Genomic DNA, 57,671 nt, shown 5'->3' with positions numbered 1-57,671 from the left:
TTTGTGTACTTGGTGTGGCTTGGTTAGGTTCAACGTTTGTGAACGCACACGTTGCTGAAATCAAAGACGTAGCAGGCGCTCTACTGGCTGATTACCCATGGATGCTGGCTCTTGTTCTGTTCTTCGCTTCTATGCTGCTTTACTCTCAAGGCGCAACAACGGTTGCACTGATGCCTGCAGCACTAGCAATTGGCGTAGCACCACTAACAGCCGTTGCTTCTTTTGCTGCGGTAAGTGCTCTGTTCGTACTGCCAACTTACCCTACACTACTAGCGGCAGTTGAGATGGATGACACAGGCTCAACACGTATCGGTAACTACGTATTCAACCACCCATTCTTCATTCCAGGTGTGGTAACAATCAGTACTGCGGTAGCACTAGGCTTCGCATTCGGCGGTCTGTTTATCTAACATACGCTGGCGATTGAACATTTAAAAGGAAGCTTCGGCTTCCTTTTTTGTTTTCTGCTCAATGTATTATTTGATACGCATCAAATAACCATTATAAAATTTAAAAACGTCTTAAAAATAAAGTTTGAATAAAATTCCAAGATTATTATAGCCGTTCATAAACAACACCTACCAAATCAATCATCCCCCACTTACCCTTAATCCACAACGAATATTAATCCAAGCTAACTAACCAAAAAACCTTGCCATTTTTTTACCATTTTCTAACCCATTCATTGGCCATTATTTTTGTGAACAGAACCAAACTTAAATTCCAACGTAAGGAATAAAATAACCGCAGCTAAAATAAATCTAACTTCATTTGGATTGGTAAATATAAAAACATTAATTTAAAACATCCAACTTTATATCGTTGGATATTTTATAAGTGTCAATGTATTTACAATCTATAAATCATTAGTCGCTAATTCACATCACTTCTATTTAAGATGATGTAAGGAGATAGCCATGACAACTCAAACGATACCAAGCGAGAAAAAAAAGGGCGGCTTCTTTGCCAACTTTAAATTCCCTTCTGCCTACACCATTCTATTTATTCTCATTGCGTTCGTCGCTCTGCTTACCTGGATTGTTCCAGCAGGCCAATACGACCGCGCAATGAATGAAGAGCTAGGTCGAGAAGTACCCGTAACCGGCACCTATCAAGCGGTAGAAGGTAACCCTCAAGGCGTGATTGATGTACTGCTAGCGCCTATTGATGGCTTCTACGACCATAATAGTTATGAAGCGGCCGCAATCGACGTTTCACTATTCATTTTAATCATTGGTGGCTTCTTAGGACTAGTAACCAAAACTGGCGCCATTGATGCGGGTATCGAGCGCGTCACCGCCCGCTTAGAAGGGCGAGAAGAGTTGATGATACCAATCCTGATGGCACTGTTTGCCGCTGGCGGTACTGTCTACGGCATGGCGGAAGAATCACTCCCCTTCTATACATTGCTAGTGCCTGTAATGATGGCTGCTCGCTTTGACCCTCTAGTTGCCGCTGCAACCGTACTGCTTGGCGCAGGCATTGGGGTGCTGGGTTCAACAATTAACCCATTCGCAACCGTGATCGCTGCTAACGCCTCTGGTATTCCATTTACAGACGGTATCGCGCTGCGTATTGCGATGTTGATTATTGGTTGGGGTATTTGTGTTGCCTACGTGATGCGTTACGCAAGAATGGTTCAAGCCGATCCAACAACATCAATTGTCTACGATAAATACGAAGAGAACAAAGCGCACTTCTTAGGTAATGCGAGCGGAGAGAAACTTGAATTCACCGCGACTCGCAAACTGATTCTGACCATTTTTGGTGGCTCGTTCGCTGTGATGATTTACGGTGTATCCGTTGCTGGATGGTGGATGGCAGAGATCTCAGCAATGTTCCTAGCAGCAACCATCATCGTCGGTATTGTGGCTCGTATGAGCGAAGAAGAGTTTACCACCAGCTTCATTGATGGTGCCCGCGACCTACTTGGCGTTGCGCTTATCATAGGTATTGCACGGGGTATCGTGGTGGTGATGGACCGCGGTATGATCACTGATACAATTCTCTTCTCTGCAGAGCAAATGGTAACGGGGCTTTCTTCAGTTATCTTCATTAACGTGATGTTCTTCTTAGAGATTCTACTGTCGTTCTTAGTTCCATCGACGTCTGGTCTAGCAGTATTGACCATGCCAATCATGGCACCACTGGCTGACTTTGCCGGTGTAGGTCGCGACTTGGTTATCACTGCGTACCAATCTGCATCCGGCTTGGTCAACCTAATCACCCCGACCTCTGCGGTGGTGATGGGCGGCTTGGCGATTGCTCGCGTCCCTTATGTACGCTGGGTTAAATGGGTGATGCCATTAGTCGGTATCTTGATGGTGTTCTGTATTGTTGTACTGAGTATTGGTGCGCTGATCTAACTAACAGCACTTCACTCCTTTCTCATCCAAAGCCGCTTCTCACAGCGGCTTTTTTATTGTTTCCTCTCCCAATGTAACCCTCTGCTACTAAAACAGCTCCTCAAAGCCATACACGCGATATTCAAGCTATCTTCTGTTCGTAGCAAAACTCAGCCAAACCCAAAGCACTCGCAATAGAAGAATCAATCCGACTTTTAAACATCAAATTAGCTTGAGGAAATAACACTCTATTTTCAACTGTGATGTTTAAACAAATAGTTAGTCACTTATTAGCGTTAATTATATTTAAAGTAATTTACATACTAATAGACAAACGATAGTTAATGCCATTTTTTATCAAAAAACACACTTAAACAGACGATTTTAAAATGTGATCACAACAACTTTATTCGCATTTACTTTGTTAATAAATAATTAATTCTACATCCAAAATTAAATATCTAAATAAAAACACTGCATACTTCCAAGCTAAGTACACTCTTATCAATAAAAATATTCTGCATATAATCCCTCGTAAATTAGATTCTAGTAAGTTTCGTCAAAAAAGCGTGCATAAAGTTCCCAAACAGCTAACTATTTAGAATGTATTACTCATAACTAAAAGTGCATAAAGTTTGTTAAAACCCTTAATTTTAAAGGGCTGCGGGATAAAAAACGATTTGTGATAGATCTCTAAGAATACCTGACTAGCAGGCGTAATATTAATTCCAGACAAGAGATGTGAATAAATAATTCATTCTTCTCAACTGAAAATAAATAATTACTCTTAGCGATAAAAGTAATTCAAATATATAAGAGAGAGACGATCATGAGTAAGTTCTATGTTGGTTCTGAAATAGGTCAATTACGCCGCGTTCTAGTTCACCGCCCAAGACGCGCACTGACTCACCTAACACCCTCTAACTGTCACGATTTGCTATTTGATGACGTACTGGCTGTTGAGCGCGCAGGTAAAGAGCATGATGCATTTACTAAAACGCTACGTGATCAAGGTGTTGAAGTTCTTCTTCTTACTGACCTACTAGCAGACACACTAGCAGTGCCAGAAGCGAAAGATTGGCTTTTGAATCATCAAGTTTCTGATTACCGCTTAGGTAAAACTTTTGCTAACGACGTGCGTTGCTACTTAGGCGACTTACCGAACTTAGAGCTAGCAAAAATCCTAACGGGCGGTCTGTCTTACGCTGAAATGCCAATGAAATCATCTTCAATGATGCAAGGCATGCACGCACCGACCGACTTCATTATCGAACCGCTACCAAATCACCTATTTACTCGTGACACATCTTGCTGGGTATACGGTGGCGTATCTATCAACCCGATGGCGAAACCTGCTCGCCAACGTGAAACCAACCACGTTCGCGCTATTTACCGCTGGCACCCAACATTCGCAGGCCAAGACTTCATTAAATACTTTGGTGATGAAGAAAATATCAGCTACGACAACTCAACGATTGAAGGTGGTGACGTTCTTGTTATCGGTCGTGGCACAGTTCTTATCGGTATGTCTGAGCGTACAACAGCACAAGGTGTTGAGCACTTAGCGTCTAGCCTATTCAAACACGGTCAAGCGAAACAAGTTATCGCAATGCAACTACCAAAACACCGCTCTTGCATGCACTTAGACACCGTTATGACTCACATGAACGAAGATACCTTCTCTGTTTACCCTGAAGTTGTAAGTAAAGACGTGCAGTGCTGGAACCTAACTGGCGATGAGTCTGGCGCAGTGAAAGTGAAAGAAGAGGGCTACTTCGTAACGGCTATCGAAAAAGCACTTGGCGTAGACAAGCTAAACCTAATCACGACCGGTGGTGACAACTTCCATGCAGAACGCGAACAGTGGAACGATGCGAACAACGTTCTTACCGTTAAACCAGGCGTTGTTATTGGCTACGAAGGCAATACATACACCAACGAAAAATACGACAAAGCAGGCATCACGGTTCTTCCTATCCCTGGAGATGAACTTGGCCGCGGTCGCGGTGGCGCACGCTGCATGAGCTGCCCAATTGAGCGTGATGGTATCTAATCACTAAGACGAAACGGCCAAGTTGAACGACCTTAAATAATCTCAGCTTGGCCAAATGAGAGAACACAATTATGACTAAGCAAACTGTTGTTGTCGCACTCGGTGGAAACGCCCTACTTCGTCGTGGTGAGCCGTTAGAAGCCGATGTTCAGCGCCGTAATATTGAAACAGCTGTTAAAACCATCTCTGAAATCGCGAAAGTGTACAACGTGGTTTTAGTTCACGGTAATGGCCCACAAGTTGGTTTACTTGCTCTGCAAGGTTTGGAATACAAAAAAGTAAATCCGTATCCATTGGATGTGTTGGGCAGTGAGACTCAAGGCATGATCGGCTACATGTTGATGCAGGAGTTCAAAAACTATCTGCCTAACCGCAACATCTCATGCATGTTGACGCAAATGACAGTTGATCCAAACGATCCTGCGTTCGCAGATCCAACCAAGCCGATTGGCCCGATCTACGAAGAAGCTGAAGCGCGTGAATTGGCAGAGAAATTCCACTGGATCGTTAAACCAGACGGCCAACACTTCCGTCGCGTGGTGCCAAGCCCACGCCCTACTGGCATTGTTGAGCACGAAGCGATCACCCAACTTATCGATGCCGGCCACCTAGTGATTTGTACTGGCGGCGGTGGCATCCCAGTCAAAAAAGAAAACGGCAAATTAGTCGGTGTTGAAGCGGTTATCGACAAAGACATGTCAGCGGCTTTCTTAGCGAAACAACTGGATGCGGATGCGCTGCTTATTTTGACCGATGCTGACGCTGTTTACCTTGACTGGGGCCAACCGACTCAACACGCACTGCGTAGTACTACACCAAGTGAACTGGCGCAATTCGAATTTGATGCAGGCTCAATGGGGCCAAAAATTGAAGCGTCGTGCGAATTCATCCAACAAGGCGGCAAGGTCGTCGGTATCGGTGCGCTCGAAGATGGTTTGCAAATCCTGCAAGGCCTGGCGGGCACCAATATCACCAAAGATTAATCCACTCGCGAGCTTTTCAAGCCTTGCGAGAAAACTGAATCACCGTTTGAACTGAAATTAATACACAAAAATTGAATCGCGCTTTCTTGAATTTTCTTTCCCTGTAACAGGAAAGCGCCTAAATCTAAGAAGGAATACATCATGGCTTTTAACCTACGCAATCGTAACTTCCTAAAACTACTAGATTTCACTCCACGCGAAATTCAACACTTGTTAGATCTTTCTATGGAGCTAAAAAAAGCGAAGTACAACGGTTACGAACAGCCGACACTGACTGGCAAAAACATTGCACTTATCTTTGAGAAAACCTCAACTCGTACTCGCTGTGCATTTGAAGTTGCTGCATTCGACCAAGGTGCTCGAGTTTCTTACTTAGGCCCATCTGGCTCTCAAATTGGCCACAAAGAATCTATGAAAGATACCGCTCGCGTTCTTGGCCGTATGTACGATGGCATTGAATACCGCGGCTTCGGTCAAGAGATCGTTGAAGAACTAGGCGCTTACGCTGGTGTACCTGTATGGAATGGTCTGACTGACGAATTCCACCCAACTCAAATCTTGGCTGACTTCCTAACCATGACGGAATACGGCCGTGGTAAACAGCTACATGAAATCAGCTTTGCTTACCTAGGCGATGCTCGCAACAACATGGGCAACTCTCTGATGGTTGGCGCTGCGAAAATGGGTATGGACATCCGCCTTGTAGCTCCAAAGCAATTCTGGCCACAAGAAGAGCTACTAGCTCAATGTCGTGAAATCGCAGAACACACTGGCGGCAAAATCACGCTAACAGAAGATGTTCAAGAAGGAGTGCAAGGTTGTGACTTCCTATACACCGACGTTTGGGTATCCATGGGCGAAGCGAAAGAAGCATGGGCTGAGCGTATCAACCTAATGATGCCTTACCAAGTGAACATGGAAATGATCAAAGCAACAGGCAACCCACATGTGAAATTCATGCACTGCCTACCGGCTTTCCACGGCGAAGATACAACAGTCGGTAAGCAACTTGCTGCTGAATATCCGCAACTTAAAGATGGCGTAGAAGTGACAGATGAAGTAGTCGAGTCTGAATACTCAATCGTATTCGATGAAGCAGAAAACCGCATGCACACCATCAAAGCAGTCATGGTTGCGACACTAGGCAGCTAAGAAGTTAATAAATTAAGAAGTTAAGCACTCACTTGTTCGCAAGACATTGACAAGTTAAGTGCAATAACAGGGAAATGCGGGTGGCGTTCTTGGGATTTTGACCTTGGATAAAACCCGCATTTTTTTTCATGTACTAAAAAAGATTATTACCTGAAAAACACTGAGATTCGCAGTTCCGACAAAGGCTTAAATGGAAGCTACAAACGGACGTGATTTCGCATAAAAATCCATTAAATGAATACTTTACAGAAAGTATTGCATGGCCTTTTTATCTGAGTATAATCCTCCGCAATTTGTCTAAAGAGAGCAAAAAATGAACCGCAGTTCTGTCGCACATAATTGTCAAACTACACGCCAAAGAGTGGCGTTAGTGTCATTTTTATTTTGCTCTATTGATCGTTTCGAAGCCTCCTATTTTTAGGGGGCTTTTTTTTGTCCGCAATTTGACTGTATGCATAGAAAAAGGAAGACCCGTTATGGCGCATTCGTTATTTAACAAGCACATCATCTCCATTCCAGAGCTCTCTCGTGATGAACTGGAGCTTATCGTCGATACTGCAGCAAGACTCAAAGCAGAGCCAAACCCAGAGCTGCTGAAAAATAAGGTGGTTGCGAGCTGCTTCTTTGAGCCTTCAACTCGAACTCGCCTTTCATTTGAAACCGCAGTTCAACGCCTAGGTGGCACTGTCATCGGTTTTGATAATGGCGGTAACACGTCATTGGCGAAAAAAGGCGAAACACTTGCCGATTCGGTGCAAGTTATCTCTTCTTACGTTGATGCCTTTGTGATGCGTCATCCACAAGAAGGCGCAGCACGTTTAGCCTCTGAGTTCTCTAACGGTGTGCCAATTGTGAATGGTGGCGATGGTGCCAATCAGCACCCAACACAGACCTTGTTGGATCTATTCTCGATTTACGAAACGCAAGGCACGCTCGACAACCTCAATGTGGCATTCGTTGGTGACCTAAAATATGGCCGCACCGTACACTCATTGACGCAAGCACTATCAAAATTCAATAACGTACGTTTCTTCTTTATTGCGCCAGAAGTGTTAGCGATGCCTGATTACATCTGTGAAGAACTGGAAGAGATGGGTATCCAATACAGCACCCACAGCAGCATTGAAGAAGTGGTGCCTGAGCTGGATGTTCTGTACATGACTCGCGTACAGAAAGAGCGCTTTGATGCATCAGAATACGCGCACATGAAATCGGCTTACATTCTAACAGCTGATACGCTGAAAGATGCACGCCAAAACATGAAAGTGCTTCACCCACTACCACGTGTCGACGAAATCACAACTGATGTAGATAAAACGCCACACGCTTACTACTTCGAGCAAGCTGAAAATGGTGTGTATGCTCGCGAAGCCCTATTAGCCCTAGTTCTAAACGACACTTTATAAGCAGGAGAAACAGTCATGGTTAAACAAACTCAGCTACAAGTAGAAGCCATTCGTAACGGCAGCGTCATTGACCACATCCCTGCTCACCTTGGGATCAAAATCCTCAAGCTGTTTAAATTGCACAAGACCGAGCAACGCATCACCATGGGATTAAATTTGCCATCATCAGCACTGGGTCATAAAGATCTGATCAAGATTGAGAACATCTTTCTAACCAAAGAACAAGCCAACCAATTGGCTCTGTATGCTCCGCAAGCGACGGTGAATCAAATTGAAGAGTACAAGGTGGTCAACAAGTTAACACTGGTACTGCCAGACCAAATCAATAGTGTGTTCGCTTGCCCAAATAGCAACTGTATTTCACACGGTGAGCCTGTTGAAAGTAGCTTTAAAGTACAGCTTAAACAGGAAAACGTGCAACTAAAATGTCACTACTGTGAAAAAGTATTCTCTCGCGAGATCATGAGTGAAATTCGCTAACCCTTAGCGCTATTACCTCCGCAATAAAAACCCTTTATAAGTTATGGATATTTATTCCCAAGCCGGAATAAATATCCATTAATCAAAGAATAAAACCCCAAAATAAAAGCAATAAACCAGAATATTATTTGGTGATCGCCTTCAAAAAGATAACTATCCTTTAGTGGTAGACTCAATGCATAGATGATCATACATCTCGCATACCCTCCCTTCTTTACTTCGGGATTCATCGGTAAGCCCTATTAATAATCGTACTCTACGGCTTTGGGAGTGCGTTCGGCGCTATGGACAAGCGATATCCACACGTTGACCTTAAGGAGTTGTTCATGAACGAAATCACTGAGCACGGTTGCTTGTATTCAGCTGAAGATAAAACACTGACTGCGGCGTGCAAACGCTTACTACAACAACAAAGCTTCTCGACCCAAAACCAACTGCGCGAGAAACTGGTAGAGATAGGTTATACCGGCATTAGCCAATCAACCGTATCTCGTATTTTGTCACAGCTTGGCGTAGTAAAAATCCAGAACGCCTGTGGTAAAAAGGTGTACTGCATCACGGTTGAAAGTGCACCTGTTCGTGTCGATGCGTCCATCTCATCGCAAATCGAATTAATCACTCATAACCAAGCGATGGTGATAGTAAAAACCCACCCTGGTTGTGCACAGTTGGTCGCAAGATTGGTTGATATCGACCCACATACCGAGATTATCGGCACTGTTGGTGGCAACGACACCGTGTTAATTATTCCAAAAGACACGACCAACATAGACGCTTGCGAACAAGTGGTAAAAGCACGCTTGGGTGTTGCCTAAATGTCTTATTGGCAAGGGCTGTTCACTGCAGTTGCTCTGCTGACTCTCTCTCGACTGCCGACGAAAGTGGCTCACCCGCCCTAGTGGATATTTGCTGGTCGATGAAACTAATCACAAACTATTACGGTCTGATTGAGTTAAGATACCTTCAACTCCACTTTGATGACTAAATAGTATGCGACGACTTGCCACATTACTTTTTGTTTGTGTTTCCCTATTCACCCAGCCTGCGTGGGCGCTTTTTGGGAACGACAACGCCGAGCCAAGCTTCGGAGGCAATAACAATGGCTTTGTCCCTGTAGACCAAGCTTTCCCTTTCAATTATTACCAGCAAGACGGTAAAGTTCTTCTTGATTGGCAAGTAAAAGAGGGCTATTACCTCTATCAACATAGCCTCTCGTTCACCGGAAAAAATCTCGCTATCGGCAATGTTGAGTTAGAAGATGGTAAGCCACACCAAGACGAATTCTTCGGTGAGGTGAGCATTTATACGCAGCCTCTATTCGTACAAGTTCCGCTACAGAGTTACCAAGATGGCTCACAGCTGATCGTTAAGTATCAAGGCTGTGCAGACGCTGGTTTCTGCTACCCACCAGAAACTCGAGTAATCGACATAGCACCGTTTGAAGCAACGGGTTCAAGCGACACTGCTGCCGACACTACCAGCAACCAAGCGAACACCGCACCACAAGTTGCTTCTCCAAAAGCAGATGTGGCAAATAACACGACACCACAATCAAGCGCACCCGTTTCAAAAGAAGCGAGCCTAGCCGATAAGCTCGGTGACAGTTGGTGGACTCCTCTCTTGTTCTTAGCACTCGGTGTTGGTTTAGCGTTTACGCCGTGTGTGTTGCCTATGTATCCAATTCTAACGGGTATCGTTTTAGGTGGCGGCAAGCTCAGCCAAGGTCGAGCGCTGATGCTGTCGTTCATTTACGTGCAAGGCATGGCCTTAACCTACACCTTATTGGGTTTAGTGGTTGCCTCTGCCGGCATGCAATTCCAAGCGGCTATGCAGCACCCTTACGTGCTGATCGCGTTGAGTGTTCTGTTCGTGGCGTTAGCGATGTCGATGTTTGGCGTTTATAACCTGCAACTACCAAGTAGCATTCAAACTTGGCTCAATAACCAAAGCAATAAGCAGCAAGGTGGCAATACTCTAGGCGTGTTTGCGATGGGTGCTATCTCTGGCTTAGTGTGTTCACCTTGTACTACAGCACCACTGTCTGGAGCATTGCTGTACGTTGCTCAAAGTGGTGACCTATTTACCGGTGCAATTGCCCTTTATGCCTTAGCGATCGGTATGGGTATTCCACTGGTCTTAGTCGCGGTATTTGGTAACAAGTTACTGCCGAAAGCGGGCGGTTGGATGGATAAGGTTAAGGTCGTATTTGGCTTCATCTTACTTGCGGCGCCAATCTTCCTATTAGAACGTATCATCCCTGAATTTTGGGCGACGGTACTTTGGTCTGGCCTTGGTTTCATCGCCTTTGGTTGGCTTTACCACAGCAAGAATACACTACCATTCGGTGGCTGGAAGCAAAGTGCAGTGGGCATCATCGCAATGCTCGGACTATTCGCTTCAGCGCAACCTGCCTTAAATTACTGGTTTGCAGAAAAGAACGTGGTGGTTGAACAGCAAATCCAATTTGCGCGCGTCAACACGGTAGAAGAGTTAGAAATCCAGTTGATTGAAGCGAAGAAACTCGGTAAGCCAGTGATGCTCGATTTCTACGCCGATTGGTGTGTCGCATGTAAAGAGTTTGAGAAATACACCTTCCATCAAGCCGATGTAGAGAACAAGCTTTCTGATTTTGTCCTTCTTCAAGCGGATGTAACGAAGAACATGCCCCAAGACATTGAATTGCTTAAACAGTTACAGGTGCTAGGTTTACCAACCATTGAGTTCTGGGACAGCAAGGGTAACCATGTTCCAAATGCTCGTGTCACCGGTTTTATGCCTGCAGATGTATTCTTAAAACACATGCAAGACCACCAGCTATAACGACGACATTCGTCTAAATATAAGCACGAACGAAAGCCGCACCGCCCCTCCGTAACAAGATGGCAGTGCGGCTTTTTTGTGATTACAGGAAACACTTTCCAAGAACAGGGATAAAAGTCGATATGGTTCAGACTTTTAATGCATAGATATTGTCCACATACTCAATCAGGATGATAATAAATATTAACTAAATTGTTAAAAGTATGAACGTCATGGACTCGACCTATACCATCATCATTGCTGATGACCACCCTCTCTTTCGCAACGCCCTGTTTCAGTCAGTTCATATGGCGATCAGCGGTGCGAACCTGCTTGAGGCCGATTCTCTCGATGCCTTACTGACTCTGCTGAAAAAAGAAGATGAACCTGACCTGCTGCTTCTCGACCTTAAAATGCCGGGAGCAAACGGGATGTCGGGCTTAATTCAACTGCGTGCTGAATATCCAGATTTACCGATTGTGGTGATCTCAGCCAGTGAAGATGCCAGCGTTGTAACTCAAGTGAAGAGCCACGGTGCCTTTGGCTTTATTCCTAAATCGAGCGATATGCGTGAATTGGTGAGCGCACTGAATCAAGTGCTGAATGGCGACCCGTTCTTCCCTGAAGGGCTTATCACCAACAATGCAGCCTGTAGCGACCTTGCGGAAAAGCTTTCCACACTGACACCTCAGCAATACAAGGTTTTAGGGATGCTTTCAGACGGCCTGCTGAACAAGCAAATCGCGTATGAATTGAATGTTTCGGAAGCGACCATCAAGGCACATATGACAGCCATCTTCCGTAAACTGGATGTGAAAAACCGAACTCAGGCTGTTATCTTGCTACAAGAAGTCCACAACTAAGCTTCACTGATATCCTCTTCTAAAGTCGTCTTAGGCAAACATAAACCCAGCTTGACGACTTTATGATCATCTATCTCAGCAACCACCCAATTAATGTCATGCCACTCGAAGCTATCGCCCAGAACTGGATGCGCGCCTAACTCTCGTTCAGCCAATTGTTTTAGGGTCATGTCGCGCTCTTCTTCCGAGCCAAGTTCAATACCATAGCAGTCACTAACGGCTGCAATTGATAATCCAACCTCAAGGAAGAAGTCACCAAAGAATCGAGCTGCGTCTTCCGCCAAAGGTGCCTCACTGAATAGCTCACTTAAGCTATCTAGGTCTTTATCTTGCCCCAATACACAGAGAATATCGTTCGCCTCTAACACGGTACTGCCCGATGGGTGGAGCAAGGCATCTTTTCTAAACAGTGCGGTAATTCGCGTCCCTTCTGGCATAGACAAGCGCTTAAGCGGTTCGCCAATACACCACTTTTCCTCTTTCAACTTATAGACAAACATCTCCCACTCACTGGTAGGGTAGATCTCAATGCCGGTTCGAGAAATAGGTGTCGGTGTTGGCGGTAAGGTCACTTTAGCGAGCCTCGCGACTTTCATTAAGCTGCCGCCCTGAACAATCAGCGAAACCATAACCACGAAGAAGGCGATATTGAAGTACAACTGAGCATTAGGCAGGCCAGCCATCATCGGGAATACCGCCAGAATGATCGGCACAGCACCACGTAAACCTACCCAAGAAACAAACCAACGTTCCTTAGTGGTAAAGCTTCTGAACGGCAGTAAACCCAACCAAACAGACAGTGGACGAGCAAACAAAATCATACCGAAGGCCAATGCCAACGCAGGAAGTGCAATGTCCATCAATGTCGATGGTGTAACCAATAAACCAAGCACCAAGAACATCACGATCTGGCTTAGCCACGTCATGCCATCAAGAACATTTAGAATAGAGTGTCGAGAGCGCGTCGGGCGATTACCAATGAACAGGCCCACTAGATAAATCGACAAGATACCGCTTCCGCCAAGCATGTTAGAAAACGCAAACAGAGCCACGCCACCACTAAGCACGAGAATTGAGTAAAGGCCATCAGCCAGTTGCACTCGATTGATTAGGCTCCACAGAACCCAACCACCACCGATGCCAACAAGGGTCCCGATACCAAACTGCATCGCAAAGCTTTGCAATAGGAAGTTCATTCCCATCTCGGCATCAGGATTACCCAGCAGTGCGATTAAAGTTACCGTCAGGAAGACAGCCATTGGGTCATTGGTACCAGATTCGATCTCTAGGGTTGAGCCAACACGTTCATTGAGGCTCTGCCCTTTCAACAAAGAAAATACCGCAGCTGCATCGGTCGAACCCACAATCGCACCAACTAAGATACCCTGCATCAATGACAGATCGAACAGCCAAGCCGCCATTAAGCCCGTTAGGGTTGCAGTACATGCGACACCTATCGTCGCCAGCGAGAGCGACGGCCAAAAAGCGACCTTAAAGCTCGCGACCTTAGTTCGCATACCGCCATCAAGCAGGATCACGGCAAGCGCAAGGTTACTCACCAAGTAAGTGAGGGAGTAGTCGTCGAAATTGATGCCACCGGGCCCATCTTCACCGGCTAACATGCCAACGAAAAGGAAGATCAAAAGAATAGGAACGCCCAATCGAGAGGACACTTGTGAGAAAAGTACACTGATGGCGATGAGTACGGCACCAGTCAAAAATAAGTGATTAATGGTTATTGCGTCCAATTCGTTCCCCCAAAGAATAAAACTCGAGCTTTAAGCCTGTTGATCTTTTGCCACTAGCTTGTTGATCTTATGCCGTTAAGCAAGTCACAGCCGGTGAAAGTACCGTAGTTACTATAACAAACTTATGTTTCGCTTCGTGTCATAGGCAGGACTAAATACCGTTTCTCGGTCATTTAGTTGTTAAATTTTATGACTCGCCGCCTAATTCATACGTTTTTGTTAGACCTTTGGCTAATTTAACAACATTGCAACATCACATTTTTCTATGGTTATGCCTTCTAACTCCCATATTTCAGTGGATTAGCGCTAATAGCGTCCCGACTAAAGTTGCACAGATCACTTTACTTATCCTTGCTACATTCTAAATCGTAACATTACGTTAACACGGTAATTTTCTACAGAAACAGTTTCTACGGAAACGGAATAAAGGAGAAGGCAATGGCGTTCGAATCTACGGAACATGCTCAAGCCTACTGGAAGGAAAACTTGGGAATTATGGGAACACTGCTCGCTGTCTGGTTTGCAGTGTCTTACGGCGCTGGCATCTTATTTGTGGATGCCCTCAACACCGTTCAGTTTGGCGGGTTCAAGCTAGGATTTTGGTTCGCTCAGCAAGGTTCGATATACACCTTCGTGGCGCTGATATTTATTTACGTTGTCCGCATGAATGCGCTCGACAAAAAATACAACGTACAGGAAGACTAGAGGCTAGAACATGGATATTCAAACTTGGACGTTTATTCTCGTCGGTATTACTTTCGCGGTATATATCGGCATCGCAATCTGGGCTCGTGCAGGGTCTACAAGTGAGTTCTACGTTGCTGGCGGTGGTGTACACCCAGTAGCAAACGGAATGGCGACTGCCGCTGACTGGATGTCGGCAGCATCATTCATCTCAATGGCAGGTATCATCTCATTCGTCGGCTACGACGGTGCGGTTTACCTCATGGGTTGGACAGGTGGTTATGTGCTACTTGCGCTATGTTTAGCACCTTACCTACGTAAATTCGGTCAGTTTACGGTTCCTGATTTCATCGGTGAGCGTTACTACTCGAAAACAGCACGTATGGTAGCGGTATTCTGTGCAATCTTCGTATCGTTTACGTACGTTGCAGGCCAGATGCGTGGTGTTGGCGTTGTATTCTCTCGCTTCCTAGAAGTTGATATTAACCTAGGCATCATCATTGGTATGGGTATTGTGTTCTTCTACGCAGTACTTGGTGGCATGAAAGGCATCACTTATACGCAGGTAGCTCAATTCTGTGTCCTCATTTTCGCCTTCCTTGTTCCAGCAATCTTTACCTCAATCATGATGACAGGTAACCCACTTCCACAAGTTGGTATGGGCTCTACTCTCTCAGGTACCGATGTATACCTACTTGATAAACTGGATGGACTCACAGAAGAACTCGGATTCACCGCCTATACCGAAGGTAACAAGAGTATGGTGGATGTATTCTTCATCTGTGCGGCTCTAATGGTCGGTACTGCGGGTCTTCCACACGTAATCATTCGTTTCTTCACGGTACCAAAAGTACGTGATGCTCGTATCTCAGCGGGTTGGGCTCTACTGTTCATCTCATTGCTATACACAACAGCACCAGGTGTTGCAGCATTCGCTCGTGTAAACATGATCGAAACAATCAACGGCCCTGACATGCAAGGTGTCGCAGCCGCTGACGCACCAAGCTGGTACAAAAACTGGGAAAGCACTGGCCTAGTAGGTTGGGAAGATAAGAACGGCGATGGCAAAATGTTCTACTCGGGCGATGAACGCAACGAGATGAAGATTAACCGTGACATCATCGTACTGGCTTCTCCAGAGCTAGCGAAACTACCAAACTGGGTTGTAGCACTACTTGCAGCCGGTGGCCTAGCCGCCGCACTATCAACAGCCGCTGGTCTACTATTGGTTATCTCAACGTCGATTTCACATGACTTGTTGAAGAAAGGCTTCAGACCAAACATGACCGACAAGCAGGAGCTGTTAGCCGCTCGTTTGGCAGCCATGGTCGCAATTGTAGGTGCAGGTTACTTAGGTATTAACCCACCAGGCTTTGTAGCACAGGTAGTAGCGTTTGCCTTCGGCTTAGCCGCAGCATCCTTCTTCCCAGCGATTATCCTAGGTATCTTCTACAAGAAGATGAACAAGGAAGGCGCAATTGCAGGTATGTTGTCAGGTATTGCCTTCACAGCAAGCTACATCATCTACTTCAAGTTCATTAACCCAGCAGCAAGCACACCTGAAAACTGGTGGTTTGGTATCAGCCCAGAAGGCATCGGTACGCTAGGTATGTGTCTAAACTTCGTAGTATCGATTGCTGTAAACAAAGTAACAGCTGAAGTACCACAAGATGTACAAGATATGGTTGAGAACATCCGTTACCCGAAAGGTGCAGGTGAAGCTCACGACCACTAAGCAGAGATGTTTAGCAAAAATGAATCAGTACTTACATTGTAGGGATTAGGTACTGATTCCAAGAAAGCCGATACATAAAGTATCGGCTTTTTCTTTTTCTGCTCATTTTATAAAAAGACAAACAAAGGGTTGTTTTTAACGCTTCATTTGATAATAATTATCATTAACATCCATTGAAGAGATGCAAATGATGATGAAAGAGCAGCAGGTTCTCTACTCGAGATTTTACAAAGCACAGGATCGCTTTGCTTCATTAGAACAAGTTCAAGGCCACGAGCCTTTTGTGATTCGAGACTACATCGAGTGTGCACTTACGCTTTCCGCTTACTATGAAAAGCATGCCGCCCAAGAAAACATCTTGTTATGTGAACTATACCTGCGCCAAGTTTTCTTCCATTTGATTGAAGCGATTGAGTCTCCTGACCGGAGTTTCACCTTTCGTCATATCTGCCTAGACTCTATTCACTCACCACTATTTTATTTGAAACGCCATTACTGCCAGCAACCACAAGGCCAAGCGCGTTTTTTGAATATCAGCCAAACACTACAACAAGTCCAAGCCCCACTTGGCTAACAAGGATAGAACATGACCCTACAATTTCGAATTGAAAAAGACAGCATGGGGGAAGTTAAAGTCCCTGCCGATGCGCTATACCAAGCACAAACCCAACGTGCCGTAGATAACTTCGCGTTTAGTTCACACAAGATGCCAACCAGTTTTATTCAAGCTCTGGCATTAATTAAACAGGCAGCGGCAGATAGCAATGCTCAGTTAGGTCTACTGGAAGGTGATATTGCCAACGCGATAGCAGAAGCCAGCCAAGAGATCATCGATGGTAAGCATCTGGATCAATTCCCGATCGATGTCTACCAAACCGGCTCTGGCACCAGTTCTAACATGAACGCCAACGAAGTGATTGCGACACTAGCGTCAAGAAGCTTGCAAGGCGACGTGAACCCGAATGATCACGTCAACATGGGCCAAAGCAGCAACGATGTGGTACCAACCGCGATTCAAGTCAGTGTCGCTCTGATAGCTGAAAATAAGTTGTTACCTGCACTCTCCCACCTTTCTGGCTCACTTACCGTTAAGCAGCAAGAACTTGCTGAGGTAGTAAAAACAGGCCGTACTCATCTCATGGATGCGATGCCAATTACCTTTGCTCAAGAGCTTGGTGGCTGGAAGTTCCAGATTGAACACGCTAAGCAAGCCATTGAAAGTACTCTACCTGCTATCAAGGCGCTTGCTCAAGGTGGAACAGCGGTAGGAACCGGGATCAATGCTGACCCACGCTTTGCCGATAAGTTTGCAAGTAACCTGTCCCAATCGACAAAGATCAGCTTTAACTCAAGTGAAAACTTCTTTTTTAATCTCAGCAGCCAAGACGCGATCGTTGCGTTTTCGGGACAGCTCAAAACTGCAGCAGTTGCGATCATGAAGATCTCAAACGATCTTCGCTGGATGAACTCTGGCCCGCTAGCTGGATTAGGGGAAATTGAATTACAAGCTCTCCAACCAGGGTCGTCTATCATGCCGGGCAAGGTAAACCCTGTAATTCCAGAAGCCGCAGCGATGGCGGCTGCGCAGGTGATTGGTAACGACACCACGATTACGGTGGCAGGACAGTCAGGTAACTTCCAATTGAATGTAATGCTGCCAGTCATTGCGCATAACGTATTAGAGAGTATTGAGCTTCTCGCTAATAGCTCAGTTGCATTGGCTGATAAAGCGATTGCCACCTTCACTGTGCGACAAGACAATCTTGATTTAGCACTTTCAAAGAATCCGATTCTGGTGACTGCGCTTAACCCTGTGATTGGTTACTTGAAGGCTGCTGATATCGCCAAGAAAGCCTATAAAGAAGGCTTACCAATTCTGGATGTAGCAGAAAGAGAAACGGATCTCAGCCGGGCAGAGCTCAGCAAGTTGCTTGATCCAACCACACTGACGCAGGGTGGAATCGCAGGTTAGTGAATCAGTGAACAAGAATTAACGCTCCTTACCGAAACAAAAAAGGCCTCATCCGAGGCCTTTTCACTATCCACTCACAAATCCGAACATGCTAATCCGAACCTGTTAATTCAAGCTAGCTCACTCGATTCAAAACCGCTCTTAACTTGAGTGGCTTCACTGGCTTAGCAATAAAGCTGAAGCTGTTGGCCTTTATCGCTGCCAACATGTCATCGGTTCTATCAGCACTGATAATTACACCCTCAAAAGAGTCCCCAAGGCGCAAACGACACTGTTGCAACACTTCCAGACCCGTTCGACCATTGTCGAGACGATAATCCGAGAAGATAACATCCGGCAGCCAACTATCGTCTAGACACTTCAAGCTTTCAACCAGATCAACCGCGGTCTTAACCTCACAGCCCCAACGTCCAATCAGATTCTCCATACCAACCAAAATCTCGCGCTCATTATCGACACACAAGATTTTCAGGTGTTCGATGTCGCTGGTCGCCATTGGCGCTGAAGCTTGCACAACCGGAGCCACCTGTTCCGCTCTCGCTAAAGTGATAGAGAAAACGCTGCCTTGGCCCGGCCATGAACGCATCGAAATTTGATGACCAAGTACATGAGCAATACCTTTCGAGATGGCTAACCCTAACCCCAACCCTTGATCAGAACGCACTTGGCTGCCACGAGTAAATTCTTCGAAGATCTCTTGTTGCTTGTCTTCATCGATACCGGTTCCGTTATCCCACACATCGATTCGTACCTGGCCGTTCACTCGCCTTGCACCCAGGACCACTTTTCCTTCAGGGTTATAACGGAAAGCATTGGTCAAAAAGTTCTGAATCACACGCCTCAATAACTTAGGATCTGAGTGAATGAACAATGACGATGGGATCATCTGAAACTCAATTTTTTGTTGTCTCGCTAACGCGCTAAATTCCGCGTTCAAGTTGGTTAGCACATCGTGCACGGCAATCGCGTGAATGTTGGTTTCTAATTTCCCTGACTCCAAGCGAGAGATATCCAACAAGTCGCCAATCAGATCTTCTGCGGCCCCTAACGCACTCTCGATATGAGATGACAACTGCTTCACCTCTTGCTCTTTTGCCACCTCAGAAAGTGACGAAGCAAACAAGCGCGCAGCATTGAGCGGCTGCATTAAATCGTGGCTTACCGCGGCTAGAAAACGACTCTTGGATTGTGATTCTTGATCCGAAATCTGAGTTGCTTTTACCAAGCGATGGTTCAGTTTTTCGAGCTCTTGAGTTCGCTCATGTACTCTCGACTCCAAGCTTTCATTAGCATCTTTTAGCGCTTGCTCTGCTTGCCTAAATACCGTGATATCGGTAAAGCTCATTACAAAGCCACCACTTGGCATCGGGTTACCTTGCACCTCAATCACTCGACCATCAGGACGAATACGAGAAGAGGTGTGTCTAGTGCCTTGTTCAAGGTGATAAACACGGCGGCGAACGTGATCTTCTGGGTCACCCGGACCACACAAACCTTGCTCGGCATTGTGACGAATCACATCTGAAATGGGTCGTCCAACCTGAATCAAACCCGCAGGAAATTCAAACAGTTCTAAGTAACGTTGGTTCCACGCCACCAGCCTCATTTGCTTATCGATCACTGCGATGCCTTGACCAATGTGTTCAATCGCACCTTGTAGTAAACCACGGCTAAAATCGTACAGCTCAGAGGCCTCATCAACGATGGTCGCGACCTCTTCAAGCTGCATGTTTCTGCCCTGTAAAGCAGAAGTAAGTACTAACTTAGCGGAAGAGGCACCGAATACACCCGCGAGTACGCGCTCTGCATGTCGAATCAAACTCGCAGGTGCTTGTTGATTGGGAAGCAGCGGTTGTCCGTGTTGTTGCCAATAGCTGTGTAAGGCGCTTTTCGCTCGCTTTCGACCGACAAAGCGTGATGCCAACATCTCTAGTTCCGCAACCGTCACACGATTCTGGTAAAGGCTGATGTTTTCATTCTCAGGCAGCGGTGTACCAACAAATGCTGCTGATTGTAAGCGCTCACTTAGGCTTGGTCTTGTCGACATCGAAACCACGGCATAGCACAAGGTATTAAGCACAATACTCAGCACAATTCCCCAGTTTGAACTACTGATATCCCAACTGCTGAGCAACTCTGGTGGCGTGATAATCCACAGCAAAAGGTTACTTTCGCTATCGCCTGCCAACATGCTGGTTTGACTCATCAGAGTAATCAGCCAAATCAACGAGCCCACCATTAAGCCGACATACACACCCTTGCGGTTACCCGGGCGCCAGTACAAACCACCAATCAATGCTGGCGCGAATTGAGCAATCGCAGCAAACGAAAGAAAACCAATCGCTGACAGTGAATGAATGGTATCGAGCGCCTGATAGAACAACCAAGCACCAAGTAGAAGCAATAAAATAAGCCCGCGACGAATCACCAATAGCAACCCAGAGAAGTGGCGGTGAGTCCTTTGGGTTAAGCGCATTCGGCGCAGCAATAGCGGCATCACTAAATCGTTCGACACCATGATCGCCAACGCGATGGTCGACACAATTACCATACCACTAGCAGCAGACGTACCACCAAGGAACGCAAGCAAGGCAATATGATTGGCGCCTTCAGCCATCGGCAGACTGATCACATACGTATCTGCAGGCATGCTCGGAAGCAGTCCTTGCCCAGCCCATGCAATTGGCAGAACGAACAGCCCCATCAAAATCAGATAAAGCGGAAATAACCAACGAGCAGTGTGCAGATCTTGAGGACGTTCATTCTCAACGACCATGGTATGGAACTGACGCGGTAAGCAGACAATCGCCAACATGGTCAAAACAGTATGGATAATTAAGGTCGGAATATTCGGCGACTCATAAGTGCTCGCCGCCACATCGAGCAGGTCAATCTTGTCGCTACTCATCGCCAGATACATAATAAACAAGCCAACAATTAGAAATGCCGCCAGCTTAACGATCGACTCAAACGCCACCGCCATCATCATGCCGCGGTGATGTTCCGTGTTATCGATGTGCCTTGTACCAAACAGCATAGTAAAAATGGCCAGCGCACCGACCACAAACCAAGAAACATGGTAATCCTGATAGCCAAAATCTTGAGCCAGACTCGGGGCAACGATATCCAACCCCATGGTGATACCACGCAGTTGTAAGGCGATATAAGGCAGAATACCGATCACTGCGATAACCGTCACCGCTACCGCTAAACCTTGAGATTTGCCATAACGAGCCGCAATGAAATCGGCAATTGAGGTGATATGTTCCCGCTTCGCGATCAGAATCAGTCGCGCTAAGATCCGCCACCCAAGGGTGAAGACCAAAATCGGTGCAAGATAGATGGGTAAGAAAGACCAAGGGTTATTGCTCGCCTGACCCACCGTTCCATAGAAGGTCCACGAGGTACAATACACCGCAATAGAGAGGCTATAGATCCACGGTCGCCAACGCGATAGCCAACGAACCTGCCTGTCTCCATACCAAGCGATCAGAAATAACACGCCCAAGTAGGCTAAAGAGACTGGAATTACTACCCATCCTTGCATTGAAAACCCTTTCTTCATCCATAAAAAAACCTCTCCATAAGGGAGAGGTTTCATTTAACTAAGGATGAGTCATTAACTCAATCGCATCGCTTAAATTCTGTGCTTTAGACTCTAATAATCACGATTGATTATCAGCTATGAACTTCTGACTCAGGTTGATTAACTTCAACCACAGAGCTTCTTTCATCAAGCTTGATAAACAGAGCAATGGCACCCATCGCAGCCATTCCCCAGAAGATATTCGCGCCCCACAGTTCGTAACCCCAACCACTTAAGGTCGTCATTAACGCGATAAAGGCGCCAAGTGGTATCGCATTATACAGAGCCTGCAGTGCCACCATTTTGTTCGACTCTTGAGACTGAATGTATTGAATCGCAGCGATATGTGCCATGGCGAATGTCACCCCGTGCAGCAACTGAACCAATATCAATACTGGAATCGCAGTCGTTGATGCAGTGATCCCCCAACGAGCCATGACCCCAATGGCGGCAATCACAAACAGAGTACGCAACGCTAACCCAGCAAACAGTCGCTTGCTCAGAGCAAATACTGCCACCTCAGCAACCACAGCCAAGCTCCACAGATAACCGATGATCGCCTCAGAGTGCCCCGCCTCTTTCCAGTAGATAGCACTAAAGCTGTAATACGCAGCGTGGCTTCCTTGAAGCAGTGCCATCAATGCAAGAAACTTCACTACCGATGATTCACGTAATAGTTGACCAAGTTTAGGTCTTTCAGCCACTTGCTCTGATTCTGTCACCGGCATTACATTCGGGTTTCTCATCGCAAACAACAGAGAAACCAACACACCTGCTAGCGCAGTATACAAAATCATATCTGTGCCAAATTCAGCCACCAGATAACCAACTACGGTAGAGCCCGCAATAAATGCCACTGATCCCCACAAGCGTGTACGTCCGTAGTCGAGCATCTTGAGACGACTGTAATGGTTCGCCATTGCATCAGAAAGCGGAATAATCGGTCCATAGCAGAGGTTGAACATTACCGTTGCTAGCAGCATCAATAAAAAGCTACCACCAGTAAAGAAATGGAAACCAACGAATAATAGCGCTACAAAACTGAGGCAACGCAATGCTGGCATTAAATGCTCAACTTTATAGATACGTGGTGTTATTACAAAATTGGCAACACAACGCGTAGCCAAACCCACACCAATCAATACGCCAATGTCCCCTGCAGAAACGCCTTGGTCTTCAAACCACAGCGCCCAAAATGGCAGATAAACACCATAGGCAAAAAAGAAACCGAGAAAATACTGGGATATCCAGCCATAAGGGGAAGGATTAAACATAGGCGACCTATAAAAATGTGTGGAACAAGGAAGCGCCAATTATGCCTAGGTCACAAAAGATGAAAAAGGGAATTATTGCGGGGATAGCATTCCCATATTCAATAAATATCTCTGTCGTATTTAACTCAAAAATCCAACGTGCAAAAGTCGTAACTCTCTCATTTAGACTAAAGTCGTCTGGAGCTTCGCTGGTAATTTGTCACACTAAAAAGAGACTCTCACTCCCTTGCGATTGCTTATGCCTGACAAATTTAATATGCAGCACCCGCCCTTCGATAGCTTGTCTGAAGCGGAACAGTTAACGCTACGCTCAGCTTTAGATGTGGTTTACTACCGAGCACACGAAGTGATATTGGAGGCAGACCGCCCTAGTCGCCATCTGCATATTCTGATTAAAGGAGCCGTAGAGGAGCGCGCGAGCAGCGATGGAGAAATCTACGCACATTATGCCAATGACGATATCTTCGATGTACGCAGTCAGTTTGAGCCTCACACCAAACACCAATATATCGCGCTTGAAGATACCCTAAGTTATCTACTGCCAACCGATATCTTTCTCGAGCTTTACCACGCCAATGGCCAGTTTGCCGCTTACTTTGATAGCAACCTTTCGACACGAAAAGCGCTAATTGAAGCTGCCCAACAGCAACAAAACCTTGCCGAATTCATACTGACCAAAGTGGACGAATCGATCTATCACCCTCCACTGATACTGGAACCCGACCAATCTATCAACCAAGTCACTCAAACCCTTAAAGAACAAGGGTTGGACTCGGCCTTAGTTCATTTAGAACACTATGATCCAAAAGCTTTTGGATCATCATGTACCTTTCCGTATGGAATCGTCACAAGAACCAATTTATTGCATGCTGTGATGCTCGATAATTTTCCACTGGATGCGCCCGTCGGCGAGATCGCAACGTTTCCGGTAATGCACGTAAACCAAGGCGATTTCTTATTTAACGCCATGATTACCATGACCAGAAACCGGGTAAAAAGATTGATGGTTTGTGATGGTAAAAATGCGGTCGGCATGGTGGATATGACACAAATCCTCAGTGCATTCTCCACACATTCTCACGTTCTCACTTTGCGTATTGCTCGTGCCACCAGCGTTGAAGAATTGGCAATGGCTTCCAACAAACAGCGTCAATTGGTCGAAAGCCTACTCAGTAATGGCATTCGTACACGCTTTATCATGGAGCTAATTTCTGCGGTCAACGAACAGATCATTGAGAAGGCTTTTGAGTTGATTATCCCACCTGCACTGCACAATCATTGTTGCCTCATCGTGCTGGGTTCTGAAGGGCGCGGGGAGCAAATCCTCAAAACCGATCAAGACAACGCTCTGATTATTCAAGATGGTTTGGAATGGCACCAATGCCAAAGTGCCATGAACGACCTCACCCATACCCTTCAACAATTGGGTTACCCGTTATGCCCGGGCAACGTGATGGTCAACAACCCGAAATGGGTGCATTCAGAGCAAGAGTGGAAACAAACCCTCACCCGTTGGGTAAGAAAAGCCACGCCAGAGACAGTGATGGATATCGCCATCATGGCGGACGCACACGCTGTGGCGGGTAACAGGGAACTACTCAAACCGGTCAAGCAGCACTTGAGTGATTTGATGCTCGGACAAGAATTGATTCTGACCGAGTTCTGCCGCCCTGCTCTGAACTTCTCGGTTCCCCTGACCCTGTTTGGTAATGTGAAACAATCCAAGTCAGGACTCGACATCAAACAAGGCGGTATTTTCCCAATTGTTCACGGTGTGAGAGCGCTGAGCCTTGAACATGGTGTGACAGTCAATAACACCTTTGAACGCATTGAGCACCTCGTGAACAAAAAGGTACTAGAGCAAAGCACCGCGGATAACCTCAATGAAGCGCTCAAGCAGTTCTTTAAGTGGCGCTTATCACAGCGCCTATCGCAACAGCACAGCAGCAATAAAATCGACGTCAAACTGATGGAGCGAGCAGACAGAGATCTGCTTCGTCATAGCCTGCACGTGGTGAAGAAATTCAAGCAATGGCTCGGCTACCACTATCAGATACGGGATTAGGCAATTGAACGATGAATAGGTTGGTTCGCTATTACTGGCATCACAAGCTCAAAGGCTCTCTCTATCAGCCTCTGTTTACTGCGCCTATTGATCATGAATATGTATCACTCGATTGTGAAACCACCAGCCTAGACCCCAATCAGGCAGAATTAGTCACTATTGCCGCGACCAAGATCATCGGTAACCGAATCATTACCAGCCAACCTTTTGAAGTCCGATTGCGCGCCCCTCAATCGCTCGATTGCAATTCAATAAAAATCCACCGCATTCGTCATCAAGACCTAAAGCACGGTATCGAAGAAAAACAGGCTTTAGTTGAGCTACTGAACTTCATTGGAAATCGTCCTTTAGTCGGCTATCACATCCGTTATGATAAAAAAATTCTCGACCGCGCCTGTTTAAAACAGCTTGGATTTCCACTGCCTAACCGATTAGTCGAAGTGAGCCAACTCTATCAAGATAAGCTCGAAAGACAGCTGCCCAATGCCTATTTTGATCTCAGTATGGACGCCATTTGTCGCCAGCTCGATTTACCTATTCCGGTCAATAAACATGATGCATTACAAGACGCTATCTCCGCTGCGCTGATCTTTGTGCGCCTAAAACATGGTGACCTGCCCCGTTTCAACTCTTCTTATTCTTAATTCAACCACTGGCGCTTCACATAGAGAGCAACATCTCAAAAATGAACTTAACTCGCTATTTTGTAAGTGAAAAGCAGCGTCTCATCCTAAAGTCTAATTGTGGAAATCGCCGTCCTAGCCGAGAGTGATAACACAAAGACGGTTCTGTAATAGACCTAGAAACTGAACACAAAGGAAGTTGCCAGTTCATTAGGAATGTAGGCACAAGGAGAGATGCAATGAGTGAAGCCCACGTTTATCCGGTAAAAGAAAATATTAAATCAACCACACACGCGGATAATGACACTTACCTAGCCATGTACCAGCAATCTGTTTCTGACCCTGAAGGCTTTTGGGGTGAACACGGAAAAATCGTTGATTGGATTAAACCTTTCACACAGGTAAAAAATACTTCTTTCGACCCAGGCCACATTGATATTCGCTGGTTTGAAGATGGCACGCTTAACGTTTCGGCTAACTGTATCGACCGCCACCTTGCTGAGCGCGGTGATGAAGTCGCTATCATCTGGGAAGGCGATGACCCGGCTGATGATAAAACTCTAACTTTTAATGAACTACATAAAGAAGTGTGCCTGTTTTCAAACGCTCTGAAAGAGCAAGGCGTACGCAAAGGTGATGTGGTTTGTTTATACATGCCGATGGTGCCAGAAGCAGCAGTAGCAATGCTGGCATGTACCCGTATCGGTGCGGTGCACACGGTAGTATTTGGTGGTTTCTCACCAGAAGCACTGTCTGGTCGTATTATCGATTCAAATTCTAAAGTCGTTATCACTGCCGATGAAGGCGTGCGTGGCGGCCGTGCGGTTCCACTGAAGAAAAACGTCGATGAAGCTCTGACTAACCCTGAAGTTAAGAACATCGAGAAAGTTGTGGTATTCAAACGTACTGGTGGCGATGTTGCTTGGCATGAACACCGTGATGTGTGGTGGCACGATGCTATTGCTAATGTATCTGCAGCTTGCCCACCAGAAGAGATGAATGCAGAAGATCCACTATTCATCCTTTATACGTCAGGCTCAACAGGTAAACCTAAAGGGGTTATGCACACCACTGGTGGCTACCTTGTTTATGCAGCAATGACATTCAAATACGTATTCGACTATCAAGAAGGCGAGACTTTCTGGTGTACAGCGGATGTGGGTTGGATTACGGGTCACACATACCTTGTATACGGGCCGCTAGCTAATGGTGCAAAAACCATTCTGTTTGAAGGCGTGCCGAACTACCCGAACACCAGCCGCATGAGTGAAGTGGTCGATAAGCACCAAGTGAATATTCTTTATACTGCGCCAACGGCTATTCGTGCACTAATGGCGAAAGGCAACGAAGCCGTTGAAGGTACTTCTCGTGACAGCCTAAGAATCATGGGCTCAGTGGGTGAACCTATTAACCCAGAAGCGTGGGAATGGTACTACAAAACAATTGGTAATGAGCAATCTCCAATTGTCGATACGTGGTGGCAAACTGAAACGGGCGGCATCTTAATCGCACCGCTACCGGGCGCAACCGATCTAAAACCAGGTTCAGCGACGCGTCCATTCTTCGGTGTGCAACCGGCGTTAGTTGATAACATGGGTAATATCATTGAGGGTGCAACAGACGGCAACCTAGTGATTCTAGATTCTTGGCCGGGCCAAATGCGTACCGTTCATGGCGATCATGACCGCTTTGAACAGACTTACTTCTCTACATTTAAAGGCATGTACTTCACCAGTGATGGCGCTCGTCGTGATGAAGACGGCTACTACTGGATTACTGGCCGTGTTGATGACGTACTTAACGTCTCTGGTCACCGTATGGGTACTGCAGAAATTGAATCGGCTCTAGTCGCGTTTGATAAGATCGCAGAGGCCGCGATTGTGGGTATCCCTCATGATATTAAAGGCCAAGCGATTTACGCTTACATCACGCTGAATGATGGCGAGTTCCCAACTGCTGAACTTCATAAAGAAGTGAAAGACTGGGTACGTAAAGAGATTGGCCCAATCGCAACGCCAGATGTGCTGCACTGGACCGACTCATTACCGAAAACTCGTTCAGGTAAAATCATGCGTCGTATCCTGCGTAAGATTGCTACCGGTGATACAGGTAACCTAGGTGATACCTCTACTTTGGCAGACCCAAGTGTGGTTGATAAGCTGATTGCCGAGAAAGCAGAACTGGCATAAGCAACCGGTCACACCCTGAATTACTGTTTAAAACAGACCTTACCTAAACCGTCACCTATGTGGCGGTTTTTTTATGGCTGATCTTGATCTCAAATATCCAGCCCCAAATTAAGGCTAAGGCGCTTTTTTGTTAAGTTGGTAACAATTCCACGCTGTATCAATAGGAGATTAGACCAGTAAATTGCTGCGATTTGCGCTGAATTAGCTATAATCTGGTTCTAATTTTTAAATTTGGGTTTTTCTCACTAGAAATTAACCGCAAATTTTCAATAAAATGGCAACATTCACGTTCGTAAACACGATAAAGGAAGATAGCCCCACGATGTCTACAAAGTTTCGCATTCTAGTTTTAAATGGCCCAAACCTTAACCTGTTAGGCCTAAGAGAGCCGGCACACTACGGTTCTCAAACACTTGACCAGATTATTAGCTCATTGACCGAGCAAGCGAAAGCACACGATGTTGAGCTATCTCATTTACAGTCAAATCGTGAGTATGAACTGATTGAAGCGATCCATAGTGCATACCAAAATGTTGATTTTATTATTATCAATCCAGCAGCCTTTACACATACCAGTGTGGCACTGCGTGATGCACTACTTGGCGTTGCAATCCCCTTTATTGAGGTTCACCTATCGAATGTTCACGCACGTGAACCATTCCGTCACCACTCTTACCTATCTGATAAAGCAGAAGGTGTGATTTGTGGCTTAGGTGCCCAAGGTTATCAATTTGCTTTGACCGCTGCGCTCAGCAAGCTCAACTCAAAGTAAACATAAACAACGAACTATTACTAACCTACTCAGTCAAAGAGTAAGTTCAATTAACAGATAAAGAGAAAGAAACAATGGATATTCGCAAAATCAAAAAGCTAATCGAATTGGTTGAAGAGTCTGGTATTTCTGAGCTAGAAATCTCTGAAGGTGAAGAGTCAGTACGAATCAGTCGTAACAGCACTGCACCTGTAGCACCTGTTCAATATGCAGCAGCTCCAGCACCTGTAGCAGCGGCAGCAGCTCCTGCGGCGGCACCTGTAGCAGCAGAAGCAACGGCTCCTGCAGTTCCAGCTGGTCACCAAGTTCTTTCTCCAATGGTTGGTACTTTCTACGGCGCTCCAAGCCCAGACGCAAAACCATTCGTTAAAGTTGGTCAATCTGTAACTGCTGGCGAAACTCTATGTATCGTTGAAGCAATGAAAATGATGAACCAAATCGAAGCTGATAAATCTGGTGTTGTAACAGCTATCCTAGTTGAAGACGGTCAACCAGTAGAATTCGACCAAGCTCTAGTAATTATCGAATAATAGAGAGCACTCATTATGTTAGATAAATTAGTAATCGCGAACCGTGGTGAAATTGCACTACGTATTCTGCGTGCATGTAAAGAGCTTGGCATTAAAACGGTAGCGGTTCACTCAACTGCTGACCGTGATCTTAAGCACGTACTGCTTGCAGACGAAACCATTTGTATCGGTCCAGCTCGTGGTATCGATAGCTACCTAAACATCCCTCGTATCATCAGCGCAGCTGAAGTGACAGGTGCAGTAGCTGTCCACCCTGGCTATGGCTTCCTATCTGAAAATGCAGACTTTGCAGAACAGGTAGAGCGCAGTGGCTTTATCTTTGTTGGCCCTAAAGCTGAAACCATTCGTATGATGGGTGACAAAGTGTCAGCTATCACGTCAATGAAGAAAGCTGGCGTACCTTGTGTACCAGGTTCTGACGGTCCTCTTGACGATGACGAAGCGAAAAACAAAGCACACGCTAAGCGCATTGGCTTCCCAGTTATCATCAAGGCATCTGGCGGCGGCGGCGGTCGTGGTATGCGTGTTGTTCGTTCTGAAGCAGAACTAACAGAAGCTATCGCGATGACTCGCGCTGAAGCAAAAGCATGTTTCAACAACGACATGGTTTACATGGAGAAATTCCTAGAAAACCCACGTCACATTGAAGTACAAGTGCTTGCAGATGGTCAAGGCAATGCTATCCACCTAGGTGAGCGTGACTGTTCAATGCAGCGTCGTCACCAGAAAGTTGTGGAAGAAGCACCAGCTCCAGGTATCACTGAAGAGATGCGTAAGTACATCGGTGAACGCTGTACTCGTGCATGTATTGAGATCGGTTACCGCGGCGCAGGTACATTTGAATTCCTATACGAAAACGGTGAGTTCTACTTCATCGAAATGAACACTCGTATCCAGGTTGAACACACGATTACTGAAATGGTAACGGGTATCGACCTAGTGAAAGAACAGCTACGTATTGCAGCTGGTCAGCCTCTATCATTCACTCAGGATGATATTAAGCTGCGCGGCCACTCAATCGAATGTCGTATCAATGCTGAAGATCCAGTTCGCTTCCTACCTTCACCAGGTAAGATTGAACGTTTCCACGCACCGGGCGGCATGGGCGTACGTTGGGAATCTCACATCTACACGGGTTACACAGTGCCACCACACTACGATTCAATGATTGGTAAGCTGATCACTTACGGTGAGAACCGTGATGTTGCTATCGCTCGTATGAAGAACGCATTGGGTGAAATGATTGTTGAAGGTATTAACGTTAATACCGAGCTTCAATTGTCTATTATGAACGACGAAAACTTCCAACACGGTGGTGCAAACATCCACTACCTTGAGAAGAAACTTGGTTTGTCATAACCCGTTCGTTTAAGAACAGTCAAAATGCTCACTTCGGTGAGCATTTTTGTTTTTGAGCCGCCGAAAAAATCAATCTTTAATCCCCATTATATTCCGTGGGGTTTTGGTGAATTTGCTCATATTTTCTGCTAGACTCGCCATCCAATTTTTCTCATATAGAAGATGCAGCCATGCCTTGGATTCAAATCAAGCTTAATGCTACCAATGAAAATGCCGAACAAATCGGCGACATGTTAATGGAAGAGACTGGTGCTCTTTCTGTAACTTTCCTGGATGCACAAGATACCCCTGTATTTGAGCCTCTGCCGGGCGAAACTCGCCTTTGGGGTGATACTGACATTCTTGCGCTTTACGACGCTGAGACTGATACTAGTGTCGTTCTAGCGCAGATTAAAGCAAGCAACATGTTCCCTGCAGACTTTGCTCATAAAGTAGAGCAAATTGAAGACAAGGATTGGGAACGTGAATGGATGGACAACTTCCACCCCATGAAGTTTGGTGAGCGTTTATGGATCTGCCCTAGCTGGCGCGATATCCCTGAACCTGACGCTGTCAACGTAATGCTAGACCCAGGTCTTGCATTTGGTACAGGTACCCACCCGACAACGGCATTGTGTCTTGAGTGGCTTGAAGGCTTAGACCTAACCGGCAAAACCGTGATCGACTTCGGTTGTGGCTCAGGCATCCTAGCGATCGCTGCGATCAAACTAGGCGCGGCAAAAGTTATCGGGATCGATATTGATCCTCAAGCTCTGCTTGCATCAAAAGACAACGCACAACGCAATGGCGTTGCTGAGCAACTAGAGGTGTTCTTGCCACAAGATCAACCGGAAGGTTTGCTAGCTGACGTGGTTGTTGCCAACATTCTTGCCGGTCCATTACGCGACCTTTCTGGCATCATCAAAGGCCTAGTTAAGCCAAATGGTGTGCTTGCGATGTCGGGTGTTTTAGATACACAAGCAGAAGATGTTGCGACTTATTATCGTGATGAGCTTCACATTGATCCGATCATTGAGCAACAAGAATGGTGTCGAATCTCAGGTCGCAAGCAAGGCTAGACAAGACTTTGGGCGCTAATTGGCTGAAATTTAAACAAATTACAAAAACAATTTGTAAATGCTCAAATATTAGTCTTTTCACGCAGCGAAAAAATGCGTAAAATGCGCGCCCTTGCTGGTGCAGAACTGTGATGACATTTTTGAAAATCGGAAATTATCAACTTAAGAACAATCTAATCGTCGCTCCTATGGCTGGCGTAACGGATAGACCATTCCGTGAGTTGTGTCTTCGCTACGGTGCGGGGATGGCAGTCAGTGAAATGATGTCCTCCAATCCGAAGGTTTGGAAAACGTCAAAGTCTCAGCAGCGTATGGTACATGAAGGCGAATCGGGCATTCGTTCAGTACAAATCGCTGGTGCAGATCCACAGCTTATGGCCGAGGCTGCTCAATTTAATGTCGATAACGGTGCGCAAATCATCGATATCAACATGGGTTGTCCAGCCAAAAAAGTGAATAAGAAGCTTGCGGGCTCAGCCCTACTGCAGCATCCAGAACTCATTGAAGACATTCTGAAAGCGGTGGTAAATGCTGTCGACGTTCCAGTAACGTTGAAAACGCGCACAGGCTGGGATACAGACAATAGAAACTGTGTCCAAATCGCGAAAATAGCCGAAGACTGCGGCATACAGGCACTTGCCCTTCACGGGAGAACTCGCGCTTGTATGTACAAAGGTGAGGCAGAATACAAACACATTAAAGCAGCGAAACAAGCAGTATCTATTCCGGTTATCGCTAACGGTGATATCGATAGTCCGGAAAAAGCGAAGTTTGTGCTGGAGTACACCGGTGCTGATGCTTTAATGATAGGTCGACCTGCCCAAGGACGTCCTTGGATTTTTAACGAAATCCTACACTATTTGGAAAACGGCACCACGATGGACCCACTCCCGATTTCGGAAGTGAAAGACATCATGCTTGGTCATGTGCACGCTCTACATGAATTTTATGGAGAGTTTTTAGGCCCTCGCATCGCTCGTAAGCATGTGGGTTGGTATCTAAAAGAGCATGAACAAGCGAGTGAGTTTCGCCGTACCTTCAACGCATTCGAAGCAGGTGATCTGCAGCTTGAAGCGCTAGAAGGTTTTTTTGATAACGTTGCACCATAATTACGAGAAGAGCTAGACCGAATATGTTCGAACAAAATCTGACTTCAGAAGCATTGACAGTAACTACAGTTACATCACAAGACCAAATCACGCAGAAGCCACTACGTGACTCAGTTAAAGCATCATTGAAAAATTACCTTGCTCAATTAAACGGTCAAGAAGTCAGCGAGTTATACGAATTAGTATTAGCTGAAGTTGAACAGCCACTACTAGACACTATCATGCAGTACACTCGCGGTAACCAAACTCGCGCAGCAACCATGATGGGTATTAACCGCGGTACTCTTCGCAAGAAACTAAAAAAATACGGCATGAACTAATCATTCTTTCGTAATTTATTGAATTGAAAGCCAAACTCATTTTTGAGTTTGGCTTTTTTTTGGCTTGTATAGCCCTGCTCGGTGGCTGACTACTCCCCAGTGCGACAGCAGCGCCTTTTGTCGACGTTTGCGGAATCCAAGGCTGCTAGAATCGAACAATGGCTTGCATCGTCGTCTACATGGCCACAACACGCATCATTAATCTTTTTAAGTGCGGTGCGAATCTTAGTTAATTCGGTAATCTTCTCATCAATCATCTCTAGCTTTGCTGAGGTAATCGACTTCACTTCAGCGCAACTGTGCTGTGTGGCCTCGAGGCGAATCTCAAGCAATTCTTTAATCTCGTCCAAACTCAGCCCCAACGCTTTAGATTTGAGAATAAATGTCACCTGTTTCTGGTTATTTTCATCATATAGGCGATAACCCGACTCACTGCGACTGGCTGGCGCGATCAGGTTATTCTTCTCATAAAATCGCAAGGTATCGGCTGTCACACCGCATCGTTTCGCTAATTCACCGATCTGAAACATGTTTTTTCCTACTGTTTCGTCCATTCCACAATTAACCTTATCGTTACTTTTCAGGCTGAAATGGCACTTTTCATAATTAATTTTGAGATGCCAAACGATTGCGCGAGCTTTTTTGTAATAAATTAGTTAGAATCTGCGCCATCAAATTTGGAGTTGGTTATCTTATAGCTTAATCATAAGACTAACCCAAAAGGTCTTTACCAAAACTGGCCAATATTTTATCTCTTACTGGTATCTAAGATAATCCACGCTAAGAAGATAGAAACAAGTTCTTTTTTGGCAAATATCTTTATTTTAACCCCATGAATTTGAGGAAGATGGAAGCATGAATAACGCTCGTCCAATTCGCCGCGCTCTAATCAGCGTATCAGACAAAACTGGTATCGTTGAATTTGCACAAGCTCTTGCTAACCGTGGTGTAGATATCCTATCTACCGGTGGCACTGCTCGCCTGCTTGCTGAAAAAGGCATCTCTGTTACAGAAGTATCTGACTACACTGGTTTCCCAGAAATGATGGATGGCCGTGTTAAGACTCTGCACCCAAAAGTTCATGGTGGTGTTCTAGGCCGTCGTGGTCAAGATGATGACGTGATGGAAACTCACGGTATCAACCCTATCGATATGGTTGTTGTAAACCTATACCCATTCGCAGAAACCGTTGCTAAAGAAGGTTGTACTCTTGCTGACGCTGTTGAGAACATCGACATCGGCGGTCCAACAATGGTTCGCTCTGCAGCGAAAAACCACAAAGACGTCACTATTGTTGTTAACGCACACGACTACGAGCGCGTTGTCGCTGAAATGGACGCGAACGAGAAATCTCTAACACTAGAGACTCGCTTCGACCTCGCTATCGCAGCATTCGAGCACACCGCTTCTTACGACGGCATGATCGCAAACTACTTCGGCACTATGGTTCCATCTTACGGTGAGAACAAGGAAGGTGACGAAGAAAGCAAATTCCCTCGCACGTTCAACCAACAGTTCGAGAAGAAACAAGACATGCGCTACGGTGAAAACAGCCACCAAGCAGCAGCATTCTATGTTGAAGCAAACCCTGAAGAAGCATCAGTTTCTACTGCTCGCCAAATTCAAGGTAAAGCGCTTTCTTACAACAACATCGCGGACACTGACGCAGCACTTGAGTGTGTGAAAGAGTTCGACCAGCCAGCATGTGTGATTGTTAAGCACGCCAACCCATGTGGTGTAGCACTAGGTGAAGACATCCTAGAAGCTTACGACCGTGCATTCAAAACAGACCCAACGTCTGCATTTGGCGGCATCATCGCTTTCAACCGTGAACTAGACGCAGCAACAGCAACGGCTATTACTGAACGTCAATTCGTTGAAGTAATTATTGCACCTTCTGTTTCTGCTGAAGCAGTAGAAATCGTAGCGGCTAAGAAAAACCTTCGCCTACTTGAGTGTGGCGAATGGACAACTAAGACAACTGGCTTTGACGTGAAACGCGTTAACGGTGGTTTGCTAGTTCAAGACCGCGACCAAGGCATGGTATCTGAAGACGACCTTAAAGTGGTTTCTAAGCGCCAACCTACAGCTGAAGAGCTAAAAGACGCGCTATTCTGCTGGAAAGTAGCGAAGTACGTGAAATCTAACGCTATCGTTTACTCGAAAGGCGATATGACGATTGGTGTAGGCGCAGGCCAAATGAGCCGCGTTTACTCTGCGAAAATCGCAGGCATCAAAGCGGCAGACGAAGGTCTACAGGTTGAAGGTTGTGTGATGGCATCAGATGCATTCTTCCCATTCCGTGACGGTATCGACGCGGCAGCAGAAGCTGGCATCAAGTGTGTTATCCAACCGGGCGGCTCTATGCGTGATGACGAAGTCATCGCAGCAGCAGACGAACACGGCATGGCGATGATCTTTACAGGCATGCGTCACTTTAATCATTAAAAATCACTTGGTTTCTAGTTCTAAGTTCTAAGTTCTAAGTTCTAAGTTCTAAGTTCTAGAAACAGTTCAAAGCCTCGAATGACCTTCGAGGCTTAAGCAATTTAAGTTAAGGATTTTACAATGCGAGTTCTTATTATTGGTGCTGGCGGTCGTGAGCACGCACTTGGTTGGAAAGCGGCACAAAACCCAAATGTTGAAACGGTATTCATCGCTCCAGGTAACGCTGGTACTGCACTTGAGCCGAAACTTGAGAACGTAAACATCGGCGTTGAAGACATCGCTGGTTTAGTCGCGTTTGCTCAAGAGAAAAAAATCGAACTGACCATCGTTGGCCCGGAAGCACCATTAGTAATTGGCGTGGTTGATGCATTCCGCGAAGTGGGTCTGCCAATCTTTGGTCCAACTCAAGCAGCAGCACAGCTTGAAGGTTCGAAAGCATTCACTAAAGACTTCCTAGCTCGTCATGACATCCCAACGGGTTACTACGCAAACTTCACTGAGATTGAGCCAGCTATCGCTTACGTCCGTGAGCAAGGCGCTCCAATCGTAGTAAAAGCAGACGGTCTTGCGGCAGGTAAAGGCGTTATCGTTGCGATGACGCTTGAAGAGGCTGAAGACGCAATCAAAGACATGCTAGCAGGCAACGTATTTGGCGAAGCTGGCAGCCGCGTGGTTATCGAAGAGTTCCTTGAAGGCGAAGAAGCAAGTTTCATCGTAATGGTTGACGGTTCTAGCGTGCTTCCTATGGCCACCAGCCAAGATCACAAACGTGTTGGCGACGAAGACACTGGTCCTAATACTGGCGGCATGGGTGCTTACTCTCCTGCTCCAGTTGTGACGCCTGAAATCCACAACCGTATCCTTGAGGAAGTTATCTACCCAACGGTACGTGGTATGGATGCAGAAGGCGCACCTTACACGGGTTTCCTTTACGCTGGCCTAATGATCGATGCTGACGGCACACCTAAAGTTATCGAATACAACTGCCGCTTCGGCGATCCAGAAACGCAACCTATCATGATGCGTATGGAGTCAGACCTTGTTGAGCTTTGCCTAATGGCGATCGACGAGAAACTAGACGAAGCAGAGTCAAAGTGGGATCCACGCGCTTCTATCGGTGTTGTTCTTGCGGCTGGCGGTTACCCTGCTGACTACGCAAAAGGTGACGTTATTTCACTACCAACAAGTGAAGTTGAAGGCCAAAAAGTTTTCCACGCGGGTACGACAAATAACGAAGCTGGCGATGTGGTGACAAACGGTGGTCGTGTACTTTGTGCAACGGCACTGGGTAACACGGTTTCTGAAGCTCAAGAGCGCGCTTACGCGTTGACTAAGCAAGTTAGCTGGAATGGTATGTTCCACCGCAATGACATTGGTTACCGTGCGATTGCGCGCGAGCAAGAGCAGTAATCAATCTTGTTACTCGCTTACTTTCCAATAACAGTAAGCGAATAACAGCAAAAGGCACCTCAATAGGCGCCTTTTTTATTACTCAATCTTTACTAAGAATCTGTACCTGTACAGACAAATCAGCATTTGGCCTACAGTAGGCTAAACACTCTCAACCCTTAAATTGATCGCTATTCTTTCAACAATGATGGCCTAACGACACAATCATGGCTGTCTTCAGCTAGCATCAGCAACTCTTCCACACTCATCTTACCCAGTGAATCACTGCCAAGAAACGCTGCATAACTTTCCACAGCTGCTAGTCGGTTGATCACGAAGCTTGGTAAGGTCTGGTTAAATTCAAAGCGATCAAACTCACCACCAGCGCACGTTTCAAAAGAGCTGCCATTCCAATACCCTTGAACCAGTCTGAGCCCTTCGTCATCCTGCTTCATCGTAGTTTCTAGAACCGATTTAGCTTCTTTCTGATAGTTTTCAAGTTGCTTAGCTTGGATAGGTAAAATTTTGCTGTCGATACGATACTGTTGATACACAGCTTCGCCTGACTTATTGAAACGCACATGGACACGATAAGGAACAAGCTCATTCGAAGAATTACGCTGCTCGCCTTCACGAATAAATTCACGAAGCACGCCTTCTGACCAAGCATAGTCAGTTTGATACCAGCCGTAATCGCCGACAGTGACGTAGTCAGCTGAAGTATGAGGTTGTGTTAGCTTGTTTGTAACCCAGTAGAAACTTGTCGCGTCGCCCATGACTTGGCCGCCGGTGTGAGTTTCAAATTGCTCTAGGTTTTTGCGAGGGCTTGTTGAAGAACAGCCAATAAGAAATGTAGATAATAGTGAAACGAGAAGAAATGCTTTTTTCATAAAAACCTGTACCGAGGTGGAATACGACTACCTCGGTACAGTTTAGATTATTTCACTGAATCTTTCAGCGCTTTACCTGCAACAAATGCTGGAACATTTGCAGCAGCGATTTGGATCTCATCACCAGTTTTTGGGTTACGACCAGTGCGAGCTGCACGGTGGTTTACTTTAAAAGTACCAAAACCAATTAGCTGAACTTGATCGCCATCTTTAAGAGCATCTGTAACACCGCCAAGAGTCGCTTCTAGAGCAGCTTTAGCTTGTGCTTTAGAAAGGTCCGCTTTTTCAGCAATAAAGTCGATTAATTGAGTCTTGTTCATTTTAGGTTTCCCTTCTTTGTATTTTTGAATTCAATTCACTCTAAAACATAAATGCCCCATCTGGCAAAGGTTTGTCGTCGATCTTTAGCTCTAATGCCGTAGTTTTAGCCATAATATGAGTAATAACTCACAATTTGTTACTGATTTTATTAAGCAAGCCCTTGTTTAAAAGGGGCTGAGAGCAAAATTAATGATGACCTAGCCACTACTTTTTCACTATAATCCACGCTGAATCGCTGCTAAAGCGTACAATTTAATTTAAGGGCAAACATGCTGCTGCTAACTATTTACGTCTCCATTGCTATTGGAGTTTCTTTCATTTGTTCTGTTTTGGAAGCTGTACTTTTGAGTATTAGTCCGAGCTACATTGCTCAACTAAAACAAAATGGGCACCCTGCAGCAGAGTCTTTAGACAAACTGAAAACAGATATTGACCGCCCGCTTGCGTCAATTTTAACGCTCAACACCATCGCGCATACTATCGGTGCTGCGACAGCAGGTGCACAAGCGGCTGTCGTTTTTGGTAGCCAATGGTTAGGTGTCTTCTCTGCCGTGCTAACGCTGGGTATCTTGGTATTGTCTGAAATTGTTCCAAAGACCATTGGTGCAACCTACTGGCGTCAACTTGCTCCTGCTTCGGCAAGCGTGCTGCGTTGGATGGTGTTCTTCCTAACACCGTTTGTATGGTTCTCAGAACAGATCACCAAACGTCTTGCTCGTGGCCACCAAGCACCAAAAATGCGTGATGAGTTATCTGCAATGGCGATCTTGGCAAAAGAGAGTGGCGAGTTTGCAGAAGGCGAATCAAAAATCCTGAGCAACCTACTGGGTATTCAAGATGTACCCGTGACTCAGGTAATGACGCCGCGCCCAGTGGTATTCCGTGTTGATGCGGAAATGAGTGTGAATACGTTCCTAGAACAACATAAAGACACGCCATTCTCACGTCCGTTGGTTTACAGTGAGCAGAGTGACAACATCATCGGTTTTGTTCACCGCCTAGAGCTGTTTAGATTGCAGCAAGCCGGTTGTGGTGAAAAAGCTCTGGGTGAAGTAATGCGCCCTATCCACGTGTTGCTGAACAACATGGGCTTGGCTAAGGCCTTTGACCAGATGATGGCAAACCGCCTGCAACTGTCTTTAGTTGTGGACGAATACGGCACTATTCAGGGCATCATCACCCTAGAAGATATCTTTGAGCACCTTGTAGGTGAAGAGATCGTCGACGAAGCGGATAAAACCACCGACATGCAAGAACTGGCGTTTCAACGCTGGGAGAAGTGGAAAGAGACACACGGTGTTATCGAAAACCGCGATGAAGAGGACGAGCTAGAGGAAGAAACTCCAACAGACAACGATGCCTCAGACGCAAAATCAACGGACGACGACGCCTCAAAAGATAAAGCTTCAAAAGACAAAGCGCAGAACGAAGACAAAAAAGACGCTTAATCTAAATTTGAGACCGTCAGATACAACAAAGGCTCCCTAGGGAGCCTTTGTTTTTATTCATGCTTTGGTGCAATTGCGAATTATAGCGCAACACCAATGTTACTGACTGGGTCTTCACGCAGTTCGTGGCGTAGATCTTTGATCAGCTCTAAGTCACGCTCAGTCGTTTCACGTAGAGGTCGGAAAATGGCCCACTGAACGTCCCACTCTTCACATACCGCTTCGTTTTCTTTCTGGTTTTCGTTGGTCACTTCTTCAGCGCCTTGAGCAAACTCAAGCTCAGCAACCGTCTTCACCGATTGTTGACTCACTTTAATTACCGCTTCCAACATATGTTCACGGTCAAGCAGGCCATGAATTAGCGTTGCTAGGCCTTGGCATGCGTCCATTGCTGGGTAAACACCATAAAAATCAAAATCATCACCGCTAGGGAATAGCTCTTCAACCTTCTCAAGTTGACGCTCAAAGTTCACCTTTGCTGTTTTAACCGTCAAGATTTCCCAAATGCTATCCAAAACATCACGATAGATTCGAGCTTCCGCAAATTCTGTATTCTCACAAAACATGGCATAGTTAGGGTACATACGCTCACATAGACACGCCATAAAGGTAATTTGTTGCCAAGGTTCTAACTTTTCAAGACGAACCTGCAGTGGATTCTGAAGCATAGTCACTCAATAATTGCAGAAAAAGACAGCGAAAGTGTACTTGATAAACCCTGGGGGGAAAAGGTAAGCCGATGAACAATTTTACGAATAAGCTCTATATTCTTACTGAGCATGACGATACCTATACGCAACTGATTCTAAACCAGGATTTACCCGACCTAGAAATCACTCAAAACCCCAAATCAGCACAGATTGTCTTGGCATCACCGCCTCTAATCGCAGAACGCCTCGGCGAGTTTAAAGAGCTAGACTGGGTACAGAGTACCTATGCTGGAATCAATAAACTCACGCAGCCAGATCTGCGTCAGGACTATACGCTAACCAACGTCAAAGGCATCTTTGGCCCGGCTATCGCAGAATACGTGTTGGGTTACACAATCAGTCACTGTAGACACTTCCCTCATTACCATCAGCATCAACAACAACGAAACTGGCAGCCACAGCTTTATACTAGCCTAACTGACAAAACTATGGTGATTTTAGGAACAGGGTCAATTGGCAGTCATTTGGCAAAAACCGCGGCGGCTTTTGGTATTCATACCATAGGTGTCAACCGTACGGGTATCCCATCCAAACAAGAAGCCTTTAAAGAGACGTTCCACATCAATGAGATAGAGGCTGCCCTTAAGCAGGCCGATATTGTGGTGAATACCTTGCCATCAACGCCTGAAACCTATCAATTACTCAATCAAACGACCTTAGGTTACTGCTCGAATGTGCTGCTGTTCAATGTCGGTAGAGGTGAATGCCTAGACAATAAGTCCTTGCTGCTCGCCATAAAAAACAGATGGGTAGAACACGCATTTTTAGATGTATTTGAAAGTGAGCCCCTCTCTCAGGAACACCCTTTCTGGAAACTACCGCAAGTGACGATTACGCCACACATTGCTGCACTCAGTGAGCCAAGACAGGTGGTAGAGATCTTCGCAGAGAATTACAAACAGTGGCGAGATGGTTTTACACTTAATCATGTCATCGATTTTGATAAAGGTTACTGATGTCCTCTTCGTTACTTAAAGAGATACGACAATGCCGAGCATGTGAGCCTCACCTCTCGCACGGCGCCAATCCAGTGATTCAAGCACACCCAAACGCACGCTTACTGATCATAGGTCAAGCACCGGGCATCAAGGTGCATGAGTCGTCGATCCCTTGGAATGATGCCAGTGGTGAGAGATTAAGAGAATGGTTAGGGATAGATAGCGATACTTTTTACGACGAGCAAAAGGTCGCGATTGTGCCTATGGGGTTTTGTTATCCAGGTAAAGGAAAGAGTGGCGATCTGCCACCACGCAAAGAGTGCGCGGAGCTTTGGCATAACAAAGTGCTGCAATCTCTACCCAATATTCAAATGACACTGCTGATTGGCCAGTACGCACAAAACCATTACCTAACAAACAAAACCACCAGCACACTGACCGAAACCGTGCGAGATTGGCAAAGGTGGGCGCCTGAGTTTTTGCCATTACCTCACCCTTCGCCACGCAATAATATCTGGCTAAAGAAGAACCCTTGGTTTGAAAGTGAAGTCATTCCCTATATCAGGAAACACATCTCAGAGCATTTGGCCTACCATGATCCAAATGCCTAATTAACTGCACACAATAAGATTAAACCGCGATCAAATACCAATTTCAGGCAATAAAAAAGCGCCGTTGGTTTCCCAACAGCGCTTTCAATCATCTTACTCAGAATTACTTGTGGTAAGGCTTAGATAATTCGTGAACAGCGTCAACGAATATACCTGCGTTCTCTGGCGGTACATCTAAGTGGATACCGTGGCCTAGGTTAAATACATGACCTGTACCACCGTCGCCGAAGCCTTCTAGGATGCTGCCCACTTCTTCGCGAATACGTTCAGGCTGAGCGTAAAGCATTGAAGGATCCATGTTGCCTTGCAGAGCAACTTTGTCGCCGATGCGAGCTTTTGCATCTGCGATGTTGATTGTCCAGTCTAGACCAACCGCATCACAACCTGTTGCTGCGATAGATTCTAGCCACATGCCACCGTTCTTAGTGAACAGAGTCACTGGTACACGACGACCTTCGTTTTCACGGATTAGGCCATCAACGATTTTGTGCATGTATTGCAGTGAGAATAGGTTGTAGTCACGAGGAGTCAGCACACCACCCCATGTATCAAATACCATTACCGATTGAGCACCCGCTTTAATTTGCGCGTTCAGGTATTCGATAACACTGTCAGCCAGCTTGTCTAGAAGCAGATGCAGCGTTTGTGGTTCTGCGTACATCATCTTTTTGATCTTAGTGAATGCTTTAGAGCTTCCACCTTCAACCATGTATGTCGCTAAAGTCCATGGGCTACCAGAGAAACCAATCAGAGGCACTTCGCCTTTCAGGTCTTTACGGATCTGACGAACGGCATTCATTACGTATTGAAGCTCACCTTCTGGATCAGGTAGGCCAATCTTCTCTACGTCAGCTTTACACGTGATAGGACGCTCAAACTTAGGACCTTCACCTGTTTCAAAGTACAAACCTAAGCCCATTGCATCAGGGATAGTTAGGATGTCTGAGAACAAGATTGCCGCATCAAGCGGGAAACGACGTAAAGGTTGAAGTGTTACTTCTGATGCCAGTTCAGCGTTTTTGCACAAAGACATGAAATCGCCTGCTTCAGCGCGCGTTGCTTTATACTCAGGAAGATAGCGGCCAGCTTGGCGCATCATCCATACCGGTGTGTAATCAACAGGCTGTTTTAAAAGTGCGCGTAAATAGCGATCGTTTTTTAATTCGGTCATTCCGTTAAATTCCAATTCAATCTTGTCTAGTTTTGATGGCAAGTATTCTAACACTGATTGAAGGGTAAAAGCTGTGTGCTTTGCAACCTAGATCAAGTTATTAACTTTTAAATCAATGCTTAATTTGCACCCAATTGCGGGGGCATGTTAAAAATTTGTTCGCTAGCGAAAATTACAATTATAACATCTGAGTAGTCACTACTCAGCATCTCATAACGACATCTTACTTACCCCCTCCACTTGTGGAGGGTTTTTTTTCGCTTTTGACCACTTATAGGCCAAATACTATCACAGGCAAATTAGTGCTCTAACACCTGCTCCATAACGGCATCTTTCATCGCGTCATCAACGGTTTTCTCAATCAACTGTCTCGCAATGGTTCCTACAGGGGCAACATCAGGTAGGCTTGTTACGTCAAACCATTGAGCATCCGATAACTCGCTGTAGTCTGGCTTAAGCGTACCACCAGCATAATCTGCAAGAAAGCCCATCATCATACTCGATGGAAACGCCCACGGCTGGCTGCCAAAGTAACGAATATTATCGACATCGATACCCGTTTCTTCTTTTACTTCTCTTGCCACACACTTCTCTAGGGTTTCTCCGACCTCTAGGAAGCCCGCTATCACGGTATACATACCTGTTTTATGTCTTGGGTGCTGTGCAAGCAATATCTTGTTGTCGTTTCGTACAGCGACAATGATGCATGGGAAGATACGAGGGTAATGAAGTGTACGGCAATCTCCACACTGCATCGCCACCTGGTTATGGTTGAGATGATTTCGACCACCACACTGAGGGCAAAAACGCATACTTTGAGTCATATGCCCATATTGGATGGCTTTGCTTGCAGTCAAGAAACTCGCTTCAGGCCAGTGCAGTAACTCTCTTAGGCTGACCATGCTCAGCTCATTCTCCACATCACAGTCGTTGAGCCAATACACCTTACGACCTTGATGCTGACCAATACAGATTGCATGCTCAACACTCAGCCCAAGCTCTTCAGCAGAGCCAAACGGAAACTGATCATTATTAACCCAAATATCACTACCAGAAACGACGCACCAATAAGCTTGCTCTGTCATTTTGTTATCACTTTTTTTTAACATCCCTATGCCTCATTGCTTGCAGTTCGTTCATTTTACTGGCAATCTAATTTCATACTAGAGTTGTAGCAGAGAATATTTCAAGCTATTACTTTTAGTAGCTACCAATAAAACGGACCCTGCTTAGGCAATTACTTGATCACAAGGTTGTGATCAGATCATGAGGACATGGTCATGCTAAATAAATTCAAACAAATACAAGAACAATGGGGTGGCTCTAATGAGGTCATCGATCATTGGCTCGAAACTCGACAGTCTCTAATCGTTGAGTATTGTAAGCTTGCCGCTCTACAGCCTTCATCGTCGAAAGCAACTGCAATCACCGAACTGCCTTCTCCAGAAGAGCTCCAAAAATTCAGCCAACATCTTGTTGATTACATCTCCGAAGGTCATTTCAAAATCTATGACATGGTGATGGACAAATGGCAGTCTACTGGCTTTAAAGCAACAGACGAAATCAACCAATCTTATGGTCATATCGTTCTTACCACAGATCCACTGCTCAACTTCACCGATAAATACGCTGCCATTGAAGCGACCGATACATTAGAAAGCTTTGATAGTGAGCTGTCACTCGTTGGTGAGATTCTTGAGGCGAGGTTTGCGGTTGAAGACCAGCTGATACAACAAATTGCCGACAGTCTAGCGGTTCCACCAGGGGCGTAATGGCTTAACACCTTCTAAGCTTGCCTCAGTGCAAGCTTTTTGTTTTGTCTGTAGCGTTACCTAAAACATCCAACTCTTCTACCAGAGCCTATTGATTCGTCCCTACTCTGATGCTTTGCGACAACCAGACGTAACACTTGTCACCAGTTTCATCCTCATGATCTCCCTGCAAACACCCAAAAATGCCTTCGAGAAAGTACTCGCGACTAAGTCCACCAGCTAAGAAAGCAATCAAACCTATCTGATTCTGAACGATAGGCCTCTCGTTAAACACCTATGCGCCAGATACAAAAAAGGCACCCGAAGGTGCCTTTTTCTTATCTCTTAGAGACTACTCGTAGAGCTTACTCTTCTGAAGAGAAACCAGCGTTTAGAAGTGCTGCTAGATTGTCAGTAGCTTGTTCAGCTGAAGGACCTTCTTGCTCTTCTTCACGTTGCTTTTGACGCTCTTGGTGGTATGCGAAACCAGTACCAGCTGGGATCAGACGACCAACAATTACGTTCTCTTTCAGACCGCGAAGGTCATCACGCTTACCAGAAACCGCAGCTTCTGTTAGTACGCGAGTCGTTTCTTGGAACGATGCAGCTGAGATGAATGACTCAGTTGCAAGAGATGCTTTAGTAATACCTAGTAGGTCACGTTCGAAACGTACTAGTTCTTTACCTTCAGCTTCTAGCTTACGGTTAGCAATCTTAACATTGTGGTACTCAACTTGTTCGCCAGGTAGGAACGGAGAGTCACCAGAATGAGTGATTGTACACTTACGTAGCATTTGACGAACGATAGTCTCGATGTGCTTATCGTTAATCTTTACGCCTTGTAAGCGGTAAACTTCTTGAACTTCGTTCGCTATGTACTGAGTTACTGCGTGGATACCACGTAGACGCAGAATATCGTGTGGAGTTTCAGGACCGTCGGCGATTACATCACCACGTTCAATCTTCTCACCTTCGAACACGTTCAATTGACGATGCTTAGGAATCATCTCTTCGTAAGCGTCACCGCCTTCACGAGTGATTACTAGACGACGCTTACCTTTCGTTTCTTTACCGAAAGACACAGTACCTGTGTGCTCAGCAAGGATCGCAGGCTCTTTAGGCTTACGAGCTTCGAATAGGTCAGCTACGCGTGGTAGACCACCGGTGATATCTTTGTTTCCGCTCGATTTTTGAGGGATACGAGATAGTGTGTCACCGATGCCAACTTCAGCGCCATCTTCGATGTTTACAATCGCTTTGCCAGGTAGGAAGTAGTGAGCTGGCATATCAGTACCAGGGATCATTACGTCGTTACCTTGCTCATCAACAAGTTTGATAGCTGGACGCATATCTTTACCTGCTGCTGGGCGAGCTGCTGCGTCTGTAACTTCACTTGAAGAAAGACCAGTTAGATCGTCAGTTTGACGAGAAACTGTAATACCATCGATCATATCTACGAATTGGATACGACCTGCCACTTCAGTGATGATTGGCATGGTATGCGCTTCCCAGTTAGCTACAACTTCACCAGCAGTAACTGCTGCGTTGTCGCCTTTGGTTAGCATCGAACCGTAAGGAAGTTTGTGCTTCTCTTTAGTACGGCCGAATTCATCAATAATCGTCATCTCAGATGCACGAGAAGTGATAACCAGTTTCTTATCTTTGTTAACTACGAACTTAGCATTGTGAAGTTTCACAGTACCAGTTGTCTTAGCTTGGATGCTGTTCTCTGCTGCTGCAGTAGATGCCGCACCACCGATGTGGAACGTACGCATCGTTAGCTGTGTACCCGGTTCACCGATAGATTGTGCAGCAATAACACCAACTGCTTCACCTTGGTTCACTAGGTGACCACGTGCTAGGTCACGACCGTAACACTGTGCACAACAACCGAAGTCTGCATCACAGGTAACTACAGAGCGCACTTTCATGCTATCTACTGAGTTATCTTCCATGATTTGACACCACTTCTCATCAATCAGAGTATTACGTGGAATCAGTACATCTTCAGTACCAGGCTTAAGAACGTCTTCAGCTACTACACGACCAAGAGCAAGCTCAGAAAGTGCAACTTTAACGTCACCACCTTCGATGTGAGGCATCATGTCGATACCTTCATGCGTGCCACAGTCATGTTCGTGTACTACAACGTCTTGAGCAACGTCTACTAGACGACGAGTTAGGTAACCCGAGTTTGCTGTTTTCAGTGCTGTATCCGCAAGACCCTTACGAGCACCGTGCGTTGAGATAAAGTACTGAAGGACGTTTAGACCTTCTTTAAAGTTCGCTGTGATCGGCGTTTCGATGATTGAACCATCTGGACGCGCCATCAGACCACGCATACCTGCTAGCTGACGAATCTGAGCTGCAGAACCACGTGCGCCCGAGTCGGCCATCATGTAGATGCTGTTGAACGATTCTTGCTGTTCTTCTTCGCCGTCACGGTTGATAACTGTTTCAGAAGATAGGTTATCCATCATTGCTTTCGCAACGCGGTCATTCGTAGATGCCCAGATATCGATAACTTTGTTGTAACGCTCACCCGCAGTAACAAGACCAGATTGGAATTGCTCTTGGATTTCGCGAACTTCTTCTTCAGCAGATTCAATTTCATCGTATTTCGCTTGAGGTACAACCATATCGTCGATACCTACAGAAACACCAGAAAGTGCAGCGTATGCAAAACCTGCGTACATGATTTGGTCAGCAAATACTACTGTATCTTTTAGACCAAGCTTACGGTAACACTCGTTAAGAAGAGTAGAGATCTGCTTCTTACCTAACTTTTGGTTAACGATGCTGTACGGTAGGCCAGCTGGAACGATTTGCCATAGCATTGCACGGCCGACAGTTGTATCAACCATCTTCGTTTCAGTAGTGCTGTTACCATCTTCGTCTACTACAGTCTCAGTGATACGTACTTTAACGCGAGCGTGTAGCTCAGCAGTCTTAGTACGGTATGCCTTTTCAGCCTCAGCAGGGCCAGCAAGGTACATACCTTCGCCTTTCACGTTGATCTTGTCACGTGTCATGTAGTAAAGACCCAATACAACGTCCTGAGAAGGTACGATGATCGGATCACCTGACGCTGGCGACAGAATGTTATTCGTCGACATCATCAGTGTACGTGCTTCAAGCTGTGCTTCTAGAGTTAGAGGCACGTGCACCGCCATTTGGTCACCATCGAAGTCGGCATTGTATGCCGCACACACTAGTGGGTGAAGCTGAATCGCTTTACCTTCGATTAGTACTGGTTCAAACGCTTGGATACCTAGACGGTGAAGTGTAGGTGCACGGTTAAGTAGTACTGGGTGTTCACGGATGACTTCGTCTAGGATATCCCAAACGATAGCTTCTTCGCGCTCTACCATCTTCTTAGCAGCTTTGATTGTCGTAGCCATGCCACGAGTTTCTAGCTTGCTGTAGATGAACGGCTTAAATAGCTCAAGTGCCATCTTCTTAGGAAGACCACACTGATGTAGACGAAGGTATGGACCTACTGTGATTACAGAACGGCCAGAGTAGTCTACACGTTTACCTAGAAGGTTCTGACGGAAACGACCTTGTTTACCCTTGATCATATCAGCAAGAGATTTCAGAGGACGCTTGTTAGAACCAGTGATAGCACGACCACGACGACCGTTATCTAGAAGTGCATCAACAGACTCTTGCAGCATACGCTTTTCGTTACGTACGATGATGTCCGGAGCAGCTAGCTCTAGAAGACGCTTCAAACGGTTGTTACGGTTGATCACACGACGGTAAAGGTCGTTCAGATCTGAAGTCGCAAAACGACCGCCATCTAGTGGTACTAGAGGACGTAGATCTGGCGGCAGAACCGGAAGTACAGTCAGAATCATCCATTGCGGATCGTTACCCGATGCAATGAACGCTTCAACTAGCTTCAGGCGCTTAGTAACTTTTTTACGCTTAGTTTCTGAGTTAGTTGTTTCTAACTCTTCGCGCATTTCTTCCACTTCTTGATGAAGGTCCATTGTTGCAAGCAGATCTTTGATCGCTTCAGCACCCATCTTAGCAGTGAATTCGTCACCCCACTCTTCTAGACGATCCAGATACTCTTCTTCAGTAAGCATCTGAGATTTTTCTAGATCAGTCATACCTGGTTCAGTTACTACGTACATCTCGAAGTAAAGAACACGTTCGATATCACGTAGAGGGATATCCATTAGTAGACCGATACGAGACGGTAGTGATTTTAGGAACCAGATGTGAGCAACTGGTGAAGCTAGCTCGATGTGGCCCATACGGTCACGACGAACTTTAGTTTGTGTAACTTCAACGCCACACTTCTCACAGATAACACCACGGTGCTTCAGGCGCTTGTATTTGCCACAAAGACATTCGTAGTCTTTAACTGGACCAAAAATACGTGCACAGAACAGACCATCACGTTCAGGTTTGAACGTACGATAGTTAATTGTTTCCGGCTTTTTAACTTCACCAAAAGACCATGAACGGATCATGTCTGGTGAAGATAGACCGATTTTGATTGCATCAAATTCTTCGGTCTTATGCTGTGCTTTTAGAAAGTTTAATAAGTCTTTCACATTCAGCTCCTGTAAGGAGTTAAAGGAGCTCACTGCTGTAGCAAGCTCCCTTTTACCAAATAATCCTATCTTCTTTTAAAAAGAGGAGGGATTACTCTTCGTCTTCTAGCTCGATGTTGATACCTAGCGAGCGAATCTCTTTCAACAGTACGTTGAACGACTCAGGCATACCAGGTTCCATGCTATGGTTACCGTCTACGATGTTCTTATACATCTTAGTACGGCCGTTAACGTCATCTGACTTAACTGTTAGCATTTCTTGTAGAGTATATGCAGCACCGTATGCTTCTAGTGCCCATACTTCCATCTCACCGAAACGCTGACCACCGAACTGAGCTTTACCACCAAGTGGTTGCTGAGTTACTAGGCTGTAAGAACCAGTTGAACGAGCATGCATCTTGTCATCAACCAAGTGGTTCAGTTTCAGCATGTACATGTAACCAACAGTTACAGGACGCTCAAACGAATCACCAGTACGACCATCAAACAGTTTAAGCTGACCAGATTCTGGCAGATCACCCAGTTTAAGTAGTTCTTTGATTAGAGACTCAGAAGCACCGTCGAACACAGGAGTAGCAATCGGTAGACCGCCACGTAGGTTCTTGATCAGTGTACGAACTTGATCATCAGACAGTTCAGCAATATCAACTTTCTGACGAGTATCACCAAGATCGTAAACCTTCTGTAGGAACTCACGGAACTTATGCAGTTCTTGTTGTTCCTTAACCATTTGGTTGATCTTGTCACCGATACCTTTCGCAGCCAAACCTAGGTGAACTTCTAGGATCTGACCGATGTTCATACGCGATGGTACACCCAGCGGGTTAAGTACGATGTCTACAGGCTGACCTTTCTCATCGTATGGCATGTCTTCAACAGGGTTAATCTTAGAGATTACACCTTTGTTACCGTGACGACCGGCCATCTTATCACCAGGTTGGATACGACGTTTAACCGCTAGGTAAACTTTAACAATCTTAAGAACGCCAGGCGCTAGATCATCACCTTGAGTGATTTTACGACGCTTAGTTTCAAACTTCTTATCGAAGTCTGCTTTTAGCTCATCCCACTGCTCAGCAAGTTGCTCAAGCTGTGTTTGTAGCGCATCGTCTTCTAGAACTTGCTCTAGCCATTGCTTACGACCGATAGTATCAAGCTTAGCTTCAGAGTAACCACCAGACAGAAGTACAGCTTTAACACGGTTAAGAAGGCCACCCTCAAGAATTTGGAACTCTTCAGTTAGGTCTTTCTTAGCTTCTTTAAGCTGCATCTGTTCGATTTCAAGTGCACGCTTGTCTTTCTCTACGCCATCGCGAGTGAAGACTTGTACATCGATGATAGTACCCGAAACAGAGTTTGGTACACGTAGAGAAGTATCTTTAACATCAGATGCTTTCTCACCGAAGATAGCACGTAGTAGCTTCTCTTCAGGAGTCAGTTGAGTTTCACCTTTAGGGGTTACTTTACCAACTAGGATGTCGCCACCCTTAACTTCAGCACCAATGTAAACGATACCTGACTCGTCTAGTTTAGACAGAGCAGACTCACCTACGTTTGGAATATCAGCTGTGATCTCTTCAGAACCCAGCTTAGTATCACGAGCCACACAAGATAGTTCTTGGATGTGGATTGTCGTGAAACGGTCTTCTTGAACTACGCGCTCAGATACTAAGATCGAGTCTTCGAAGTTGTAACCGTTCCAAGGCATGAATGCGATACGCATGTTTTGGCCAAGAGCTAGTTCACCAAGGTCTGTTGAAGGACCATCAGCAAGAACATCGCCGCGTGCAACTGGTTCACCAGGAAGTACAGTTGGACGTTGGTTAATACATGTGTTTTGGTTCGAACGCGTGTACTTAGTTAGGTTGTAGATATCGATACCAGCTTCGCCAGGTACCAATTCATCTTCGTTAACCTTAACTACGATACGAGAAGCGTCTACAGACTGAACTTGACCACCACGTTTAGCAACCGCTGTAACACCAGAGTCAACTGCGATGTTACGTTCGATACCTGTACCTACTAGAGGCTTATCAGCCTTAAGTGTTGGTACAGCTTGACGTTGCATGTTGGCACCCATCAATGCACGGTTCGCATCATCGTGTTCTAGGAACGGGATAAGCGAAGCAGCGATAGATACTACTTGGTTTGTCGCAACGTCCATGTAGTCAACGTGATCGCGTGGGTGAAGACCAGATTCACCTTTTTGACGAGCTGTGATTAGCTCATCTGCAAACGTACCTTCTTCAGTAAGAATGGTGTTTGCTTGCGCGATTACGAATTGACCTTCCTGGATTGCAGACAGGTAATCAACTTCTTCTGTTACTACACCATCTACTACACGACGGTACGGAGTTTCTAGGAAACCGTAATCGTTACAACGTGCAAACGCAGATAGCGAGTTAATTAGACCGATGTTTGGACCTTCAGGCGTTTCGATCGGACATAGACGACCGTAGTGAGTTACGTGAACGTCACGTACTTCGAAGCCTGCGCGCTCACGAGTAAGACCACCAGGACCTAAAGCAGAGATACGACGTTTGTGCGTAACTTCTGACAATGGGTTGTTTTGGTCCATGAACTGTGAAAGCTGTGAAGAGCCAAAGAATTCTTTAACTGCAGCAGAGATCGGCTTAGCGTTGATAAGATCTTGAGGCATGATTGCATCAAGGTCACCAAGGCTTAGGCGCTCTTTAACGGCACGTTCTACACGAACTAGACCAACACGGAATTGGTTTTCTGCCATTTCACCTACAGAACGGATACGACGGTTGCCAAGGTGGTCGATATCGTCCACTTCACCAATACCGTTACGGATACCAATCAGTTTCTTCATCACTTCGATGATGTCTGATTCATCCAGAGTACCGCGCTCTTCTTCTTCTTCACGCTCGATAGAGCTGTTGAACTTCATACGGCCTACAGTTGATAGGTCGTAACGTTCTTCAGAGAAGAATAGGCTTTCGAATAGAGACTCTGCAGCTTCTTTCGTTGGTGGCTCGCCAGGACGCATCATGCGGTAGATTTCTACCAATGCAGAGATGCGATCTACTGTGCTATCTGCACGTAGAGTGTCTGACATGAATGGACCGTGATCTAGGTCATTCGTGAACAGAGTTTGTAGAGCCTTGTGACCTGCTTGAGACAGGTTAGCAAGTGCTTCTAGGCTAATCTCTTGGTTCGCGCCAACGATGATCTCGCCAGTTGCTTCATTGATGTAATCTTTAGATGCAACTTTACCAACGATGTACTCTACTGGTACTTCGATGTGCTCAACGCCATCTTTTTCAAGTTGACGGATATGACGAGCAGTAACACGACGACCAGTCTCAACGTAAGTTTTGCCGTTTGCTTCGATGTCGAATGACGCAGTTTCACCACGTAGACGATCAGGAACCAACTCCATAAGAAGAGTTTGGTCTTTCACTTCGAAGTTCACTTTGTCGAAGAACAGATCTAGGATCTCTTCAGTCGATTTACCAAGTGCACGAAGAATGATCGATGCTGGTAGCTTACGACGACGGTCGATACGTACGAATAAGTTATCCTTAGGGTCGAACTCAAAGTCTAACCATGAGCCACGGTAAGGAATTACACGTGCGTTATAAAGAACTTTACCTGATGAGTGGGTCTTACCCTTATCACTGTCGAAGAACACGCCTGGGCTTCGGTGCAGCTGGGATACGATAACCCTCTCGGTACCATTAATTACGAAAGTACCATTGTCTGTCATAAGCGGAATTTCGCCCATGTAGACTTCTTGTTCTTTAATGTCTTTTACAGTACCTGCTGGTGCATCTCGATCAAAGATAACTAGACGTAGTTTTACGCGTAGTGGCTTTGAGTAAGTAACACCGCGGATTTGACATTCTTTAACGTCAAAAACTGGCTCACCAAGACGGTAGCTAACGTATTGCAGCTCAGAATTGCCGTTGTAGCTCTGAATTGGGAATACAGAACGGAAAGCAGCTTCAAGACCGTATTGACCTTCTGGATCCTGTTCGATGAATTTGTCGAAAGAATCAAGCTGGATCGATAACAGGTATGGAATGTCCAAAACTTGTGGACGAGTACCAAAATCCTTACGGATGCGCTTTTTCTCGGTATAAGAGTAAACCATGGGGTTCCTCAGCTCGCTGATAAGTGACCCAAACCACCCAAAACACTCTTCAAGAGGGGGCGGTGACAAACAGCTGTTTACTGTAGTGAACAATCATTTCGAAAAAATGACTGTTTTTTTGCTCGGATTATGACGGTTAAACAGCGGAAAATTCGTCATAGCCCTACAGCGCAAAAAGGCCGGTGGTTAATAAACCACCAGCCATTAGCCTTGCGGCTAAGAAATTAAGTAATAATTACTTGATTTCAACAGAAGCGCCAGCTTCTTCTAGCTGTGCTTTAAGAGCTTCAGCTTCAGCTTTGTCAACGCCTTCTTTAAGCGCTGCAGGAGCTGAGTCTACAAGACCTTTAGCTTCTTTAAGACCTAGGCCAGTTGCGCCACGTACAGCTTTGATAACTTGTACTTTGTTAGCGCCAGCAGCAGTTAGGATAACGTCGAATTCAGTTTGCTCAGCAGCAGCGTCGCCGCCAGCTGCGCCGCCAGCTACAACAGCAGCAGCTGCAGTAACGCCGAATTTCTCTTCCATAGCTTCGATAAGCTCAACAACTTGCATTACAGACATTTCTGCAACTGCGTCTAGGATTTGCTCGTTAGTAATAGACATAACAATTCTCTTTTAAGTCAACAATAAGTTTAAATAGCAACCAGTGAAAAGCAAGGCTTATGCCGCAGCTTCTTCTTTTTGGTCGCGAACAGCAGCGATAGTACGAACCAGCTTGCCAGCAGAAGCTTCTTTCATGCACATCATTAGGCGTGCGATAGCTTCGTCGTAAGTTGGTAGTGTCGCTAGTACTTCAGCATCAGTAACTGCGCCTTCAAATGCAGCAGCTTTGATCTCGAAATCTTTATTCTCTTTAGCGAAGTCTTTGAAAAGACGCGCTGCAGCACCTGGGTGCTCATTAGAGAATGCGATCAGAGTTGGACCAGTGAAAGTGTCTACTAGACACTCGTAGTCTGTACCCTGAACCGCACGGCGTGCTAGTGTGTTACGAACAACTTTCATGTAAACACCCGCTTCGCGAGCTTGTTTACGTAGAGAAGTCATTGCGCCAACTTCAACGCCACGAGAATCAGCTACAACTGCAGAAAGTGCACCACTGGCAGCTTCGTTGACTTCAGCAACAATTGCTTTTTTGTCTTGAAGATTTAAAGCCATTTGGATTAACCTCTGGTTGTGATTACAGCACTCAATACAAAATGTAATGAGCGTTTACGATGTTATTTAAAAATGAATAAATTCACTTCAAACCACAACATCGCCTACGTAGGTTTTATTAAGCTATCAATAATCTAATGAAAATCGACAGCGCCTACGGTCTTGGGATAGATGATTTCAAATTGCTTTAAAACCACCCAACCACAAATATTAGGCGCAGAAGTATACACTAAATCTGCGCCTAAGCAAATTAGTTTGCTTGAGTGTCAAGACTAGCTTGATCAACAGCAACACCAGCACCCATAGTAGTAGAGATGCTTACTTTCTTCAGGTAAGTACCCTTAGCTGAAGAAGGCTTAGCTTTCTTAAGAGCAACTAGAAGAGCTTCTAGGTTCTCTTGAAGCTGGTTAGCTTCGAAAGATGCTTTACCGATAGTAGTGTGGATGATGCCGTTCTTGTCGTTACGGTAACGAACCTGACCAGCTTTAGCGTTCTTAACCGCTTCAGCAACGTTAGGAGTTACAGTACCAACTTTAGGGTTTGGCATAAGGCCGCGTGGACCTAGGATTGTACCTAGTTGACCAACAACACGCATTGCATCTGGAGAAGCAACAACAACGTCGAAGTTCATTTCGCCTTTTTTCACTTGCTCAGCAAGATCTTCCATACCAACGATATCTGCGCCAGCTGCTTTAGCTGCTTCTGCGTTTGCACCTTGAGTGAACACAGCAACGCGGATGTCACGGCCAGTACCGTGAGGTAGCACAGTTGCGCCACGAACGTTTTGGTCAGATTTACGAGCATCGATGCCTAGGTTAACAGCAACATCTACAGACTCAACGAATTTAGCAGTTGCTAGTTCTTTAAGAAGAGCAACAGCTTCGTTGATTTCGTATTCTTTAGTCGCGTCAACTTTGTCGCGGATTACGCGCATACGCTTAGTAAGTTTAGCCATGATCTTATCCCTCTACCACTAGGCCCATTGAACGAGCAGTACCAGCAATAGAACGCTTCATTGCTTCGATGTCAGCACCAGTCATATCAGCAGCTTTAGTTTCTGCGATTTCCTGAACTTGAGCGTCAGTTACAGTACCAACTTTCTCAGTGTTTGGACGACCTGAACCAGACTTAACGCCAGCAGCTTTCTTAAGAAGAACAGCAGCAGGTGGAGTCTTAGTTACGAACGTGAAAGAACGGTCGTTGTAAACAGTAATAACTACTGGAGTAGGTAGACCTTTCTCAACAGATTCTGTTTTTGCGTTGAACGCTTTACAGAATTCCATGATGTTCACGCCGTGTTGACCTAGAGCAGGACCAACTGGTGGACTTGGGTTTGCCATACCAGCTGCAACTTGCAGTTTGATATAAGCTTCAACTTTCTTAGCCATGATATTTCCTAATATTTTGGGTACATACGCTAGCCGCAAGGCGAGCTCCCCATAAATTCAATTAACTCTTTTTCGCTTCAACAGAAGCAAAAAGGCGCGAAATTATAATCATAATTCGCGCCTTTAACAACCCTAAAAAGGTGATTTTTTATACTCTTTTATTTTGAACAACTTATGAAGTATTTATCCACAGCTTGCTCAAAGGTCAGAGTTTTAGTCCAGTTTTTCAACCTGACCAAATTCAAGCTCAACCGGTGTTGCACGACCAAAGATCGATACAGATACCTTAATGCGGCTTTTCTCGTAATCTACTTCTTCAACAGTACCGTTAAAGTCAGCAAATGGACCATCGTTCACACGAACCACTTCACCCGCTTCGAACATTGTCTTAGGACGTGGAGACTCGCTCGCTTTCTCTAGACGGTTCAAGATAGCATCAGCTTCTTTATCAGTGATTGGTGCAGGACGATCAGAGGTACCACCAATGAAGCCCATAACACGCGGAATGCTGCGTACTAAGTGCCATGATTCATCATTCATGATCATTTGAACTAATACGTAGCCAGGGAAGAATTTACGTTCACTTTTACGACGTTGCCCAGCACGCATTTCCACTACTTCTTCAGTAGGTACTAGCACATCGCCAAATAGTTCTTCCATGTTGTGCATTTTAATATGCTCGCGTAGCGACTGTGCAACACGACCTTCAAAGCCAGAAAAGGCTTGAACTACATACCAACGTTTTTTTGGAGCTTCACTCATGAATCAGAACCCTCTACACTCCAGTTGCTAGAGAAACTAGACGGACCATGATGCCGTCAATTCCCCAAAGCACTAGAGACATAACAATACATACAGCTAAAACGATCAATGTAGTTTGCATAGTTTCTTGGCGAGTAGGCCAAACAACTTTACGAATCTCCATACGAGATTCTTTTGCAAAATCGATCGCAGCTTTACCTTTAGTTGTTGTTGCTGCAACGCCTAGTGCGGCAGCAATCAGCACAACTACACCTGCAGCGCGAATTACAACAGACAATTCACCATACAGGTAATTACCCACAACAGCAGCAGCCAACAGAACAAAAGCGACAATCCACTTCATTGTATCTGCTGCACCTGAGCTATCAGGAGTTTCAGCGTTTGCTTTCATAAAACCAACCTGTGATAAGTCTTAAATATAGACGACAATAACCCCGCTGTTGCAGGGCACATTCCTTTGCGTTGCAAAACAACACATCTAACAGTCATTTTAGTCAAAAAGACCGTTTAATTCTTTGCTAAGAGCAAAAATCGATGTCAAAACATCCAACTCTTTTTTTAGCGCAGAAAAAGGGCATCAAATGATGCCCTTTTTACTAGTGGTTCGTCAAATCTTATGCAAAGATTTTAGCTACAACACCAGCACCAACTGTACGGCCACCTTCGCGGATTGCGAAACGTAGACCTTCGTCCATTGCGATTGGAGCGATTAGCTCAACAGTCATTTGAACGTTGTCACCTGGCATTACCATTTCTACGCCTTCTGGTAGAGTGATGTCGCCTGTTACGTCAGTTGTACGGAAGTAGAACTGTGGACGGTAACCTTTGAAGAAAGGAGTGTGACGGCCGCCTTCGTCTTTAGAAAGTACGTATACTTCAGACTCAAACTTAGTGT

Annotated in this window: 47 protein-coding genes (1 of these 47 running past the window's edge); 29 read left to right on the top strand and 18 right to left on the bottom strand. The window is 45.7% G+C overall.

What is annotated here, in order from left to right:
* From L4C44_RS19035 to L4C44_RS18990, 10 genes are all read left to right on the top strand, one after another.
* A protein-coding gene (locus L4C44_RS19035) for an anaerobic C4-dicarboxylate transporter (protein WP_017630904.1) crosses the window boundary here: on the top strand, nt 1–410 show its final stretch. It extends 898 nt beyond the left edge of the window; the window shows 410 of its 1,308 coding nt (coding positions 899–1,308); its start codon lies beyond the left edge, outside the window; its stop codon occupies nt 408–410.
* Between the two features lie 507 nt (nt 411–917).
* A complete protein-coding gene (locus tag L4C44_RS19030; RefSeq protein WP_428805576.1) occupies nt 918–2,366 on the top strand; it encodes a YfcC family protein in 1,449 nt (482 codons plus the stop codon).
* An 808-nt stretch (nt 2,367–3,174) separates the two neighbouring features.
* Nucleotides 3,175–4,398 carry an arginine deiminase gene (gene arcA / locus L4C44_RS19025; RefSeq protein ID WP_146492409.1) on the top strand — a complete coding sequence of 408 codons (1,224 nt, stop codon included), beginning with the start codon at nt 3,175–3,177 and terminating at the stop codon, nt 4,396–4,398.
* 71 nt (nt 4,399–4,469) lie between these two features.
* Complete coding sequence (gene arcC, locus L4C44_RS19020) at nt 4,470–5,381, top strand: carbamate kinase (protein WP_428805575.1); 912 nt, start codon at nt 4,470–4,472, stop codon at nt 5,379–5,381.
* Nucleotides 5,382–5,522: 141 nt separating this feature from the next.
* A complete protein-coding gene (locus tag L4C44_RS19015; protein ID WP_017063666.1) occupies nt 5,523–6,533 on the top strand; it encodes an ornithine carbamoyltransferase in 1,011 nt (336 codons plus the stop codon).
* A gap of 476 nt (nt 6,534–7,009) precedes the next feature.
* A complete protein-coding gene (gene pyrB / locus L4C44_RS19010; RefSeq protein WP_004729720.1) occupies nt 7,010–7,939 on the top strand; it encodes an aspartate carbamoyltransferase in 930 nt (309 codons plus the stop codon).
* Nucleotides 7,940–7,954: 15 nt separating this feature from the next.
* Nucleotides 7,955–8,419 carry an aspartate carbamoyltransferase regulatory subunit gene (pyrI, locus tag L4C44_RS19005; protein WP_060983419.1) on the top strand — a complete coding sequence of 155 codons (465 nt, stop codon included), beginning with the start codon at nt 7,955–7,957 and terminating at the stop codon, nt 8,417–8,419.
* A 326-nt stretch (nt 8,420–8,745) separates the two neighbouring features.
* Nucleotides 8,746–9,234 (top strand): arginine repressor, encoded by a 489-nt coding sequence (locus L4C44_RS19000; protein ID WP_017630898.1) that lies wholly within the window; start codon nt 8,746–8,748, stop codon nt 9,232–9,234.
* Nucleotides 9,235–9,409: 175 nt separating this feature from the next.
* A complete protein-coding gene (locus L4C44_RS18995; RefSeq protein WP_428805574.1) occupies nt 9,410–11,239 on the top strand; it encodes a protein-disulfide reductase DsbD in 1,830 nt (609 codons plus the stop codon).
* 212 nt (nt 11,240–11,451) lie between these two features.
* On the top strand, nt 11,452–12,081 hold the full coding sequence (locus L4C44_RS18990) for a response regulator transcription factor (protein ID WP_012604978.1): 630 nt from the start codon (nt 11,452–11,454) through the stop codon (nt 12,079–12,081).
* On the opposite strand, the gene L4C44_RS18985 is transcribed toward L4C44_RS18990, so the two are convergent.
* On the bottom strand, nt 12,078–13,829 hold the full coding sequence (locus L4C44_RS18985; protein ID WP_192889548.1) for a potassium/proton antiporter: 1,752 nt from the start codon (nt 13,827–13,829) through the stop codon (nt 12,078–12,080). The genes L4C44_RS18990 and L4C44_RS18985 overlap by 4 nt on opposite strands.
* Nucleotides 13,830–14,267: 438 nt before the next feature.
* Between L4C44_RS18985 and L4C44_RS18980 the strand changes: the two genes are divergently transcribed.
* The 4 genes from L4C44_RS18980 to L4C44_RS18965 all read left to right on the top strand — a co-directional run bounded on the left by L4C44_RS18980 (nt 14,268) and on the right by L4C44_RS18965 (nt 18,220).
* Nucleotides 14,268–14,534 carry a DUF4212 domain-containing protein gene (locus L4C44_RS18980; RefSeq protein WP_010435433.1) on the top strand — a complete coding sequence of 89 codons (267 nt, stop codon included), beginning with the start codon at nt 14,268–14,270 and terminating at the stop codon, nt 14,532–14,534.
* Nucleotides 14,535–14,544: 10 nt separating this feature from the next.
* Nucleotides 14,545–16,248 (top strand): sodium:solute symporter family protein, encoded by a 1,704-nt coding sequence (locus tag L4C44_RS18975; RefSeq protein WP_017062715.1) that lies wholly within the window; start codon nt 14,545–14,547, stop codon nt 16,246–16,248.
* 187 nt (nt 16,249–16,435) lie between these two features.
* Complete coding sequence (locus L4C44_RS18970; protein ID WP_192889549.1) at nt 16,436–16,822, top strand: hypothetical protein; 387 nt, start codon at nt 16,436–16,438, stop codon at nt 16,820–16,822.
* 12 nt (nt 16,823–16,834) lie between these two features.
* Entirely contained in the window at nt 16,835–18,220 is a 1,386-nt protein-coding gene (locus L4C44_RS18965; protein ID WP_428805573.1) for a class II fumarate hydratase, read from the top strand.
* A 115-nt stretch (nt 18,221–18,335) separates the two neighbouring features.
* Here the strand turns inward: L4C44_RS18965 and L4C44_RS18960 are convergent, their stop codons facing one another.
* Both L4C44_RS18960 and L4C44_RS18955 read right to left on the bottom strand, forming a co-directional pair.
* Entirely contained in the window at nt 18,336–21,767 is a 3,432-nt protein-coding gene (locus L4C44_RS18960) for a hybrid sensor histidine kinase/response regulator (protein ID WP_428805572.1), read from the bottom strand.
* A gap of 131 nt (nt 21,768–21,898) precedes the next feature.
* A complete protein-coding gene (locus L4C44_RS18955) occupies nt 21,899–23,080 on the bottom strand; it encodes a 3-phenylpropionate MFS transporter (protein WP_428805571.1) in 1,182 nt (393 codons plus the stop codon).
* Between the two features lie 232 nt (nt 23,081–23,312).
* On the opposite strand from L4C44_RS18955, the gene L4C44_RS18950 reads away from it, so the two are divergent.
* From L4C44_RS18950 to fis, 9 genes are all read left to right on the top strand, one after another.
* Entirely contained in the window at nt 23,313–25,145 is a 1,833-nt protein-coding gene (locus L4C44_RS18950) for a DUF294 nucleotidyltransferase-like domain-containing protein (RefSeq protein ID WP_428805595.1), read from the top strand.
* 11 nt (nt 25,146–25,156) lie between these two features.
* The gene (locus L4C44_RS18945) at nt 25,157–25,789 is read left to right on the top strand and encodes a 3'-5' exonuclease (protein WP_048663023.1); all 633 of its coding nucleotides are present in this window, start codon (nt 25,157–25,159) and stop codon (nt 25,787–25,789) included.
* A 218-nt stretch (nt 25,790–26,007) separates the two neighbouring features.
* On the top strand, nt 26,008–27,957 hold the full coding sequence (gene acs / locus L4C44_RS18940; protein ID WP_428805570.1) for an acetate--CoA ligase: 1,950 nt from the start codon (nt 26,008–26,010) through the stop codon (nt 27,955–27,957).
* A 322-nt stretch (nt 27,958–28,279) separates the two neighbouring features.
* Nucleotides 28,280–28,729 carry a type II 3-dehydroquinate dehydratase gene (aroQ, locus tag L4C44_RS18935; RefSeq protein WP_010435475.1) on the top strand — a complete coding sequence of 150 codons (450 nt, stop codon included), beginning with the start codon at nt 28,280–28,282 and terminating at the stop codon, nt 28,727–28,729.
* A gap of 74 nt (nt 28,730–28,803) precedes the next feature.
* Entirely contained in the window at nt 28,804–29,259 is a 456-nt protein-coding gene (gene accB, locus L4C44_RS18930) for an acetyl-CoA carboxylase biotin carboxyl carrier protein (RefSeq protein ID WP_146492402.1), read from the top strand.
* Nucleotides 29,260–29,274: 15 nt separating this feature from the next.
* Nucleotides 29,275–30,618, top strand: a complete 1,344-nt coding sequence (gene accC / locus L4C44_RS18925; RefSeq protein WP_017062706.1) for an acetyl-CoA carboxylase biotin carboxylase subunit — start codon at nt 29,275–29,277, stop codon at nt 30,616–30,618.
* A gap of 170 nt (nt 30,619–30,788) precedes the next feature.
* On the top strand, nt 30,789–31,676 hold the full coding sequence (prmA, locus tag L4C44_RS18920) for a 50S ribosomal protein L11 methyltransferase (RefSeq protein ID WP_146492401.1): 888 nt from the start codon (nt 30,789–30,791) through the stop codon (nt 31,674–31,676).
* A 140-nt stretch (nt 31,677–31,816) separates the two neighbouring features.
* A complete protein-coding gene (gene dusB, locus L4C44_RS18915; RefSeq protein ID WP_032546269.1) occupies nt 31,817–32,785 on the top strand; it encodes a tRNA dihydrouridine synthase DusB in 969 nt (322 codons plus the stop codon).
* Nucleotides 32,786–32,808: 23 nt separating this feature from the next.
* Nucleotides 32,809–33,105, top strand: coding sequence for a DNA-binding transcriptional regulator Fis (fis, locus tag L4C44_RS18910; RefSeq protein ID WP_004729744.1), 297 nt, complete (start codon nt 32,809–32,811; stop codon nt 33,103–33,105).
* 89 nt (nt 33,106–33,194) lie between these two features.
* Here fis and zntR read toward each other — a convergent pair whose 3' ends face one another.
* Nucleotides 33,195–33,635: a Zn(2+)-responsive transcriptional regulator gene (zntR, locus tag L4C44_RS18905; protein WP_146492400.1), complete on the bottom strand. Its 441-nt coding sequence runs from the start codon at nt 33,633–33,635 to the stop codon at nt 33,195–33,197.
* Between the two features lie 325 nt (nt 33,636–33,960).
* Between zntR and purH the strand changes: the two genes are divergently transcribed.
* Together purH and purD are read left to right on the top strand one after the other, a co-directional pair.
* Nucleotides 33,961–35,553 (top strand): bifunctional phosphoribosylaminoimidazolecarboxamide formyltransferase/IMP cyclohydrolase, encoded by a 1,593-nt coding sequence (gene purH / locus L4C44_RS18900; protein WP_076655838.1) that lies wholly within the window; start codon nt 33,961–33,963, stop codon nt 35,551–35,553.
* 120 nt (nt 35,554–35,673) lie between these two features.
* Complete coding sequence (gene purD, locus L4C44_RS18895; RefSeq protein ID WP_327785145.1) at nt 35,674–36,963, top strand: phosphoribosylamine--glycine ligase; 1,290 nt, start codon at nt 35,674–35,676, stop codon at nt 36,961–36,963.
* Between the two features lie 170 nt (nt 36,964–37,133).
* On the opposite strand, the gene L4C44_RS18890 is transcribed toward purD, so the two are convergent.
* Entirely contained in the window at nt 37,134–37,832 is a 699-nt protein-coding gene (locus L4C44_RS18890; RefSeq protein ID WP_146492397.1) for a DUF1481 domain-containing protein, read from the bottom strand.
* Between the two features lie 47 nt (nt 37,833–37,879).
* A complete protein-coding gene (gene hupA, locus L4C44_RS18885; protein ID WP_004729753.1) occupies nt 37,880–38,152 on the bottom strand; it encodes a nucleoid-associated protein HU-alpha in 273 nt (90 codons plus the stop codon).
* A 270-nt stretch (nt 38,153–38,422) separates the two neighbouring features.
* Between hupA and L4C44_RS18880 the strand changes: the two genes are divergently transcribed.
* Nucleotides 38,423–39,601: a CNNM domain-containing protein gene (locus L4C44_RS18880; protein ID WP_146492396.1), complete on the top strand. Its 1,179-nt coding sequence runs from the start codon at nt 38,423–38,425 to the stop codon at nt 39,599–39,601.
* 80 nt (nt 39,602–39,681) lie between these two features.
* Here L4C44_RS18880 and L4C44_RS18875 read toward each other — a convergent pair whose 3' ends face one another.
* Nucleotides 39,682–40,269: a YjaG family protein gene (locus tag L4C44_RS18875; protein WP_017062699.1), complete on the bottom strand. Its 588-nt coding sequence runs from the start codon at nt 40,267–40,269 to the stop codon at nt 39,682–39,684.
* A 71-nt stretch (nt 40,270–40,340) separates the two neighbouring features.
* Here L4C44_RS18875 and L4C44_RS18870 point away from each other — a divergent pair, with 71 nt between their 5' ends.
* Entirely contained in the window at nt 40,341–41,267 is a 927-nt protein-coding gene (locus L4C44_RS18870) for a D-2-hydroxyacid dehydrogenase (protein WP_210446838.1), read from the top strand.
* On the top strand, nt 41,267–41,860 hold the full coding sequence (locus L4C44_RS18865; RefSeq protein ID WP_146492394.1) for a uracil-DNA glycosylase family protein: 594 nt from the start codon (nt 41,267–41,269) through the stop codon (nt 41,858–41,860). The genes L4C44_RS18870 and L4C44_RS18865 overlap by 1 nt, the downstream gene beginning before the upstream one ends.
* Nucleotides 41,861–41,963: 103 nt before the next feature.
* On the opposite strand, the gene hemE is transcribed toward L4C44_RS18865, so the two are convergent.
* The gene (gene hemE / locus L4C44_RS18860; protein WP_146492393.1) at nt 41,964–43,031 is read right to left on the bottom strand and encodes a uroporphyrinogen decarboxylase; all 1,068 of its coding nucleotides are present in this window, start codon (nt 43,029–43,031) and stop codon (nt 41,964–41,966) included.
* A 299-nt stretch (nt 43,032–43,330) separates the two neighbouring features.
* A complete protein-coding gene (gene nudC / locus L4C44_RS18855; RefSeq protein ID WP_048659213.1) occupies nt 43,331–44,140 on the bottom strand; it encodes an NAD(+) diphosphatase in 810 nt (269 codons plus the stop codon).
* Between the two features lie 165 nt (nt 44,141–44,305).
* Here nudC and L4C44_RS18850 point away from each other — a divergent pair, with 165 nt between their 5' ends.
* Complete coding sequence (locus L4C44_RS18850) at nt 44,306–44,803, top strand: Rsd/AlgQ family anti-sigma factor (protein WP_048605474.1); 498 nt, start codon at nt 44,306–44,308, stop codon at nt 44,801–44,803.
* 344 nt (nt 44,804–45,147) lie between these two features.
* On the opposite strand, the gene rpoC is transcribed toward L4C44_RS18850, so the two are convergent.
* From rpoC to L4C44_RS18805, 9 genes are all read right to left on the bottom strand, one after another.
* Nucleotides 45,148–49,350, bottom strand: a complete 4,203-nt coding sequence (gene rpoC, locus L4C44_RS18845; RefSeq protein WP_017060527.1) for a DNA-directed RNA polymerase subunit beta' — start codon at nt 49,348–49,350, stop codon at nt 45,148–45,150.
* Between the two features lie 91 nt (nt 49,351–49,441).
* On the bottom strand, nt 49,442–53,470 hold the full coding sequence (gene rpoB / locus L4C44_RS18840; protein WP_017060526.1) for a DNA-directed RNA polymerase subunit beta: 4,029 nt from the start codon (nt 53,468–53,470) through the stop codon (nt 49,442–49,444).
* 235 nt (nt 53,471–53,705) lie between these two features.
* Entirely contained in the window at nt 53,706–54,074 is a 369-nt protein-coding gene (gene rplL / locus L4C44_RS18835) for a 50S ribosomal protein L7/L12 (protein WP_017631516.1), read from the bottom strand.
* A 57-nt stretch (nt 54,075–54,131) separates the two neighbouring features.
* On the bottom strand, nt 54,132–54,626 hold the full coding sequence (gene rplJ, locus L4C44_RS18830; protein ID WP_010435550.1) for a 50S ribosomal protein L10: 495 nt from the start codon (nt 54,624–54,626) through the stop codon (nt 54,132–54,134).
* Nucleotides 54,627–54,876: 250 nt separating this feature from the next.
* A complete protein-coding gene (gene rplA, locus L4C44_RS18825) occupies nt 54,877–55,581 on the bottom strand; it encodes a 50S ribosomal protein L1 (RefSeq protein WP_048659214.1) in 705 nt (234 codons plus the stop codon).
* A gap of 4 nt (nt 55,582–55,585) precedes the next feature.
* Nucleotides 55,586–56,014, bottom strand: coding sequence for a 50S ribosomal protein L11 (rplK, locus tag L4C44_RS18820; RefSeq protein ID WP_010435555.1), 429 nt, complete (start codon nt 56,012–56,014; stop codon nt 55,586–55,588).
* Nucleotides 56,015–56,227: 213 nt separating this feature from the next.
* Complete coding sequence (gene nusG / locus L4C44_RS18815; protein ID WP_010435556.1) at nt 56,228–56,776, bottom strand: transcription termination/antitermination protein NusG; 549 nt, start codon at nt 56,774–56,776, stop codon at nt 56,228–56,230.
* 13 nt (nt 56,777–56,789) lie between these two features.
* Complete coding sequence (secE, locus tag L4C44_RS18810) at nt 56,790–57,167, bottom strand: preprotein translocase subunit SecE (RefSeq protein ID WP_010435558.1); 378 nt, start codon at nt 57,165–57,167, stop codon at nt 56,790–56,792.
* Between the two features lie 223 nt (nt 57,168–57,390).
* Nucleotides 57,391–57,671, bottom strand: a 281-nt coding sequence (locus L4C44_RS18805) for an EF-Tu C-terminal domain-related protein (protein ID WP_486994348.1), incomplete at its 5' end; no start/stop codon positions are given.

Origin of the sequence: Vibrio satsumensis (genome assembly GCF_050337435.1) — a bacterium.
In the GTDB taxonomy this organism is placed as follows: Bacteria; Pseudomonadota; Gammaproteobacteria; order Enterobacterales; family Vibrionaceae; genus Vibrio; species Vibrio satsumensis.
The sequence above is the reverse complement of the archived record's forward strand: the minus strand, read 5'-3'. Positions and strand labels throughout refer to the sequence as shown.

Coding starts and splice junctions, on each gene's coding strand:
- rpoB (WP_017060526.1), bottom strand. CDS start 53,470: ATGGTTTACTCTTATACCGAGAAAAAGCGCATCCGTAAGGATTTTGGT.
- L4C44_RS18865 (WP_146492394.1), top strand. CDS start 41,267: ATGTCCTCTTCGTTACTTAAAGAGATACGACAATGCCGAGCATGTGAG.
- L4C44_RS18995 (WP_428805574.1), top strand. CDS start 9,410: ATGCGACGACTTGCCACATTACTTTTTGTTTGTGTTTCCCTATTCACC.
- hupA (WP_004729753.1), bottom strand. CDS start 38,152: ATGAACAAGACTCAATTAATCGACTTTATTGCTGAAAAAGCGGACCTT.
- L4C44_RS18890 (WP_146492397.1), bottom strand. CDS start 37,832: ATGAAAAAAGCATTTCTTCTCGTTTCACTATTATCTACATTTCTTATT.
- hemE (WP_146492393.1), bottom strand. CDS start 43,031: ATGACCGAATTAAAAAACGATCGCTATTTACGCGCACTTTTAAAACAG.
- aroQ (WP_010435475.1), top strand. CDS start 28,280: ATGTCTACAAAGTTTCGCATTCTAGTTTTAAATGGCCCAAACCTTAAC.
- arcC (WP_428805575.1), top strand. CDS start 4,470: ATGACTAAGCAAACTGTTGTTGTCGCACTCGGTGGAAACGCCCTACTT.
- pyrI (WP_060983419.1), top strand. CDS start 7,955: ATGGTTAAACAAACTCAGCTACAAGTAGAAGCCATTCGTAACGGCAGC.
- purH (WP_076655838.1), top strand. CDS start 33,961: ATGAATAACGCTCGTCCAATTCGCCGCGCTCTAATCAGCGTATCAGAC.
- L4C44_RS18875 (WP_017062699.1), bottom strand. CDS start 40,269: ATGCTTCAGAATCCACTGCAGGTTCGTCTTGAAAAGTTAGAACCTTGG.
- L4C44_RS18980 (WP_010435433.1), top strand. CDS start 14,268: ATGGCGTTCGAATCTACGGAACATGCTCAAGCCTACTGGAAGGAAAAC.
- L4C44_RS18955 (WP_428805571.1), bottom strand. CDS start 23,080: ATGTTTAATCCTTCCCCTTATGGCTGGATATCCCAGTATTTTCTCGGT.
- rplA (WP_048659214.1), bottom strand. CDS start 55,581: ATGGCTAAACTTACTAAGCGTATGCGCGTAATCCGCGACAAAGTTGAC.
- accC (WP_017062706.1), top strand. CDS start 29,275: ATGTTAGATAAATTAGTAATCGCGAACCGTGGTGAAATTGCACTACGT.
- L4C44_RS19000 (WP_017630898.1), top strand. CDS start 8,746: ATGAACGAAATCACTGAGCACGGTTGCTTGTATTCAGCTGAAGATAAA.
- L4C44_RS18945 (WP_048663023.1), top strand. CDS start 25,157: ATGAATAGGTTGGTTCGCTATTACTGGCATCACAAGCTCAAAGGCTCT.
- zntR (WP_146492400.1), bottom strand. CDS start 33,635: ATGTTTCAGATCGGTGAATTAGCGAAACGATGCGGTGTGACAGCCGAT.
- accB (WP_146492402.1), top strand. CDS start 28,804: ATGGATATTCGCAAAATCAAAAAGCTAATCGAATTGGTTGAAGAGTCT.
- L4C44_RS18960 (WP_428805572.1), bottom strand. CDS start 21,767: ATGCAAGGATGGGTAGTAATTCCAGTCTCTTTAGCCTACTTGGGCGTG.
- secE (WP_010435558.1), bottom strand. CDS start 57,167: ATGAAAGCAAACGCTGAAACTCCTGATAGCTCAGGTGCAGCAGATACA.
- L4C44_RS19015 (WP_017063666.1), top strand. CDS start 5,523: ATGGCTTTTAACCTACGCAATCGTAACTTCCTAAAACTACTAGATTTC.
- L4C44_RS18850 (WP_048605474.1), top strand. CDS start 44,306: ATGGTCATGCTAAATAAATTCAAACAAATACAAGAACAATGGGGTGGC.
- prmA (WP_146492401.1), top strand. CDS start 30,789: ATGCCTTGGATTCAAATCAAGCTTAATGCTACCAATGAAAATGCCGAA.
- nudC (WP_048659213.1), bottom strand. CDS start 44,140: ATGTTAAAAAAAAGTGATAACAAAATGACAGAGCAAGCTTATTGGTGC.
- L4C44_RS18975 (WP_017062715.1), top strand. CDS start 14,545: ATGGATATTCAAACTTGGACGTTTATTCTCGTCGGTATTACTTTCGCG.
- pyrB (WP_004729720.1), top strand. CDS start 7,010: ATGGCGCATTCGTTATTTAACAAGCACATCATCTCCATTCCAGAGCTC.
- fis (WP_004729744.1), top strand. CDS start 32,809: ATGTTCGAACAAAATCTGACTTCAGAAGCATTGACAGTAACTACAGTT.
- L4C44_RS18870 (WP_210446838.1), top strand. CDS start 40,341: ATGAACAATTTTACGAATAAGCTCTATATTCTTACTGAGCATGACGAT.
- L4C44_RS18965 (WP_428805573.1), top strand. CDS start 16,835: ATGACCCTACAATTTCGAATTGAAAAAGACAGCATGGGGGAAGTTAAA.
- acs (WP_428805570.1), top strand. CDS start 26,008: ATGAGTGAAGCCCACGTTTATCCGGTAAAAGAAAATATTAAATCAACC.
- arcA (WP_146492409.1), top strand. CDS start 3,175: ATGAGTAAGTTCTATGTTGGTTCTGAAATAGGTCAATTACGCCGCGTT.
- rplL (WP_017631516.1), bottom strand. CDS start 54,074: ATGTCTATTACTAACGAGCAAATCCTAGACGCAGTTGCAGAAATGTCT.
- L4C44_RS18880 (WP_146492396.1), top strand. CDS start 38,423: ATGCTGCTGCTAACTATTTACGTCTCCATTGCTATTGGAGTTTCTTTC.
- L4C44_RS18990 (WP_012604978.1), top strand. CDS start 11,452: ATGGACTCGACCTATACCATCATCATTGCTGATGACCACCCTCTCTTT.
- nusG (WP_010435556.1), bottom strand. CDS start 56,776: ATGAGTGAAGCTCCAAAAAAACGTTGGTATGTAGTTCAAGCCTTTTCT.
- purD (WP_327785145.1), top strand. CDS start 35,674: ATGCGAGTTCTTATTATTGGTGCTGGCGGTCGTGAGCACGCACTTGGT.
- rplK (WP_010435555.1), bottom strand. CDS start 56,014: ATGGCTAAGAAAGTTGAAGCTTATATCAAACTGCAAGTTGCAGCTGGT.
- rplJ (WP_010435550.1), bottom strand. CDS start 54,626: ATGGCTTTAAATCTTCAAGACAAAAAAGCAATTGTTGCTGAAGTCAAC.
- L4C44_RS18970 (WP_192889549.1), top strand. CDS start 16,436: ATGATGATGAAAGAGCAGCAGGTTCTCTACTCGAGATTTTACAAAGCA.
- L4C44_RS19030 (WP_428805576.1), top strand. CDS start 918: ATGACAACTCAAACGATACCAAGCGAGAAAAAAAAGGGCGGCTTCTTT.